This window comes from Micromonospora sp. NPDC049374 (assembly GCF_040677165.1).
Lineage (GTDB): Bacteria > Actinomycetota > Actinomycetes > Mycobacteriales > Micromonosporaceae > Micromonospora.
The window spans coordinates 1-57,313 of sequence record NZ_JBFAQH010000005.1 but is presented as its reverse complement, the minus strand read 5'-3'; the positions used below and the strand labels follow the sequence as shown (position 1 = coordinate 57,313).

General features: G+C 70.6%; 52 protein-coding genes (1 of these 52 cut by a window edge). 18 read left to right on the top strand and 34 right to left on the bottom strand.

From position 1 onward, the window contains the following. A protein-coding gene (locus AB0J93_RS10530; RefSeq protein WP_363920355.1) for a hypothetical protein crosses the window boundary here: on the top strand, positions 1–377 show its 3' portion. Its footprint begins 934 nt before the window's first position; only the last 377 of its 1,311 coding nucleotides appear in the window; the start codon falls outside the window, past its left edge; it ends in the stop codon at positions 375–377. 131 nt (positions 378–508) lie between these two features. On the opposite strand, the gene AB0J93_RS10525 is transcribed toward AB0J93_RS10530, so the two are convergent. After that, positions 509–3,511 carry a glycoside hydrolase family 95 protein gene (locus AB0J93_RS10525; RefSeq protein WP_363920353.1) on the bottom strand — a complete coding sequence of 1,001 codons (3,003 nt, stop codon included), beginning with the start codon at positions 3,509–3,511 and terminating at the stop codon, positions 509–511. 406 nt (positions 3,512–3,917) lie between these two features. Beyond that, positions 3,918–4,253 (bottom strand): L-rhamnose mutarotase, encoded by a 336-nt coding sequence (locus tag AB0J93_RS10520; protein ID WP_363920351.1) that lies wholly within the window; start codon positions 4,251–4,253, stop codon positions 3,918–3,920. A gap of 169 nt (positions 4,254–4,422) precedes the next feature. On the opposite strand from AB0J93_RS10520, the gene AB0J93_RS10515 reads away from it, so the two are divergent. Next, entirely contained in the window at positions 4,423–5,118 is a 696-nt protein-coding gene (locus AB0J93_RS10515; RefSeq protein WP_363920349.1) for a FadR/GntR family transcriptional regulator, read from the top strand. Positions 5,119–5,354: 236 nt separating this feature from the next. On the opposite strand, the gene AB0J93_RS10510 is transcribed toward AB0J93_RS10515, so the two are convergent. The 4 genes from AB0J93_RS10510 to AB0J93_RS10495 form a co-directional block, all read right to left on the bottom strand. Beyond that, entirely contained in the window at positions 5,355–6,683 is a 1,329-nt protein-coding gene (locus AB0J93_RS10510) for an enolase C-terminal domain-like protein (RefSeq protein WP_363920875.1), read from the bottom strand. A 72-nt stretch (positions 6,684–6,755) separates the two neighbouring features. Continuing rightward, on the bottom strand, positions 6,756–7,799 hold the full coding sequence (locus AB0J93_RS10505; RefSeq protein ID WP_363920347.1) for an ABC transporter permease: 1,044 nt from the start codon (positions 7,797–7,799) through the stop codon (positions 6,756–6,758). After that, positions 7,792–9,333: a sugar ABC transporter ATP-binding protein gene (locus AB0J93_RS10500; protein WP_363920345.1), complete on the bottom strand. Its 1,542-nt coding sequence runs from the start codon at positions 9,331–9,333 to the stop codon at positions 7,792–7,794. The genes AB0J93_RS10505 and AB0J93_RS10500 overlap by 8 nt, the downstream gene beginning before the upstream one ends. Beyond that, entirely contained in the window at positions 9,330–10,397 is a 1,068-nt protein-coding gene (locus tag AB0J93_RS10495; RefSeq protein WP_363920343.1) for a sugar ABC transporter substrate-binding protein, read from the bottom strand. Before AB0J93_RS10495 ends, AB0J93_RS10500 begins: the two co-directional genes overlap by 4 nt. Before the next feature lie 669 nt (positions 10,398–11,066). On the opposite strand from AB0J93_RS10495, the gene AB0J93_RS10490 reads away from it, so the two are divergent. Beyond that, on the top strand, positions 11,067–11,528 hold the full coding sequence (locus AB0J93_RS10490) for a VOC family protein (RefSeq protein ID WP_363920341.1): 462 nt from the start codon (positions 11,067–11,069) through the stop codon (positions 11,526–11,528). 24 nt (positions 11,529–11,552) lie between these two features. Here AB0J93_RS10490 and AB0J93_RS10485 read toward each other — a convergent pair whose 3' ends face one another. From AB0J93_RS10485 to AB0J93_RS10465, 5 genes are all read right to left on the bottom strand, one after another. Beyond that, complete coding sequence (locus AB0J93_RS10485) at positions 11,553–12,353, bottom strand: inositol monophosphatase family protein (protein ID WP_363920339.1); 801 nt, start codon at positions 12,351–12,353, stop codon at positions 11,553–11,555. An 82-nt stretch (positions 12,354–12,435) separates the two neighbouring features. Then, positions 12,436–13,584 carry a serine hydrolase domain-containing protein gene (locus AB0J93_RS10480; protein WP_363920337.1) on the bottom strand — a complete coding sequence of 383 codons (1,149 nt, stop codon included), beginning with the start codon at positions 13,582–13,584 and terminating at the stop codon, positions 12,436–12,438. Positions 13,585–13,588: 4 nt separating this feature from the next. Further along, positions 13,589–14,416 (bottom strand): carbohydrate ABC transporter permease, encoded by an 828-nt coding sequence (locus tag AB0J93_RS10475; RefSeq protein ID WP_210936882.1) that lies wholly within the window; start codon positions 14,414–14,416, stop codon positions 13,589–13,591. Further along, a complete protein-coding gene (locus AB0J93_RS10470; RefSeq protein WP_363920334.1) occupies positions 14,416–15,384 on the bottom strand; it encodes a sugar ABC transporter permease in 969 nt (322 codons plus the stop codon). The genes AB0J93_RS10475 and AB0J93_RS10470 overlap by 1 nt, the downstream gene beginning before the upstream one ends. After that, positions 15,381–16,742, bottom strand: coding sequence for an extracellular solute-binding protein (locus AB0J93_RS10465; protein WP_363920332.1), 1,362 nt, complete (start codon positions 16,740–16,742; stop codon positions 15,381–15,383). The genes AB0J93_RS10470 and AB0J93_RS10465 overlap by 4 nt, the downstream gene beginning before the upstream one ends. A gap of 376 nt (positions 16,743–17,118) precedes the next feature. Here AB0J93_RS10465 and AB0J93_RS10460 point away from each other — a divergent pair, with 376 nt between their 5' ends. The 3 genes from AB0J93_RS10460 (at position 17,119) to AB0J93_RS10450 (ending at position 20,523) form a co-directional block, all read left to right on the top strand. Next, positions 17,119–18,144 carry a LacI family DNA-binding transcriptional regulator gene (locus AB0J93_RS10460; protein WP_363920330.1) on the top strand — a complete coding sequence of 342 codons (1,026 nt, stop codon included), beginning with the start codon at positions 17,119–17,121 and terminating at the stop codon, positions 18,142–18,144. Positions 18,145–18,220: 76 nt separating this feature from the next. After that, the gene (locus AB0J93_RS10455; RefSeq protein WP_363920328.1) at positions 18,221–19,168 is read left to right on the top strand and encodes a glycosyl hydrolase family 32; all 948 of its coding nucleotides are present in this window, start codon (positions 18,221–18,223) and stop codon (positions 19,166–19,168) included. A gap of 158 nt (positions 19,169–19,326) precedes the next feature. Next, positions 19,327–20,523: an epoxide hydrolase family protein gene (locus tag AB0J93_RS10450; RefSeq protein ID WP_363920326.1), complete on the top strand. Its 1,197-nt coding sequence runs from the start codon at positions 19,327–19,329 to the stop codon at positions 20,521–20,523. Between the two features lie 28 nt (positions 20,524–20,551). On the opposite strand, the gene AB0J93_RS10445 is transcribed toward AB0J93_RS10450, so the two are convergent. The 8 genes from AB0J93_RS10445 to AB0J93_RS10410 form a co-directional block, all read right to left on the bottom strand. Further along, the gene (locus tag AB0J93_RS10445) at positions 20,552–21,625 is read right to left on the bottom strand and encodes an oligopeptide/dipeptide ABC transporter ATP-binding protein (protein WP_363920324.1); all 1,074 of its coding nucleotides are present in this window, start codon (positions 21,623–21,625) and stop codon (positions 20,552–20,554) included. Continuing rightward, entirely contained in the window at positions 21,622–22,605 is a 984-nt protein-coding gene (locus AB0J93_RS10440) for an ABC transporter ATP-binding protein (protein ID WP_363920322.1), read from the bottom strand. The genes AB0J93_RS10445 and AB0J93_RS10440 overlap by 4 nt, the downstream gene beginning before the upstream one ends. Further along, positions 22,602–23,492: an ABC transporter permease gene (locus AB0J93_RS10435; RefSeq protein ID WP_363920318.1), complete on the bottom strand. Its 891-nt coding sequence runs from the start codon at positions 23,490–23,492 to the stop codon at positions 22,602–22,604. Before AB0J93_RS10435 ends, AB0J93_RS10440 begins: the two co-directional genes overlap by 4 nt. Further along, positions 23,489–24,433 carry an ABC transporter permease gene (locus tag AB0J93_RS10430; protein WP_164447131.1) on the bottom strand — a complete coding sequence of 315 codons (945 nt, stop codon included), beginning with the start codon at positions 24,431–24,433 and terminating at the stop codon, positions 23,489–23,491. Before AB0J93_RS10430 ends, AB0J93_RS10435 begins: the two co-directional genes overlap by 4 nt. An 18-nt stretch (positions 24,434–24,451) precedes the next feature. Then, entirely contained in the window at positions 24,452–25,987 is a 1,536-nt protein-coding gene (locus AB0J93_RS10425) for an ABC transporter substrate-binding protein (protein WP_363920316.1), read from the bottom strand. A gap of 199 nt (positions 25,988–26,186) precedes the next feature. Beyond that, complete coding sequence (locus AB0J93_RS10420; protein ID WP_363920314.1) at positions 26,187–26,648, bottom strand: hypothetical protein; 462 nt, start codon at positions 26,646–26,648, stop codon at positions 26,187–26,189. 35 nt (positions 26,649–26,683) lie between these two features. Next, on the bottom strand, positions 26,684–27,304 hold the full coding sequence (locus AB0J93_RS10415) for a M23 family metallopeptidase (RefSeq protein WP_363920312.1): 621 nt from the start codon (positions 27,302–27,304) through the stop codon (positions 26,684–26,686). A gap of 43 nt (positions 27,305–27,347) precedes the next feature. Further along, on the bottom strand, positions 27,348–27,812 hold the full coding sequence (locus AB0J93_RS10410; RefSeq protein ID WP_363920310.1) for a universal stress protein: 465 nt from the start codon (positions 27,810–27,812) through the stop codon (positions 27,348–27,350). Positions 27,813–28,057: 245 nt separating this feature from the next. On the opposite strand from AB0J93_RS10410, the gene AB0J93_RS10405 reads away from it, so the two are divergent. Then, positions 28,058–28,906 (top strand): fumarylacetoacetate hydrolase family protein, encoded by an 849-nt coding sequence (locus AB0J93_RS10405; RefSeq protein ID WP_363920308.1) that lies wholly within the window; start codon positions 28,058–28,060, stop codon positions 28,904–28,906. After that, positions 28,903–29,709, top strand: coding sequence for an SDR family oxidoreductase (locus AB0J93_RS10400; protein ID WP_363920306.1), 807 nt, complete (start codon positions 28,903–28,905; stop codon positions 29,707–29,709). The genes AB0J93_RS10405 and AB0J93_RS10400 overlap by 4 nt, the downstream gene beginning before the upstream one ends. Positions 29,710–29,844: 135 nt before the next feature. On the opposite strand, the gene AB0J93_RS10395 is transcribed toward AB0J93_RS10400, so the two are convergent. Further along, the gene (locus AB0J93_RS10395; protein ID WP_363920304.1) at positions 29,845–30,300 is read right to left on the bottom strand and encodes a MerR family transcriptional regulator; all 456 of its coding nucleotides are present in this window, start codon (positions 30,298–30,300) and stop codon (positions 29,845–29,847) included. A gap of 41 nt (positions 30,301–30,341) precedes the next feature. On the opposite strand from AB0J93_RS10395, the gene AB0J93_RS10390 reads away from it, so the two are divergent. The 3 genes from AB0J93_RS10390 (at position 30,342) to AB0J93_RS10380 (ending at position 32,796) form a co-directional block, all read left to right on the top strand. Next, a complete protein-coding gene (locus AB0J93_RS10390) occupies positions 30,342–31,514 on the top strand; it encodes an MFS transporter (RefSeq protein ID WP_363920302.1) in 1,173 nt (390 codons plus the stop codon). A 92-nt stretch (positions 31,515–31,606) separates the two neighbouring features. Beyond that, on the top strand, positions 31,607–32,062 hold the full coding sequence (locus AB0J93_RS10385; protein WP_363920300.1) for a GNAT family N-acetyltransferase: 456 nt from the start codon (positions 31,607–31,609) through the stop codon (positions 32,060–32,062). Between the two features lie 233 nt (positions 32,063–32,295). Then, positions 32,296–32,796 (top strand): hypothetical protein, encoded by a 501-nt coding sequence (locus AB0J93_RS10380; protein WP_363920298.1) that lies wholly within the window; start codon positions 32,296–32,298, stop codon positions 32,794–32,796. 246 nt (positions 32,797–33,042) lie between these two features. On the opposite strand, the gene AB0J93_RS10375 is transcribed toward AB0J93_RS10380, so the two are convergent. After that, positions 33,043–33,279: a winged helix-turn-helix domain-containing protein gene (locus AB0J93_RS10375; RefSeq protein WP_363920296.1), complete on the bottom strand. Its 237-nt coding sequence runs from the start codon at positions 33,277–33,279 to the stop codon at positions 33,043–33,045. 414 nt (positions 33,280–33,693) lie between these two features. Between AB0J93_RS10375 and AB0J93_RS10370 the strand changes: the two genes are divergently transcribed. Next, positions 33,694–34,890, top strand: a complete 1,197-nt coding sequence (locus AB0J93_RS10370; protein ID WP_363920294.1) for a helix-turn-helix domain-containing protein — start codon at positions 33,694–33,696, stop codon at positions 34,888–34,890. Further along, complete coding sequence (locus AB0J93_RS10365; protein WP_363920292.1) at positions 34,887–35,108, top strand: hypothetical protein; 222 nt, start codon at positions 34,887–34,889, stop codon at positions 35,106–35,108. The genes AB0J93_RS10370 and AB0J93_RS10365 overlap by 4 nt, the downstream gene beginning before the upstream one ends. Positions 35,109–35,159: 51 nt before the next feature. Here AB0J93_RS10365 and AB0J93_RS10360 read toward each other — a convergent pair whose 3' ends face one another. The 10 genes from AB0J93_RS10360 to AB0J93_RS10315 form a co-directional block, all read right to left on the bottom strand. Then, positions 35,160–37,949 (bottom strand): DEAD/DEAH box helicase, encoded by a 2,790-nt coding sequence (locus tag AB0J93_RS10360; protein ID WP_363920290.1) that lies wholly within the window; start codon positions 37,947–37,949, stop codon positions 35,160–35,162. 184 nt (positions 37,950–38,133) lie between these two features. Continuing rightward, a complete protein-coding gene (locus AB0J93_RS10355; RefSeq protein ID WP_363920288.1) occupies positions 38,134–39,120 on the bottom strand; it encodes a zinc-dependent alcohol dehydrogenase family protein in 987 nt (328 codons plus the stop codon). Further along, on the bottom strand, positions 39,117–39,959 hold the full coding sequence (locus tag AB0J93_RS10350) for a carbohydrate ABC transporter permease (RefSeq protein WP_363920286.1): 843 nt from the start codon (positions 39,957–39,959) through the stop codon (positions 39,117–39,119). Before AB0J93_RS10350 ends, AB0J93_RS10355 begins: the two co-directional genes overlap by 4 nt. Beyond that, positions 39,956–40,888: a sugar ABC transporter permease gene (locus AB0J93_RS10345; RefSeq protein WP_363920284.1), complete on the bottom strand. Its 933-nt coding sequence runs from the start codon at positions 40,886–40,888 to the stop codon at positions 39,956–39,958. Before AB0J93_RS10345 ends, AB0J93_RS10350 begins: the two co-directional genes overlap by 4 nt. 56 nt (positions 40,889–40,944) lie before the next feature. Continuing rightward, on the bottom strand, positions 40,945–42,312 hold the full coding sequence (locus tag AB0J93_RS10340; RefSeq protein WP_363920282.1) for a sugar ABC transporter substrate-binding protein: 1,368 nt from the start codon (positions 42,310–42,312) through the stop codon (positions 40,945–40,947). 57 nt (positions 42,313–42,369) lie between these two features. After that, on the bottom strand, positions 42,370–43,131 hold the full coding sequence (locus tag AB0J93_RS10335; protein ID WP_363920280.1) for a DeoR/GlpR family DNA-binding transcription regulator: 762 nt from the start codon (positions 43,129–43,131) through the stop codon (positions 42,370–42,372). 222 nt (positions 43,132–43,353) lie between these two features. Continuing rightward, complete coding sequence (locus AB0J93_RS10330) at positions 43,354–44,115, bottom strand: hypothetical protein (RefSeq protein ID WP_363920278.1); 762 nt, start codon at positions 44,113–44,115, stop codon at positions 43,354–43,356. Then, complete coding sequence (locus AB0J93_RS10325; protein ID WP_363920276.1) at positions 44,105–44,623, bottom strand: sigma-70 family RNA polymerase sigma factor; 519 nt, start codon at positions 44,621–44,623, stop codon at positions 44,105–44,107. Before AB0J93_RS10325 ends, AB0J93_RS10330 begins: the two co-directional genes overlap by 11 nt. A gap of 44 nt (positions 44,624–44,667) precedes the next feature. Continuing rightward, on the bottom strand, positions 44,668–45,366 hold the full coding sequence (locus tag AB0J93_RS10320) for a hypothetical protein (RefSeq protein ID WP_363920274.1): 699 nt from the start codon (positions 45,364–45,366) through the stop codon (positions 44,668–44,670). 176 nt (positions 45,367–45,542) lie between these two features. Further along, entirely contained in the window at positions 45,543–45,956 is a 414-nt protein-coding gene (locus AB0J93_RS10315) for a hypothetical protein (RefSeq protein ID WP_363920271.1), read from the bottom strand. A gap of 394 nt (positions 45,957–46,350) precedes the next feature. Between AB0J93_RS10315 and AB0J93_RS10310 the strand changes: the two genes are divergently transcribed. The 5 genes from AB0J93_RS10310 (at position 46,351) to AB0J93_RS10290 (ending at position 53,929) form a co-directional block, all read left to right on the top strand. After that, positions 46,351–46,704 (top strand): DUF4212 domain-containing protein, encoded by a 354-nt coding sequence (locus AB0J93_RS10310; RefSeq protein ID WP_363920269.1) that lies wholly within the window; start codon positions 46,351–46,353, stop codon positions 46,702–46,704. Then, positions 46,701–48,386 (top strand): sodium:solute symporter family protein, encoded by a 1,686-nt coding sequence (locus AB0J93_RS10305; RefSeq protein WP_363920267.1) that lies wholly within the window; start codon positions 46,701–46,703, stop codon positions 48,384–48,386. Before AB0J93_RS10310 ends, AB0J93_RS10305 begins: the two co-directional genes overlap by 4 nt. 234 nt (positions 48,387–48,620) lie before the next feature. Continuing rightward, complete coding sequence (locus AB0J93_RS10300) at positions 48,621–49,901, top strand: multidrug effflux MFS transporter (RefSeq protein WP_363920265.1); 1,281 nt, start codon at positions 48,621–48,623, stop codon at positions 49,899–49,901. Positions 49,902–49,961: 60 nt separating this feature from the next. Further along, on the top strand, positions 49,962–51,299 hold the full coding sequence (locus AB0J93_RS10295) for an SWIM zinc finger family protein (protein ID WP_363920263.1): 1,338 nt from the start codon (positions 49,962–49,964) through the stop codon (positions 51,297–51,299). Beyond that, entirely contained in the window at positions 51,296–53,929 is a 2,634-nt protein-coding gene (locus tag AB0J93_RS10290; RefSeq protein ID WP_363920261.1) for a DUF6493 family protein, read from the top strand. Before AB0J93_RS10295 ends, AB0J93_RS10290 begins: the two co-directional genes overlap by 4 nt. An 81-nt stretch (positions 53,930–54,010) precedes the next feature. On the opposite strand, the gene AB0J93_RS10285 is transcribed toward AB0J93_RS10290, so the two are convergent. The 3 genes from AB0J93_RS10285 to AB0J93_RS10275 all read right to left on the bottom strand — a co-directional run bounded on the left by AB0J93_RS10285 (position 54,011) and on the right by AB0J93_RS10275 (position 57,231). After that, entirely contained in the window at positions 54,011–56,272 is a 2,262-nt protein-coding gene (locus AB0J93_RS10285; protein WP_363920259.1) for a catalase, read from the bottom strand. Positions 56,273–56,374: 102 nt separating this feature from the next. Then, a complete protein-coding gene (locus AB0J93_RS10280) occupies positions 56,375–56,872 on the bottom strand; it encodes an SRPBCC family protein (protein WP_363920257.1) in 498 nt (165 codons plus the stop codon). Continuing rightward, a complete protein-coding gene (locus AB0J93_RS10275; RefSeq protein ID WP_363920255.1) occupies positions 56,869–57,231 on the bottom strand; it encodes a metalloregulator ArsR/SmtB family transcription factor in 363 nt (120 codons plus the stop codon). The genes AB0J93_RS10280 and AB0J93_RS10275 overlap by 4 nt, the downstream gene beginning before the upstream one ends. Positions 57,232–57,313 lie beyond the last annotated feature (82 nt).

Sequence of the window (57,313 nt, the reverse complement as noted above, 5' to 3'; positions counted from 1 at the left end):
CCACCGTCTCGTACGGTTCGCGGCTGCTGTGGGAGGCGTTCGCCAAGCGTCCCGACCTGTTCACCGCCGGCCTGGTCACCGGCGGGTTCCAGGTCAGCGCCAGCCAGGCGACGGCCATCGCCGCCGCCGAGATCCCGCTGTGGATCACCCACGGTGTCAACGACCACCTGCTGAACATCTCGCTGGCCCGCAACTCGCGGGCGGCGCTGCGTTCGGCGTACGAGGCGCAGGGCAAGACGTCCGAGCAGATCGCCCAGCTGCTGCACTACACCGAGTACGGCAACGAGGCGTTCACGCTGCCCGACTACCACGCCGCCTACGGCCCGACGTACGACGACCGGAGCATCCTGCAGTGGCTGCTGGCCCAGCGGAAGTGAGTGTCGGCCGGGCATCCGGCACGTACTGAGCAGACCGGGCCCGCCGGCCGCGACCGGGATGTCGTGGCCGGCGAGCCCGCCGGGGCGGGTCCGTCGGGTCGGTTGCGATCCGGCAGGCCCGCCCTCGACCGTCAGGCGCCGATCGCGATCGCGAAGATGTGCATGGTCGGTACGTTGGCCGCGGGGCGTGCGCTGATGTTCGGCAGTTCCACCCGGGCCACCGGCTTGTTCTGCAACGCCACCCCGACGTAGTAGACGCAGGCGACGGTGTTGTGCCGCTGGTTGCCGGGCCGGTTCTGGTAGGCCATCACGACGGCCGCGGTGCCACCGGAGTGCGGGCCGCCGTACCAGTCGGGGGTGCTCAGCGTGAACGTCTGCCGGGTGCCGTCGGCGTAGACCACCGCGGCGGTGCCCGACACGGCCCCGTAGGTGCCGGTGGCGAGGAAGCCGAGCGTACGGCCGGTGCCGGTCAGACCGATCGACTGCCCGGAGGCGATGGCGTTGTCGGCACCGCCCGGTGCGACGTTGGGCCAGCGGAAGGTGACCCCGTTGCGGCTCAGCGTGCTGCCGGGCGTGACCCCGGCCTGGGCCAGGGCCTGCGCGGAGAGGGTGGCTCCGTTGCCGTCGAAGTTCCCGGCGCCGGTGTTGTTGTCGTTTGTGGTGCTGACGTTGGTGAAGCTCTGCTCCAGCGGCGGTGCGGTGGGCGTACCACCGGACCCGGTGGCCCGGTAGGTGCGCCCGGCCGCGACGGTGACCTCGATCAGGTCGTTCTCGACCTTCGTGGTCCGCGCCGGGGTGTCGTCGGCGACGTCCACCACGGTGTGGTTGCCGGTGAACATGCGCCCCCGCAGCCGGACGGTGCCGGCCCGGTCCGGCCGGACGAGAATCTCGGTGGCCTGGCCGTTACTCCAGGTGATGCCGACGGTGTGACCACCCCGGCCGCGCAGTCCGCTTACCTGTCCGCTGGGCCAGGCCGCCGGCAGCGCCGGCAGGATGTGCAGCTCACCGACGTGGCTGTGCAGCAGCATCTCCGCGATGCCGGCGGTGGCGCCGAAGTTGCCGTCGATCTGGAACGGCGGATGCAGGTCGAACATGTTCGGCGCGAGCCGGGCCGGGGTGGCGAGGAAGCGGATCAGGTCGTGGGCCCGGTTGCCCTCCTCCATCCGAGCCCAGAAGTTGATTTTCCAGGCGAGCGACCAGCCGGTGCCGTCGTCGCCCCGGATCTCCAGGGTGCGCCGGGCCGCCTCGAACAGCTGCGGGGTGCCCCGCCGGGTGATCTGGTTGCTGGGCGCCAGCCCGTAGAGGTGCGAGATGTGGCGGTGGTACCGCTCGGTCTCGACCCAGTCGTAGAGCCACTCCATGATGTTGCCGCGCGACCCGATGCGGTTCGGCGCGAGCCGGTCCCGGGTGGCCCGCACCTGCGCCCGGAAGGTGGCGTCGGTGTTGAGCAGCTCGCTCGCCCGGGCACACCCGTCGAAGAGGTCCCGCAGGATCTGATTGTCCATCGTGGGGCCGGCACACACGCTGGCGTCGGTGTGGTGGCCGATCTCCGGCGAGTTCGACGGGTTGGTCACCAGGTAACCGAGACTCGGCTCGGTCACCAGGGTGTCGAGGAAGAACTGCGCCGCGCCCTTCATCGCCGGGTAGTTCGCCCGGAGGAATTCGATGTCCCCGGTGAACAGGTAGTGGTCCCAGATCAGGGTGGCCAGCCAGGCGCCGCCGGTCTGCCACATGCCCCAGAAGGCACCGTCGACGACCGAGGTGGCCCGCCAGGCGTCGGTGTTGTGGTGGGTGACCCAGCCACCGGCGCCGTACTGCACCTGGGCGGTGCGGGCGCCGGCCACCGCGAGATCCCTGACCATGCCGAAGACCGGTTCGTGGCACTCGGACAGGTTCGTGGTGTTGGCCAGCCAGTAGTTCATCGGCAGATTGGCGTTGATCGTGTACTTCGAGTCCCAGGCCGGGGTCAGCGAGTCGTTCCAGATGCCCTGGAGATTGGCCGGCTGGGTGCCCGGCCGGGAGGACGAGATCAGCAGGTACCTACCGAACTGGAACAGCAACGCGGAGAACTGCGGATCGTTGACGCTGTTGTGCTGGGCGATCCGGACGTCTGTCGGCTGGTCGGCGGCGGAGGTACGCCCCAGATCGAGGCTGACCCGCCCGAACAGCGCCTGGTAGTCGGCGACGTGCCGACTGCGCAGCTGGTCGTAGTTGCTGGCCCGCGCCGCGGTGAGGTGCCGACGCGCGATGCCCTGGTAGTCGCCGCCGACGTTGCGGTAGTTGACGTAGCTGGTGCCGATCGAGACGAGCAGGGTCACGCTTGTCGCACCTGTCACCCGCAAGGTGCCACCGGAACTGCTCACCGTGCCACCACTGACGGTGGCGTTGGCCAACGCCAGGAACCGCACCGCGCCGTTGACGCCTTCCTGGTTGCCGGAGACGCCGTCGAGGGCGATCGTGGTGCCGTCCGGGCTGGAGACGGAGGTTCGCTGCGGGCTGTCGAACGTGGCGGTGAAGGTGATCGAGCCCGTCCGGTCGGCGGTCAGCCGCATCGCGATGACCTGGTCCGGAGCGCTGGCGAAGGTCTCCCGCTGGTACCGCACGCCGTTCATCACGTACGACACGCTTGTCGTCGCGGTGGTGAGGTCCAGCTGCCGGTTGTACTGCGAGGCCCCGCCGGAGGTCGGGAAGGCCAGCCGGAGGTTGCCGACGGTCTGGTACGCCAACTGCCCGACCGGATTGCCGAGCATGTTCTGGTTGATCAGGTTCTGGGCCTGGGTCCACTGGTTGGCGAACACCAGGCGCCGGATCTCGGCCAGCGCGCCCAGACCACGGGGGTTGCTCGGGTCGTGCGGCCCGCCGGCCCAGACGGTGTCCTCGTTGAGCTGTAGCCGTTCCGCGTCGACGTTGCCGAAGACCATGGCGCCGAGCCGGCCGTTGCCGACCGGCAGCGCCCGCAGCCAGTCGGTGCCGGCGGCCTCGTCATACCAGAGCGCCAGGTCACCGGCGGCCAGCACCTGTGGCGGTGCCGCCGAATCCGCTCGGGCCGCGGCGGTCCACGGCACCGGCAGCAGGGCACCACCCGCACCCGCCGCGCCGATCTTGAGGGCCTGCCGTCGAGTCAGGTCTGACATCGATCCTCCAACCGTGACCGATCCGGCCGTGCGAAGCCTCACTGATCGCCGGCAGGCCCAGAACGGCCCAGACGTCTGATGTGTTTCGCGAATGTTACCGCCGGTCAGCGCGATAGGCAACGGTCGATTTAAGTCTCGCGTCGGCGGTCCGCAGTCCGCCCACCGGCCAGACAATGCCGCTACACCAGGCGTTCTACGATCCAGGGCACAGTGCTGCGACACCCGATCGGCCGCCCGGTCGAACCGGACCACACACCGGGCGAGAGCTCCGCTTCACGATATTCATCAGATGTAGCCGGAGCGACCGGCGGATCGGCGGTCGGTGCCGATTCGTCGCGACGCGCTCAGGCGCTGACGCGGCGAGCACGAGCAGCCGTGCACCGGTAAGCGTTCCGGCCTGGACGGGTCAGGGTGCCTCCTCGGTCAGGTGCCAGATCTCCTGCATCGGGGCCCACCAGTGCCCCGAGCCGGGTTCGGCGAGCGATTCCTGGCACGGGTCGGTCAGCTTCCACCACGCCTGCGTCTCCGGGTCGTCGGCCATCCGGCGCTGGTCCGCAGCGTGATCGTCGCCGACGTACTCGTAGTAACCGAACAACAGGTCGCCGTGGAGAAAGATGGTGAAGTTGCGGATGTTCCCCTCGCGCAGCGTCTGCTCGACACCGGGCCACACCTCGGCGTGCAGCCGCAGGTAGGTCCCCCGGTGCTCCGGCCTGAGCCGGATCACCATGCCGTAACGTCGCACGTCACACCCTCCGGTGAGGTCGGTTGATCCTGGTCCCGGCAGCCACCCGGCGAGCGAGCAGCGTCGCCGGCAAACGTCCGATGTATCTATAGTGGTGAGGGTCGCCGGTGCCGGCCACGGGCATCGGGTCCAGGCCGGCGTCCGGCTGACCGGTCCGAAGGGGGCGCGGATGGCACTTACCGACGACGCGATCGCGAAGATCCGGAGCATGATCCAGAGCGGTGAGCTGCCCCCGGGGGCGCGGCTGCCACCGGAGCCGCAACTGGCCGCCCAGATGGGGCTCTCGCGCAGCGGAGTCCGGGAGGCGGTCAAGGTGCTCGAATCGGCTCGGGTGCTCGACGTGCGACGCGGCGACGGGACGTACGTGACCAGCCTCGCCCCCCGGCTGCTGCTGCAAGGGCTCGGCGTCGCGGTGGAGTTGCTGCGTGACGACACGCTCCTGGAGGTCATGGAGGTACGCCGGATGCTGGAGCCGATGGCGACCGGCCTGGCGGCGCTGCGGATGACCGACGCCGACCTCGACGAGCTGGGCCAGATCCTGGAGGACATGCGGGCGGCGGCCGACGACGCCGAGAAGCTGATCCAGTTCGACACCGCCTTCCACCACACCGTCATCGCCACCACCGGCAACGAGACCCTCACCTCGCTGCTCGACGGGCTCTCCGGTCGTACGCTGCGGGCCCGGGTGTGGCGCGGGTTGATAGAGGGCAACTCGGCGCACCAGACCATCGAGGAGCACCACACGATCTACCTCGCACTGCGCGCGCGTGACCAGTTGCTGGCACAGGCCAGCGCCCTGCTGCATGTCAACACCTCCGAGGCGTGGCTGCGTACGGTGCTCGCCGCGAAGTCGGCGGACGGTTAGGCGCCATCGTCGGGGGCCTCGTGTCGCTCCCGCGCCGCCAGCGGCGGCAGGGCCGGTGCCAGCGCCCGGCGGAACCTCGGGCAACCGGATCGGAGCAGGCAGACCGGTCAAGCCGGGACAGACATCAGACGACCCGCGCCGAACGGCGGCGTAGCCGAGGAACTCGGCAGCCTCATCGCGATGGCAGCGACAGCCCAGCACCGGTAGGGTGCCGCGCACCCCGACCCGAATAGTGATCATGCCGTCGGCACTCCCGCCATCACCGGCGCGTCCGCCCACGCCGGGCCGCCCGGGAAGCGGTACTGCGCCAACGAGTCGGGCAGGATCCGGGCGCTCATGCCGGGCGCGTCGGGGGCGAGGTATCGTCCGCCGCTGACGCGTACCGGGTCGACGAAGTGCTCGTGCAGGTGATCGACGTACTCGATGGCCCGCCCCTCGGTGCTGCCGCTGATCGCGACGAAGTCGAACATGGCCAGATGCTGCACCAGCTCACACAGCCCCACTCCCCCGGCGTGCGGGCAGACCGGCACCCCGAACTTCGCGGCGAGCAACAGGATCGCCAGGTTCTCGTTGACTCCGGCGACGCGGCAGGCGTCGATCTGCACCACGTCGACGGCGTCGGCCTGGAGCAACTGCTTGAACATGACCGCGTTGTGCACGTGCTCGCCGGTGGCCACCTTGACCGGGGCGAGCGCCTTGCGTACGGCCCCGTGCCCGAGCACGTCGTCCGGCGAGGTCGGCTCCTCGATCCAGTACGGGTCGAACTCGGCCAGCTCCCGCATCCAGCGGATCGCCTCGGGCACGCCCCAGATCTGGTTCGCGTCGACCGCGATCCGGACGTCCGGCCCGACGGCCCGTCGGGCGATGCCCATCCGGCGTACGTCGTCGGTCAGGTTCCCGCCCACCTTGAGCTTGATCAGTCGGTAGCCGGCCTCGACCGCCTCCCGGCAGAGCCGGGCCAGTTTCTCGTCGTCGTAGCCCAGCCAGCCGGGGGTGGTGGTGTACGCCGGATAGCCCTCGGCCCGTAGCCGCCGCTCGCGCTCGGCCCGCCCGCCCTCGGCGGCCCGCAGCAACGCCACCGCCTCGTCCTCGGTGAGGGCGTCGCGCAGGTAACGGAAGTCGACCTGGGCGACCAACTGCTCCGGGGTGAGGTCGGCGAGCAGCTTCCACAACGGCTTCTCCGCCCGCCGGGCCGCGAGGTCCCACACCGCGTTGACGAGGCCACCGGCGGCCATGTGCACGACCCCCTTCTCCGGCCCGAGCCAGCGGATCTGGCTGTCGCCGACGAGCCGGCGGGCCAGCGCCCCCGGATCGGCGACCAGCTCGTCGACCGGCTGGCCGACCACCATCGGGGCGAGTGCCTGCACCGCCGCGACCTGGAGGTCGGTGCCCCGGCCCACGGTGAAGACCAGCCCGTGTCCCTCGGCACCGGCCGATGTCCGCACGATGACGTACGCGGCCGAGTAGTCGGGGAACGGGTTCATCGCGTCCGACCCGTCGCGATGCCGGGACGTGGGGAACCGTACGTCGATGGTTTCTACGGACGAGATGCGCTCACTCACCAGTAACTCCTGAGGGTCGAGCAGGTGGGCCTGGTTGCCTGCCTCGCGATGGGTCCGGCCGACGGGCGGGCCGCCTCACGTCTGTGCCTTGCCTCCGGTGATGCGGGAGACCACCAGGGCCACCAGGATGACGGTGCCGTTGAGGAAGTTCGTCCACTGCGCGGGCACCCCGGCCAGGGTCAACACGTTAATGATCATGAACAGCAGCAGGACGCCGGTGAAGGCGCCGAAGACGCTGCCCTTGCCGCCGTTGAGGCTGACGCCACCGATCACCGCCGCCGCGAAGACCTGGAAGATGGCGCCGCTGCCCTGGGCCGACGGCACCGCCGCCAGCCGGCCGCTGATCAGCAGACCGGCGAGCGCCGCGAGCACACTGGCGACGATGAGGGCCAGCCAGAGCACCCGGTCGGTCCGGATACCCGCCGCCCGGGCCGCGTCGGCGTTGCCGCCGATCGCGTACAACGCCCGCCCGGCCCGGGTGTAACCGAGAACGACGATCCCGGCGGCGAACAGCAGCAGTGACAGCCAGATCGAGGCCGGCACGCCGACCCAGGTGGCGGAGCCGAGATAGGTCATCGACTCGGGCAGCATGAAGAAGGTCTGACCACCGGAGATGCCGGTGAGCAGCCCACGCAGGACGATAAGCATGCCCAGCGTGACGACGAAGCCGTTGAGGCCGAAGCGGACGATGAGCAGCCCGTTGAAGGCGCCGACGAGGGCGCCGACGAGCAGCACCACCGGGACCGACCAGGCGTCCGGCAGCACGTCGAGACCGAGACCCCGGGTCAACGCGGGATCCACCACCAGCCAGGCGGCGATGCCCGGGGCGAGACCGAAGGTGGACTCCAGCGACAGGTCCATCTTGCCGGTGATCAGCACGATGGTCTGGGCGAGGACCACGATGGCGATCTCCGACATGCTCTGCAGCACGTTGATGATGTTGTCGGTGCTGAGGAAGACCGGGCTGACGATGGACCCGACGATCGCGACCGCGATGATCGCCGGCACCAGCGCCAGGTCACGTAGCCGGGCGATGGCCAGGCTCCGCGACGAGGAATCCCGGGTTGGCGGTGGCGGCGTGGCGGCCGGCCGCGCGGTGGTGGAGAGCGTCTCAGACATGGTGGAGATCCACCCCTTCCATGGCGGCTACCAGCTCGTTGTCGCTCCAGCCGTGGGCCGTCTCGCGGACGACCCGCCCCTGGAACATGACCAGTACGCGATCACAGATCCGCAGGTCGTCGAGTTCGTCGGAGACGACAAGCACACTGGTACCGCGACGGCGTACCTCCTCGACGACACCGAGCAGGGTCTGCTTGGAGCGCACGTCCACCCCGGCGGTCGGGGTGATCAGGACCAGCAGCTTCGGATCGCTGGCCAGCGCCCGGCCCATCACCACCTTCTGCTGGTTGCCGCCGGACAGCTCGGAAACCGGAACCTGCGGCCCGGCCGCCTTGATCGCCAGGTCGGTGATGGTGTCCCGGGCCACCGCGTCACGCCGGGCCGGCGAGATGAGGCCCCGCCGACCGATCCGGTCCGGCACGGTCATGGTGACGTTCTCGGCGATGGACAGCAGCGGCACCAGCCCTTCGCGGTGCCGGTCCTGCGGCACCAGCCCGACACCCGCGTCGAGGGCGTCGGGCACGCTGCCGGGCCGCAGCGCCCGCCCGTCGACGACGACCGTCCCGCCCGCCGGCCGGGCCAGGCCGACGATCGCCTCGGCGACCTCGACCTTGCCGCTGCCACCGCCGCCCGCGATGCCCACCACCTCGCCCGCCCGGACCTCGACGGACAGCTCCGCGCCGGAGGCGGTGACCAGGTCGCGTACGGCGAGCAGCACCGGCGCGTCGGCGGGCAGCGACCGGTGGTCGGCCTCGGGCATGGTCACGTCCTCGCCGGTCATCGCGGCGACCAACGCCGGTCGGCTCAGCTGCGCCACCGGGGCGGTGACGATGTGCCGGGCGTCGCGGAAGACCGTCACCTGGTCGCAGATCTCGTAGATCTCCTGAAGGTGATGGCTGATGAACAGGAACGTCACGCCCTGCGCCCGCAGCTCCCGGATCCGGGCGAACAGCCGGTTGATGCCCGCGGCGTCGAGTTGGGCGGTCGGTTCGTCGAGGATGATGAACCGGGCACCGAAGGAGAGCGCCCGGGCGATCTCGACGAACTGCCGCTGCTCGACGGAGAGCGTCGATGCGGGCTGACGTACGTCGACCTCCACCGACCACTCCGCCAGCAACTCCTCCGCCGCCCGACGCAGCCGCGACCAGCGGATCAACCCGGCCCGACCGCGGGCGTGCCGGTTGAGGAACAGGTTCTCCGCGACGGTGAGCGTGCCGATGATTGTGGACTTCTGGTAGACGCAGGCCACCCGCTTGCGCCAGGCGTCACGGTCGCCCAGCGGCGGTGCCGGACGCCCGTCGAAGGCCACCGCGCCGTCGTCGGCGGCCTGCAACCCGGTGAGGATGCTGACCAGGGTGGACTTGCCGGCGCCGTTGCGCCCCACCAGAGCGTGGGTCTCGCCACGGCGGACCACGATCCCCGCGTCGGCCAGGGCCACCGTCGACCCGAACCGTTTGGTGATGTTCACGGCCTCCACGACGGGCTGGTCGGCACCGACCAGCCCGTCGGTCGGCCCGTGCGGGACGACGCTCATGGGTTGTTGCCCCACAGGGACGGGTCGTCGAACTTCAGGGTGGGCTCTCCCGCGATCGGCGCACCGTCCGACGTCACCAGCGGTGCCGGCAGTTGGTCCTCCAGCAGGCCGTCGCGCACCTGGATGATGTTGCTGCCGTGCTCGGTCGGGCCGGGTTGGAAGGTCTTGCCCTCGATCGCCGCCTGCACGTACTCCAGCCCGTACCTGGCGTAGAGGTCGGCCGGCTGGCTGACGGTGGCGTCGATCAGACCCTCACCGATGTTCTTCAGCTCCTCGGGGATGCCGTCGTTGGAGACCACGAAGACGTGCTTCGGGTCGCTCGGCGGCACCTGGAGACCCCGCTGCTTGAGGATCTGGAGGGTCCCGGACAGGGCGAAGGAGGACTGCATGTAGATGCCCTTGACGTCCGGGTCGGAGGCGAACCGGGTCTGTAGCTTCGACGCCGCCACGTCGGCCTTCCAGTCGGTGGCCTCGCCGAAGACGGTGATCTCGGGGAACTGCTGCTGCATGCACTCGTTGAATGCCTCGGTGCGGTCCCGGCCGTTGATCGAGTCGAGGCCGCCCTGGAGCATCACGACCTTGCCCTTGCCGCCGAGCTTGGTACCGAGGAACTGGCACGCCTTGATGCCGTAGGCCCGGTTGTCGGCACGGACGACCATGAACACGTTGCCGGTGTCCGGCCGGGTGTCGATGGTGACCACCGGGATCTTCTTGCTGTCCAGTTGGGACAGGGTCGGCGCGATGGCGGCGGTGTCCTGCGGTGCCATCACCACACCCTTGACGCCCTGACTGATGAAGGTCTGGGTGTTCGAGATCAGGTTGGCGATGTCGTTCTGCGAGTTGGTCGTCTTGACCTCGACACCCAACTCGTCGGCGAACTGCGGGACGTACTTGATGTAGGAGTTCCAGAAGTCCGTGTCGGAGCGGGGGTAGTCGACCCCGATGACCTGGGAGCCGCCCGATCCGGTCCCGTCGGCCGTGCCGTCACCACAGCCGGCCGCGAAGGTGGCCGACGCACCGAGCAGCAGCGTCAGCCCCACGCTCGTCAGTGCCCTGTTCTTCATTGTCGTTCCTCCATATCCAGGCGTCACCCCACGTGCTCGCCCTGGCCGGGTCGGGCCGTGACGAAGCACGTGTCGGACGTGACGTGCGAAGGGTTCATGCCGAGCCGATGGTCCACAGCAGATTCGTGCTGCCGTCCGGTTGGCGATTCGGTACCGCCGGTTCGCCCTGCTCGGTGATCTGCCACTGTCGGTGTCGCTGCCCATTTCACAGGGGAACGGGACATGGCGATCCCTCCAGAACACGATGGCGGGGCGGTGGACCACGTGGCTCAGACATCAGACGTTAGGGGTTACAGACATGTGACGTCAACGGCCAAGATTCCGTCATAGCGCCACACGAGAGCGCTCGGAGCGCAGCAGACATCAGATGCATCGCGACGAAGAGCGCTGCGGGCGGCAGCTGACGCGACCGGCGACAACCCGCGAGGCGGGGACATCGAGCCGGCGATGTTGGCGATCACATCAGCGCGGCTGTGTCTGTCCCTCCGGGTGCGGAGGTGCCATGTGCGAACGCTAACATCGATGGCAATGACATTGCTAGCTTGTTTCGGACGCGAATCAGGAGAATCTGAGCTGTCAGCGGTAGCGCCGGACACCGTGGTCGCGCCAAATGTGTCAGCCCTGTCTGCCAGGGTGGTGGCCTGGACGCGAACCGATTGGAGCAACCCGATGAGCCGCCACATCCAGGTCACCTTCGACGCCCACGACCCGACGGCGTTGTCGACGTTCTGGCGTGACGTGCTGGGCTACGTGCATCCCGGCCCGCCCGGAGTCGACCTGCCCGAGGGCGCCGACCCGCTGGCCGCGTGGGACGACTTCCTCGCCCGGATCGGCGTACCGCCCGAGCAGCGCAACACCCGGTCGGCAATCGAGGACCCGGAGGGGCACGGTCCACGGCTGTTCTTCCAGCAGGTCCCGGAGGACAAGATCGTCAAGAACCGGGTGCACCTCGACGTGCGGGCCGCGCCCGGGCTCACCGGAGCGGAACGGATGGCGGCCTTGCAGTCCGAGTGTGATCGGCTTGTCGCGTTGGGCGCCACCCAGGTACGCCGGGTCGAGCCCGCACCACCGCTTGAGGCGGGCTTCATCGTGCTGACCGACCCCGAGGGCAACGAGTTCTGCCTCGACTGACTGGGCTTGCGACGATTCCGGATGCTACGCCGAATCCCGTTGCGCCGCGATGAACGCCAACAGCTCGGCGTGCGTACCCGTGTCGGCCGCCGCGACGAGCCCGCCCCGGCCGCTGTGCCAGGGCTGGCCGTCGATCCCGGTCACCACGCAGCCGGCCGCCGCACAGAGCGCGATGCCGGCGGCGAAGTGCACACTGTCGCGCAGCTCGCCGTCAGTCACGTACGCCGCGCGCCGGCCGGCCGCGACCCATGCCAACGCCAAGGTGGTCGACACGACCCGGGGCCGGAAACGCTCCACGAACCGCTCGTCAGCCAACAGCCGGGCGGCCCGGAACACCCGCTCGTTCGGGTATGGCGGATCGAGATTGACGTCCACCAGCTTGGATGCCGCCGACGGCGTGAGTTGCTTGTCGACACCGCCGCACCGCACCCGGGCGGCGGTGCCGTCGGTCCAGAAGACCTCCTGCGCGAACGGGTCCACGGCGGCCGCCACCCCGACCTCCGTGCCGACCCGCAGGGCCACGTTCACCGAGACCAGCGTGGTGTGTACGGCGAAGTTCAGCGTCCCGCAGAGCGGATCGACAAGCCAGACGCGCCCGTCCCCGACGGAGCCGCTGCGTCCGCTCTCCTCGGCCAACACGACGTCGTCGGGTCGCGCGGACCGCAGCACGCCGAGGATGGCCTGCTCCGCCTCGATGTCGGCGGTGGTGGCGAAGTCCCAACCCGACTTCGCGAACTGTGCCACCGCTGTGCCGTGGTGCGAGCGCACCACCTCGGCACCGGCCTGCGCCGCCCGGATCGCGAGATCAGCATCAACAAGCGACATCCGACCACCGTACGTCGGTCCCGGTCGCGGGTGTGCCCCGGCCCAGTCGAGCGGCAGCGCCGGGGCCACCCGCGTCGGTCACCTATCGCCCGAGGCAGTCCCGGAGCGCTGCGGAGAGCAGGTTGGCCCGCTCGTCGTCGAAGCCGCCCATCTGGTTGACGACGTAACCGAAGCCGACCTGGTGGGTGTCGTCGCCGAAGGCCAGGTGCCCGCCCGCGCCGTCGTGGCCGAAGCTGCGCGCGCCGACCATCGGGCGTGGTTCCGAGTGCACCAGGAAACCGGTACCCCAGCGGTGTCCCGCATCGGGGAGCCCGTAGACCTGTTGTCCGCTGACCTGGACCGTGACGGCGTCATCGACGGAAGCGGGGCTGAGCAGCCGCGCACCGGCCACCTCGGAGACGCAGGCGGCGTAGAGCCGGGCCAGGCTCTCGGCCGTGCTGACCGCGCCCGCGCCCGGGATCTGTGCGGCCTGTATGGCTGGGTCGTTGAAGCTGACCAGGCCGTTCTCGTCGGCCGGAAAGGCAAAGGCACCGCCCATGGTGATGCCGCGCTCGGCGACCGGATCGCCGGCCGGGACGGGCTCGCCGATCGGCGCCAGCATCCAGGCGACCGCGTCCCGCTCGGCGGCCGGCAGGCCGATCCAGGTACGCAGGCCGAGCGGCTCGCCGAGGGCCCGGGCGAAGTAGACACCGGGCAGCTCACCGGTGATCCGCCGGATCACCTCGCCGATCAGCCAGCCGTAGGTGATCGCATGGTAGCTGTGCGCCGTGCCCGGCTTCCACAGTGGAGCCTGTGCCTCGATCGCCTTGATCACCGGATCCCAGGCGAGCACCTCCTCGCGGGAGAAGGGCTGATCCAGCGCCGGCAGGCCAGCCTGGTGGGTGAGCAGCCACCGGACCGGGATCTCCGCCTTGCCGTGCTGACCGAACTCCGGCCAGTAGCGGGTGACCGGCGCGTCGAGATCCAACCGCCCCTCCTGCACCAGCAGGTACGCGCAGATCGCCATGATCCCCTTGGTGCAGGAGAAGACGACGGCGGGCGTGTCCGCGGCCCAGGGGCGCCCCGACCGGGTGTCGGCCAGCCCACCGTGCAGGTCGACGACCTTACGGCCGCGCAGGTAGACGGCGACCGCGGCGCCCACCTCCTGCCGGTGGGCGAAGTTGTCCCGAAACACGTCGGCGACCCGGCCGAAGCCCTCGTCGACGTCACCGTGGATCTGGGTGTCGCTCAACCCGCTATCCCTTCACGGAGCCCTGAAGCAGGGCCTTGATGAACTGTCGCTGGAAGATCAGGAACACGATGAGGGTAGGCGTGAGGATGAGCAGTGAGCCAGCGCAGAGCAGCACCAGATCGGTTCCCCACTGCCCCTGGAAGGCGCCGAGAGCGCCGGCCATGGTCCGCTTCGTCGCATCGTCGACGAGCACGATGGCGAGCAGGAACTGGTTCCAGGTCCACAGGAACAACAGAATGGTCAGCGAGGCGATGGCCGGCCGGGCCAGCGGCACGTGGACCCGCCAGAACAGCTGCCAGGTGTTGCTGCCGTCCACCCGCGCCGCCTCGGACAGTTCCCGGGGCACGTTTATGAAGTGGGCACGCATCCAGAAGACCGCGAACGGCATGTAGAGGCCGATCAACGGCAGGACGATCGCCCATCGGGTGTTGAGCAGGCCCAGGTCCCGCATCTGGTAGTACAGCGGGGTGACCACCGCCTCGAAGGGCAGGGTCAGGCCGAGCAGCAGCAGCCCGAAGGCGAGGTGGCCACCGGGCACCCGCAGGTGACCGAGGCCGAATCCGGCCATGGTCGCGATGAGTACGCCGACCGGCACCACTCCGGCCACGATCAGCGCACTCGACTTCAGCAGGGCGCCCATGTTCGCGGCGGTGAAGGCGTCGACGAAGTTGCCCCACTGCGGATCGGTGGGCCAGGCCAGGCCGGTGGGCACCGTACCGCGTGGTTGCAGGGCCGCCGACAGCATGCTCAGGAACGGCAGCAGGGTGACCACGACCAGCGCGATCAGGAAGATGCGTCCGGTCAGCCGCTCGCTGCGGGTGGTCAGGTTCATCACTTCTCTCCCCGGGTCAGCCGCTGGATCGGCAGTACGCACACCAGCACCAGCGCCATCAGCACCACCGCGAGGGCCGAGGCGAGGCCGACCTGACGCTGGGAGAAGGCGAGCCGATAGATCTCCAGGCCGGGCACGGTGGTCTGGATCCCCGGGCCACCGCTTGTGGAGATGTAGACGATGTCGAAGCTGGCCAGTGCCGCGATGATGGTCACGGTCAGGCAGATCCCGATCTCCTGGCGCAGGCTGGGCAGGGTGACCGCGAAGAACTCACGCACCGGGCCGGCACCGTCGATGCGGGCGGCCTCGTAGAGCGAAGGGTCGATCTTGCTCATTCCGGTGATCAGCAGGATCGTGCAGAGGCCGAGCATGACCCAGGTGCCGATCACGCCCACCGCCGGCAGCGCGGTGTTGAACTCGCCGAGCCAGGCCCGGGTGACGCCGTCCAGCCCGACGGCCCGCAGCGCCTGGTTGACCAGGCCGTTGGTGGAGAGCACCCAACTCCAGGCGATGCCGGCCGCGACGAGCGGGATCACCTGGGGCAGGAACAGCACGGTCCGGACCATGGTGCCGGCCGGCCCGGTGGTGATCCGCCGGACCAGGCTGGCCACCAGCAGGCCGAGCAGGACCGGGATGAAGCTGAAGAAGATGATCAGAATGAAGGCGTTCGAGATGATCTTCAGCAGGTCCCGGTCGGTGAAGACCGTGAGGTAGTTGTCCAGCCCCGCCCAGCGGGCCGCACCGATGCCGTTCCAGTGGTACAGCGAGTACTGCATGGTCAGCACGAGCGGACGCAGCACGAAGATGCCGTACATGATCAGTGCGGGCAGGACCCAGAGCCACCCGGACCACCGGACCGTGCGGCCCCACCGCTTCCGGTGGGGCCGCGCGGGTGACCGGGTGTCCCCCCGGCCGGGTCGGGACGCGGTGTCCGACCCGGCCGAGGCGCTGCCGAGGGCAGACGTCATCGGGACAGTTCCTTCTCGTACTCGGCCTGGACCGCCTTCACGTACCCCTCCGGGGTCTGCTGGCCGGCGATCAGCTTCTGCATCTCGGGGGTGATGGCCGCGGCGAAGATGCCGCCGGTGGCGTTCGCGGTGAAGTCGACCGCGCCGTTGTCCGCACCGAGCTGCTGCGACGCCTTGAGCGTCTCAGCCAGCACGGTCCCCTCCGACACCGGCGGCAGGGCCAGGTCGGCCGGGCCGCCCGGGTGCGAACCACCAATGGTGACCGAGATCTCCCGGGCCTTGTCGTTGGTGTGCACCCAGTTGAGGAAGAAGGCGGCGGCGTCCGGGTTCTTGGCCTTGGCACCGACGCCGAACGTGTTCGGCGCGGACATCGCGACCCGCTTGGCGTCGGCGGTCTCACCCGGGAAGAGGAAGAAGCCGACCTCGCCGGCCATGTTCTTGTCCAGGTTCCCCGACTCCCAGTCGCCGTTGAACATGAACAGGCCGTTGCCCTTCTGGAACTCGCCCATCATCGCCGTGTAGTCGATGGCGTTTGCGTCCTTCGGGAAGTAGCCGGCCTCGGCCCACTTCTGGATGGTCTGGGTGGCCTTCAGCGCCGCCGGCGTGTCGAAGGTCGCGCCCGGCTTCTGGAAGATCCAGTCGGCGATGGCGGTCGGGTCGCCGTACTGGTTCTGGAGTGCCTGATGGGGGAAGTTGATGCCGGCGGTGTTCTTGTTGAACTGCATGATCGGCAGCAGGTTGGCCGCCTTCGCCTTGGCCAGCAGCTCCTCGAACTCCGCGATGGTGGCCGGCGGCTGGGTCATGCCGACCTGCTCGGCCTGCTTCTTGTTGTAGAAGACGCCGGTCACGCTGTAGCCCAGGCCCATGCCGTACAGCGAGCCGCTGCCGCGCACCGCGCCGCCGTCGGACAGGCGCAGCTGGACCAGCGACGAGGCGGGGAACTTGTCCCAGCCGTACGCGTCGAAGTACGGGTCCAGGTTCTTCAGCAGCCCGTCCTTGACCAGGTCGACCATGGTGGGCAGCCGGATGATGTCCGGCGCGTTGTCCGAGGCGAGCACCCGGGGCGCGTTCTCCGTGATCACGGTGAACTGGTCCTCGCGGACGTTGAACGTGACGTTCGGGTGCTGCTTCGTGAACTCGTCCGCGAGGGCCTTGGCCAGCGGGAAGCCGGTCTCGGCGTACATTTCCAGGGTGATCGGGTCGCTACCCAGCTCGGTGCTCACCGGAGCGTCGGAGTCCCCTGCGGGGGTCTCCTCCGAACCCGGTGCGCTACAGCCGGTGATGGCGATGCTGACGCCCAGTAGTGGCACCAGCAGTGCCAACCGGCGTCGGGTGAATCTCGTCGAGAACTCCGGCACCTCATGCTCCTTGACTCATCCGCGCGCCGGACCGGTTGACGGCCGTCCGTGGCGACCGCCACGAGCCCAGCCCGCCGGCCACCACGTGTCGCACGTCGCGTGCCGAAACTCCGGCTCGCGGCCCGCGGTACCCAATATGACGTCGGTAGACGCGAAGGCGTCCACCGCAGAGGCGAAACCACGTCGCTAAACTGATTTAGCAGAGCATGCGCGCGTCGCCGGGGACTGTCAAGGACGAGTTCGCAACGGTCTGGAAACAACTGGTTCACCGGCCCCCAGCCAGGCCGGGCACACCGCCGGTGACCACGGAATCGACTCGACCCATCATGATGGGACGACGGCGGCGTCGGGACGACCGCCGTGATCGGAGGACGCAATGGGCCGTGAGAGAGCGACACTGGCCGACGTGGCGCGACGGGCCGGTCTGTCCAAGACCGCCGCGTCGATGGTGCTGAACGGGCGCGAGGGCACCCGGCTCTCCGCCGAGGCGCACCAGCGGGTCTTCGCGGCCGCGGAGGAACTCGGCTACCGACCGAACGTGGCCGCCCGCAGCCTGCGGACCCGCAAGACCGCCACCATCGCGTTCGTCTCCGACATCGTCGCCACCACCCGCTTCGCCGGTGGCCTCATCCGCGGCGCGCTGGACGCCGCCCGCGAGCGCGACCACGTCCTGCTGATCACCGAGACGCAGGGCGACGCGACGTTCGAGCGGTACGCCATCGAGGCCATCCTCGACCGCCAGGTCGACGGCGTGATCTACGCGGCCATGGCGACCCGCCGGCTGGCGGTGCCGCCGGCCATCCTCGGCGGCTCGGTGGTGCTGCTCAACGCGACCAGTCCGGAGCCGTTGCCCTGCGTGCTGCCCGACGACGAGGGTGCCGGCGCGATGGTCGCCGAGACCCTGCTCGCGCAGGGCCACCGGGACCGGATCGCCCTGATCGGCCGTAACCGGCAGAAGGAACTCGACCCGGAGATCTCGCTGGCCGCCGACGCCCGGCTACGCGGCATCCGGAGCACCCTCGCCGCCGCCGGTGTCGCACTGCTCACCGAGGGCTTCTGCCCGGAGTGGCTGCCGGAGCACGGCTACGCCGCCATGCGTACGCTGCTGGACCGCCCGACCCGCCCCACCGCGGTGATCTGCATGAACGACCGGCTCGCCTTCGGCGCGTACCAGGCGCTCGGCGAGGCCGGCCTGAGCATTCCCGGCGACCTCTCGGTGATCTCCTTCGACGACGACCCGATCGCCGCGTGGCTGCGGCCGGGGCTGTCCACGGCGGCGCTGCCGCACGAACAGATGGGCCGCCGTGCGGTGGAGGTGCTGCTCGACGGCGGTGACGGCGGCGCGTCGTTCGTCCCGATGCCGCTGCGGCGGCGGCGGTCCGTGGCCACGCCCGCCGCCTGAGCCCAACCGTCCCCGCTGACTGCACAGGCCGCACCCGCAGTAGTCGCTAAACCGATTCACTGGTACGTTTCCGGCCATGCTTCGACTGCCCGACCACTGGGTGTGGGACAGCTGGTACGCCCAGGACGACGACGACAACTGGCACGCGTTCTTCCTGCGCGCCTCCCGGGCCCTGCTCGACCCGCACCGCCGCCACCGGCGCGCCTCGATCGGCCACGCGGTCTCCACCGACCTGCGCTCCTGGCAGCTGCGCGCCGACGCCCTCGTACCCGCCGACGCACCCGCCTGGGACGACCTGGCAACCTGGACCGGCTGCACGGTCCGCGGCCCGGACCAGCGGTGGTACCTCTTCTACACCGGGGTCGGTCGGGCGGAGGACGGCCTGGTCCAGCGCATCGGCCTGGCCGTCTCCGACGACCTGGTCAGCTGGCACCGGCACGGCGACACACCGCTACTGGAGGCCGACCCGACCTGGTACGAGCTGCTCGACCGTGAGGTGTGGTACGAGCAGGCCTGGCGCGACCCGTGGGTCTTCCCGGACCCCGACGGTGACGGTTGGCACATGCTGATCACCGCCCGCACCAACCAGGGACCGGGCGACGCGCGCGGCGTCGTCGGCCACGCGACCTCCCCGGACCTGGTGAACTGGACGGTCCGACCGCCACTGTCCACGCCGGCCGGCTTCGGTCACCTGGAGGTGCCGCAGGTCGCCGTCGTCGACGGGCAGCCGCTGCTGCTGTTCTGCACCAACACCTTCGCCGCCGGCCGGGAACCCGAGTCGCGGCTCTGGGTCGCCACCGGGCCCACCGTGCGCGGACCCTGGGACATCGCCGCCGCCCGGCCGATCACCCAACCGCACCTGTACGCACCCCGCCTGGTCCCCGACGGCGACGGCTGGTCCCTCATCGGCTTCGTCGAGCACGCCGACGGCGAGTTCGTCGGGGAAATCAGCGATCCCGTCCCGGTCCGCTACGACCCCGCCGTCGGCCTGGTCGCCCGGCACCCGGCACCCGTCGGTAGCTGAGGTGCCGGCGCCGCCTCCCACCAGGTTCGGGCAGAGAAGGGGCCGCGCCGTCCACAAATCCTGTTCCGGTCCCACCGTCGTCACGCCGATGTGAGGATGAGCGCGTACGGGCTCGGCCGCGGCCGGTGCCGCTCGATCCGACCCGACAGGTGGTGAGCATGTCCCACGACAACGGAGTCCGACCCTTCCAGCTCGACGCCCCGGAAGAGTCACTCACGGACCTGCGTCGCCGGATCACGGCCACCCGCTGGCCCACGAGAGAGCTGGTCGCCGACCGCTCTCAGGGCGTGCAGCTGACGACGATCCAGGAGTTGGCCCGTTACTGGGCCACCGAGCACGACTGGCGCGCGGGTGAGGCCAGGTTGAACGCGCTGCCGCAGTACACGACCGAGATCGACGGCGTCGAGATTCACTTCATCCACGTGCGGTCCCGGCACGAGGACGCGCTTCCCCTGATCATGACGCATGGCTGGCCAGGCTCGGTCGTCGAGCTGCTCGGGGTGGTCGGCCCACTCACCGACCCGACGGCGCACGGCGGGCGGGCCGAGGACGCCTTCCACCTGGTGCTGCCGTCGCTGCCCGGCTACGGCCTCTCCGGCGAGCCGACGGTGCCCGGGTGGGACTCCGCCCGGATGGCAGGCGCGTGGGCACAGCTGATGGACCGGCTCGGCTACTCCCGCTACGTCGCGCAGGGCGGCGACGTGGGTGCCTCGGTCACGGACGCGATGGGCCGCCAGGCACCCGACGGGCTGGTCGGCATCCACGTCAACCTGCTCGCCGCGGCGATCGGTCTCAAGGATCAACTGCCGGCGAAGTCCGAACAGGAACGCATGGCGCACGCCGCGCTCACCACGTTCACCACTGACGGTTTCGGCTACTTCCTGGAACAGTCCACCCGACCGCAGACGATCGGCTACTCGCTGCTCGATTCACCAGTCGGGCTGGCGGCGTGGATGCTGGACCACGACACGGACAGCTACTACAAGATCTCCCGCGCGTTCGTCGACGGCGAGCCGGTGGGCGGGCTCACCCGGGACTCCGTCGTCGACAACATCACCCTCTACTGGCTCACCGGCACCGGTGCCTCCTCCGCCCGGTGGTACTGGGAGTTCGGACGATTCCAGGCGGCCGCCGACGCGGCCGGCCAGCCGCCGCCACCGGTCGCTGTCCCGGTCGCCTTCACGGCGTTCCCCGGCGAGATCTGGGCTGCCCCACGTAGCTGGGTCGAAACCGTCTACCCCGGCGTCGCGTACTTCAACGAGGTCGACCGTGGCGGCCACTTCGCTGCCTGGGAGGAGCCGGAACTCTTCTCCGCCGAGGTACGCGCCGCGTTCCGGCCGCTGCGGACGCCCTGAACCGCCGAACGCCGGCCGGGCACCGTGGTCACACCGCGCGCATGGCTCGCACGGCCTCCTTGGCGAACAGGCACGCCGCACGGTGGTCGGGGTCGACCTCGGCCAGCACCGGATCGGTCTCGGCGCACTCCGGCCGGGCCTGCGGGCAGCGGGTACGGAACCGGCAGCCGCCCGGAGGGTCCACCGGGCTGGGGATGTCACCGCTGAGGATGATCCGGCGGCGTTCCCGCTCGGCCTGCGGGTCGGCCACCGGCACCGCGGACAGCAGCGCCGCAGTGTACGGGTGGGCCGGATCCCGCCAGATCTGCGCCGGTGTGCCGCTCTCCACGATCCGCCCCAGGTACATCACCGCCATCCGGTCGCTCATGTGCTCCACGGCGGCCAGATCGTGGGCGATGAAGAGATAGGTCAGGCCCAGGTCCCGTTGCAGCCGGCGGAGCAGGTTCATGATCTGCGCCTGCACGCTCAGGTCGAGCGAGGCGATCGGTTCGTCCAGCACGATCAGGTCCGGTTCGCCGGCCAGGGCACGGGCGATGCCGACCCGCTGCCGCTGGCCGCCGGAGAGTTCGTGGGGATGCCGGTCGGCCAGGTCGCCGCGCAACCCGACCATGTCGAGCAGTTCGTCGACCCGGCGGCGACGGGCGGCACCGCCGTCGGTGAGTCGATGCACGATCAGCGGCTCGGCGATGCTCGCTCCGATGGTGAGCCGGGGATCCAGGGACGCCTGCGGGTCCTGGAACACCATGGCCACCCGGCGACGCAGCGTACGCAGCCGCCGCCGGGACCACCGGGTGACGTCCTGGCCGGCGACCCGGACCGTACCGGAGGTGGGATCCACCAGCCGGAGCAGGGCGAGCCCGGCGGTGGACTTGCCGCTGCCGGACTCGCCGACCAGCCCCAGCGTCTCCCCCCGCCGTACCCGTAACGACACGCCGTCGACGGCCCGCACGACACCGGCCGGCGTCGGGAACCACACCGCCAGATCGTCGAGTTCGGCCACCACCTCGCCCGGTTCCCGCTGCTTCGGCACCGCAGCGTGCGCCGTGCCGTCGGCCGGCACGACCGTACGGTGCTGATGATCCGCTCGCTGCCGCTCGCTCATCGGCGCTCCCCGTCGCTCGGCTGCGGGTAGAAGGTGCGGACCTGGTGGCCGACCGAGACCGGTACCAGCGGCGGAAGTTCGTGCTCGCAGCGGGCGTCCCCCCGCACCGGGCAGCGGGGCCAGAACGCGCAGCCCGGCGGCAGTTCCAACGGGCTGGGCGGCGCACCGGCGATGGTGACCAGCTCAGCGCCGCCGGCCGCCGGGTCCGGACGGGCGGCCAGCAGGGCCTTGGTGTACGGGTGCGACGGCGCACCGAAGACGGCGTCGACCGGCCCCTGTTCGAGGATCCGGCCCCCGTACATGACCGCCACGGTGTCGGCGATGCCGGCGACCACACCGAGGTCGTGGGTGATCCAGACGACCGCGGTGCCGAGGCGCCGTTGCAGGTCGGCGACCAGCTCGACGATCTGGGCCTGGGTGGTGACGTCGAGGGCGGTGGTCGGTTCGTCGGCGATCAGCAGGTCCGGCTCACAGGCCAGCGCCATGGCGATGACCACCCGCTGGCGCATGCCGCCGGAGAACTGGTGCGGGTACGCCTCCACCCGCTGCCCCGCCGACGGGATGCCGACCATGTCCAGCAGTTCGACGGCGCGGGACCGGGCGGCCCGCCGGGTCAGCCCGAGGTGTTCCTCGGCGGCCTCGGTGACCTGCCGGCCGACGGTGAGCACCGGGTTGAGCGAGGTCATCGGATCCTGGAAGACGAACCCGATGTGCCGCCCACGCAGTCGCCGACGGCGTTCCTCGGTCACCGCGGTGAGCTCCGTGTCGAGCAGGTGCACCCGCCCGGTCACCTGGGCGGTGCGCGGCGCCAGCCCGGTCGCGGCGAGCACGCTCATGCTCTTGCCGCTGCCGGACTCGCCGACCAGTGCCAGGGTCTCCCCCGGCCGCACCGACCAGTCGACGCCGGCGACGGCGCGGGCCGGACCACGCCGGGTGCCGATGGTGACGGTGAGGTCCTCGACGGCCAGTACCGGCTTCATGCGGTGCTCCTCCTGGCTTCGCTGACGGTGAGCTGGCGGGGATCCAGCACGTCCCGCAGCGCGTCACCGACCAGGTTGAACGCCAGGACGGTGAGGAAGATCGCCGCACCGGGGAAGAAGCCCAGCCACCAGGCATCGGTGACGAACCCGCGCCCGTCGAACAGCATCCGGCCCCAGGCCGGATCGGGCGGTTGGACGCCGAGGCCGAGGAAGGACAGTGCCGCCTCGGAGAGGATCGCGAAGGCCAGCGAGAGCGACGTCTGCACGATCAGCGGTGCCGCGATGTTCGGCAACACGTGCCGACGCATGATCCGCAGGTCGGACGCGCCGACCGAGACCGCGGCCCGGACGAAGACCTGTTCCCGCACCGAGAGCACGCCGGCCCGGGTCACCCGGGCGAAGATCGGTGTGTAGACCACCCCGATCGCCACCATCGCGGTGACCAGTCCCGGGCCGAGCACCGCCACGATCGCCACCGCCAGCAGCAGCACCGGGAACGCGAACAGCACGTCCATGCAGCGCATCAGCACGTTGTCGAGCCAGCCCCGGTAGTAACCGGCGAACAGCCCGAGGGTCGCCCCCACCACCAGTGCGATTCCGACGCTGACCAGGCCGACCTGCAACGACACCCGGGCGGCGACCATGACCCGGCTGAGCACGTCACGGCCCAGTTCGTCGGTGCCGAACGGGTGTGCCCAGCTCGGCGGCTGAAGCATCTGGTCGACGTTCACCTCGTTGATTCCCGACGGCGCCAGCCAGGAGCCGCCCACGCCCACCACGACCAGCACCACCAGCACCAGGCTGCCGGTCAGGGCCAGCGGATCGCGCCGCAGCACGGCGAGCACCCGACGCAGCTGACCCTCACGGTTGACCGTCTGCTCGCTCATTTGACCGTGATCCTCGGGTCGAGACGGGCGTAGAGAATGTCGACCAACAGGTTGACCAGGAGGAACAGCGCCGCCACCAGCAGCACCGCGCCCTGGAGGACCGGATAGTCCCGGGCCGCGACGGCGTCGTAGGTGAGCCGCCCGATGCCGGGCCAGGCGAACAGCACCTCGATCACGATCACCCCGCCGAGCAGGCTGGCCAACTGCACCGCCACCACGGTCACCACCGGAATGAGGGCGTTGCGCAGCACGTGCCGCAACACCACCACCCGGGTACGCAGACCCTTCGCCTCCGCGGTGCGCACGTAGTCCTCGGAGAGCACCTCCAGCATCGACGAGCGGATGAACCGGGTGAGGATCGAGGCGGTGACCAGACCGACCGTGGCGGCGGGCAGCGCCACGTGGGACGCCCAGCGCCCCGGATCCTCGGTGAGCGCGACGTACCCCGACGGTGGCAGCCACCCGAGCACCCCGGAGAAGAGCAGGATGCCCATGATCCCCATCCAGAAATCCGGCACCGAGACACCGAACTGGCTGAACACCCGGGCCGCGTGGTCGACAAGCGAGCCGCTGCGGATGGCCGAGACGATCCCCAGTGGAAAGGCGATCGCCATGGCGAACACCACCGCCGTGACCGCCAGCGACAGGGTCGCCGGCAGCCGCTCCAGCACGATCGCGGTGACCGGGCGTCCACTGCGGAAGCTGACCCCGAGGTCGCCGGTCAGCGCCCGCCGCAGGTAGTCGAAATACTGCACCACAAGTGGCTGATCCAACCCCGCCCGGGCCCGCAACGCCTCGTACGTCTGCGGGTCGAAGCGGGTGCCGAGGGCGACCCGGACGGGGTCACCCGGCACCAGTTGGAGCAGCAGGAACACCACGAGGGTCACGCCGAGCAGTACCACGGCCGACTGCAACAGCCGACGGATGACGAAGCGGGCCACCTGAGGTCCCCCGCCGGGTCACCGGGCGAGAGCCACGTCGCGGAACCGGATCGCCCGGTCCGTGCGTACCTCGTAGCCGCTGACCTGCTTCGACCAGCCCTGGGCGACGTCGGGGTTGTAGAGGTAGATGTAGCTGGCGTCGTCCACGATCTGCTTGGCCACCTGCTCGTACTGCTGCTTGCGGGCGGCCTGGTCGGTTTCCGTCCGGGCCTGGTCGAGTAGCCGGTCCACGTTCGGGTTGGCGTACTCGTGGAAGTTGAACGTGCCGTCGCTGTGGTGCTGGGCGTAGTAGAACTCGTCGGGGTCGATGTTGCCCAGCCAGCCGAGCATGAACGAGTCGAACTTGCCGGCGCCCTGCTCGTCGAGCCACTGGGCGAAGTCCAGCGTACGGATCTTGACGGTGATCCCGACGGCTTCCAACTGCGAGGCGATGACCTGGGCGGCGGTAACCGTCTCCGGGTACTCGCTGGTGACCATGAGGTCCATGGTCAGGCCGCTCACCCCGGCTTGATCGAGCAGTTGCTTGGCCTGGTTCACGTCGTGCGAGAACGGCGCGTACTCGTAGTAGAAGGCGCTGTTCTGTGGGATGGCCGTCTGGTTGACCGTGGCCAGCCCGAACTTGGCGGCCTTGGTGATCGCCTCACGGTCCAGCGCGAAGGCGATCGCCCGACGGACGTTGACGTCGTCGTACGGCTTGCGCGCCTGGTTCAGCGCGAGGTACCAGTAGTCGGTCGACGGCACCGACTGCACCGCCGGGTCGTCCCCGTCGAGCAGCGCCGGCACCTGCTGCGGTGGCAGATTGTCGGTCCAGTGCACCTCGCCGCCACGCAGGTTCTGCAGGGCGACCGTGGGGTCGCTGACGAAGGTGAACCGGACGCCGTCCAGCTTGGGCTTCTCGCCCCAGTAGTTGTCGTTGCGGACCAACCGGATGCTGTCGCCGGAGCTGTAGTTCTCCACGGCGAACGGCCCGCTGCCGACCGGCTTGGTGGTGATCTCACCGGATTCCACGTTGGACTTCTGGACGATCGCCACGCCCTTGAAGCCACCGAGGTTGGCCAGCAGGTTCGGGGTCGGCGCGTTGAGGGTCACCACCACGGTCTTCGGGTCGGTGGCCTCGATCGACTTCACGGTGCCGAACTTGTACGCGTTGTTCAGCTTCTCGTCGATGATCCGGTTGTAGGAGTAGACGACGTCCTCGGCGGTCAGCGGCGAGCCGTCGGAGAACTTCACGCCCTCGCGGAGGGTGAACGTCCAGGTCAGCTGATCCTCACTGGTGGTCCACTCGGTGGCCAGGGAAGGCTTCATCTCCAGGTTGGCGTCCGGCTCGACGAGCGTGTCGAAGACGTTCTCCAACACCTGGAAGCTGTAGTAGGCGGAGGTCTTGTGCGGGTCGAGTTGGTCGGGCTCGCCGCCGATCGCGGCGTTGAGCACGCCTCCGGCACCCGCCGTGTCGTTGCCGTCGACGTCGACGCCCTCGCCCCCACTGCATCCCGCCACGGCGGCGAGCATCAGGGCGATCGTCGCGCCGGCCAACCTGAATCTGGTCCTGGACATGGTCCTCCCCCTGGATTCTTCCCCGGCACTCGAAAGATCTTGCGAGTCTGGTCCCCCGACCAATCGATGTCAACACAAAACATGGCAAAATGCCCTGGTCGCCGCCTCCCTGCTCGCCCACGCTAACCGCAAACCCGCCGACCGGCAGGGCTCGGACCGGCGGGCGGACACGTTCGCCGTCAAGCTGTGACCCGGGCGGTCAGAGGCAGCACCAGCAGTAGAGGTGGTGGCCGGCAGCCCGGGCGCGGCGGGCCAGGGCGCTGATCTCCTCGATCACCGGCAGCAGTTCATCCGGCGGCAGCGGGTCACCCCAGGCCAGCTCCTCGATCTGCCCCCACCGCGCCGACAGCTCGGGCGACTGAGCGGCGGTGATCGACGCCAGGGTGTCCCTGGTGGCGTCGTCGAGGACGATCAACCATGGCCCTTCGTCGCCGCCGCTCCAGATCAGCCGCTGCTCGATCAGGTCGGTGGACCAGGCCAGCCCGCGCACGAAGCCGACCAGCTTGCCGAGGGTCACCGCCGGCTCGATGCCCTTGAGGTCGATCGCGTCCACCCCGGGGCGACCCCCCGACACGGCGACCGGGCCGCCGTCGAGCTCCGCCATCAACCCGATCGCGGCGGCGTCGTCCGCCGCGCGGAAGTAGTCATAGAGAACACCCATGGCCGTACCCCATCAGGTGGGTACGACATCGCCCGCTACGGACAGTTGTTGCTGGTCAGCCGCAGCGTGTACTCGGCGTCGTCCTGGGTGATGCCCGACGGGGCACCGTCGAAGTAGGTCTCCACCTTTTCCCAGCCCCGCCGCTGCTCGTAGTGCAGGTGCGGGGCACCGGAGTTGCCGGTGCTGCCGATCCGGCCGATCTGCTGGCCCTGGACGACCCGCTGGCCGGCCTGCACCAGCGGCGGCTCCAGCAGGTGCAGGTACTGGGTCTCCCACCGGCCGCCGTGGTCGATCTTCACCCAGTAGCCACCACCACGACCCCGCGGGCCGTCCGGATTGTCCGGGGTACGACCACCCAGCGATCCGTTGATCCCGGCCACGGTGACGGTGCCCTCGTAGGAGGCGAGCACCGGTTGTCCCCACGGGTCGCCGGAGAGCGGGAAGAAGTCCACGTCGTAGTCGCCGTGCCCCGGGTAGGTGCCGACCTGCCAGGTCTCCCCGCAGGCGACCGGCATCTGGAACAGCGGGCGGGGCCCCGGCGGGCGCAGCACGATCACGGCCGCCACGGCCAGGGCGATCACGATACCGAGGCTGAACAGGAGCCCGTACCGGGTCCGGCGGGCGCGGCGGTGGGAACGGGGGTGGCCGGTCGTCACGGCCCAGAGCATGTCAGAGACCGGCAACCCCCGTCGGCCGCCGTCAGGCCGGCACCGCAGGCACGGCGGGGCCGCTCGGCGCCGGAACCGGCACCGGGAGCACCACCACCGGGCAGGTCGCCTTGCGTACGCACTCCTCACTGACCGAGCCGAGCACGGTGTGCCGCAGCCGGCCGTGCCCGTGACTGCCCAGCACCAGCAGGTCGGCGCCACGGGCGGCGGCGGTCAGCACGTCGGCCGGCCGCCCCTCGACGACCTCGGCCGAAACCGGTGCCGTCGACGTGGCCCGGGTGACCTCGCCGATCTCCCGGGCCAGCAGGGCGGTGGCCCGCTCCTCCTCCTCGACCGGGTTCGGCGCGACCATCGCCCCACCGTCCAGGCCGTCCCACCGCCAGGCGGTCACCGCCTGCACGGTGCCGTTGCGCTCGGCCGCCTCACCGACCGCCCATTGCAGGGCACGTCGCCCACCGTCCGAACCATCGACGCCGACGACAATCAGATACGACATCGTCCTCACTCCTCTCCGTCCTGCTTCCAGTGCAGCGTGCGGACGTGGGACGGACCAGCGGCCGGAGTCCCCTCCGGACAGGTCGTACGGCCCTGCGCCGGGCGGGACCTGCGACCCGGTCGGGCCGTGCGACCTCGACCGACGAGGACGGCACCGTCGATCATGGCCCTTGTGAGGCGTCACGATCACCTGATAGACATCACATGTCTTGCGGCTCGTTCGCGCCGCGGTATCTGGGGGTGACGGTGAAGCTGCTGCGAGTGGGTCCGCCGGGGCGGGAAACGCCGGCACTGCTCGACGAGGCCGCCCAACTCCGTGACCTCAGCGGCGAGACCGACGACCTGGACCCCGCCTTCCTGGCCACCGACGGCCTGGCCCGCCTGGCCGGCATCTCCCCGCACGACCTGTCTCCGATGGACCCCACCGGCCTGCGGATCGGCCCCCCACTGCACCCCGGAAAGATCGTCTGCATCGGGCTGAACTACCGCGACCACGCCGCCGAGACCGGGGCCGCCCTGCCCGCCGAGCCGGTGGTCTTCCTCAAGGCGGCGGACACGGTGGTCGGTCCCGACGACCCCGTGCTGGTGCCCCGCGGCAGCACCAGGACGGACTGGGAGGTCGAACTCGCCGTCGTCATCGGCCGCAAGGCGCGCTACCTGCCGTCGGCCGAGGCGGCGATGGACTGCGTCGCCGGGTACGCCATCTCGCACGACGTCTCGGAGCGGGAGTTCCAGCTCGACCGGGGCGGCCAGTGGGACAAGGGCAAGTCCTGCGAGACGTTCAACCCGCTCGGCCCGTGGCTGGTGACCGCCGACGAGGTCCCGGATCCGCAGGACCTCGGGCTGCGGCTCTGGGTCAACGGTGTGCTCCGGCAGGACGGCACCACCAAGGACATGGTCTTCCCGGTGGCCGAGATCGTCCGCTACCTGAGCCAGTTCATGGTGCTCTACCCCGGTGACGTCATCAACACCGGCACCCCGGCCGGCGTCGCCCTCGGGCAGCCGGAACCCAAGCCGTACCTGGTCGCCGGCGACGTGGTCGAGTTGGAGATCGACGGCCTGGGCCGGCAACGGCAGACGCTGGCACCGGCGTGACCGGCGACGGGCAGGCGTTCGCCGGCAGCGCCGCCGCCGGCGCGGGCGAGTTCGCCGGGTTGGCGGCGGTGGTCACCGGCGGTGCCTCCGGCATCGGCCTGGCCACCGCCACCCTGCTGGCAGAGCGTGGCGCCCGGGTGGCCTGCCTGGACCTGAACCCGCAGCGGATACCCGAGCCGTTGCTCGGCCTGGCCGCCGACGTGACCGACGACGGGTCCGTGCGGGCCGCGATCGCCGCCGCCCATGCCGCGTTCGGTGGCCTCGACGTCCTGGTCAACAACGCCGCCGTCGGTGCGATCGGCACCATCGAGGCCGACAACGATGAGCAATGGCACCGGGTTCTCGACGTCAACGTGGTCGGTATCGTCCGGGTGACCCGGGCCGCGCTGCCGCACCTGCGCGCCTCCGCGCACGCCGCGATCGTCAACATCGGCTCCATCGCCGCCTGGCTCGGGCTGCCCCAGCGCGCCCTCTACAGCGCCAGCAAGGGAGCGGTGCAGGCGCTCACCCTGGCGATGGCCGCCGACCACGTGACCGCCGGCATCCGGGTGAACTGCGTCAACCCGGGCACGGCGGACACCCCGTGGGTGCGTCGGCTGCTCGACGCCGCCGACGATCCGGCGGCGGAACTGGCCGCGTTGCGGGCCCGCCAGCCCACCGGTCGCCTCACCACCCCGCAGGAGGTGGCCGCCGCAGTCGCGTACCTGGCCAGTCCGCTGTCCGGATCGACCACCGGCAGCGTGCTCGCCGTCGACGGCGGCATGCACGGCCTGCGGCTGCCCACGCCGCCGAACGGGGCCTGAGCGGCACGATCCGGGCCCGCCACGCTGACGCAGAGCGGGGCCTGAGCTGCCCGGTCCGCGGCTCGCCACGCCGACGCCGAGCGGGGCCTGAGCGACACGGTCTACGGCTTCCCCGAGCTAGGCCCGGGCGGCAGCTCAGCGGGCGAGACCGACCGCCGGGCCAGCCTTGCGGACCGACCGGCGGGCCACCGCGCCGCCCGGGTCACCGGGATGGCCGGGCCCCACCACGTCACCGCGTACGTCGGCGACGATGGTGGCGAGCAGGTCCCGACTGGACCGCAGCGACTCGATCTTCTCGGTCAGCAGGTTTAACTCGCCCTGAAGGGTGTCGGCCAGGCGGGCGCGGTCGGCCGGCTCGTCGGGGATCGCGGCCCGACCGTCAAGCAGGAACCGCAGCGCCTGCCCGACCACTCCGGACGGCAGCGCGGCCGACAGCATGCACCGGATGCGGGCGACCCGGTCGACGTCGGATTCCTGGTAGATCCGGTAGCCCGACTCGGTGCGTACCGGCGTCAGCAGACCCTGCTCCTCGTAGTACCGCAACATCCGCACCGACGCGCCGGTCCGGGCGCTCAACTCACCGATCCGCATCGCTTGACTCTAACGTCGGTGTGAGGCTTTAGCGTCCGCCTGTGATCGTCTATGTGCTCCTCGTCTGCTCGTTCGCCGTGGCCACCGCCGAGTTCGTGCTTGTCGGCCTGCTCCCCCAGGTCGCCACCGACCTGGACGTCTCCGTTGCCGCCGCCGGACAGCTGGTCACCGCGTACATGATCGTGGTCACCGTGGGCGGCCCGGTCGCCACCGTGCTGACCCGCCGGCTACCCCGCCGGGAACTGCTCGCCGGCACCATGGCGCTGGCCACGGCGTCCGCGGTGGCCAGCGCCATGGCCACCTCGTACCCGATGCTGCTGTCGGCCCGATTGGGCTCGGCGCTGGCCCAGGCGCTGTTCATGGCGGTGGCCTCCCAGGTGGCCATGGCCTCGGTGCCGCCGGAGCGGCAGACCGTCGCGGTGGCCCGGCTGTTCGGCGGGTTCGCCCTGGCCACCGTGCTCGGCCTGCCGCTGGGCAGCCTGATCGGTGAGGCGTACGGCTGGCCGGTCACCTTCGTGGCCGTGGCCGGCATGGCCGCGCTGGGGCTGCTCGGTGTGCTCGTCTTCTGCCCCCGCATTCCCAACCCGCCACCGGTCGGCGTCCGGGACAGCGTCGGTGCGCTGCTGCGCCCCGGCATCTACGCCGGGCTCGGCGTCACCCTGCTGGCGTTGACCGGGTTCGTGGCCGCCTTCACCTATGTCGCGCCGATGCTGCGCACCGTCACCGGGCTGAGCCCTGGTTGGGTAAGTGTCGGTCTGGTCGGCTACGGCCTCGGCACCATCGCCGGCAACCTGCTCGCCGGCCGGGTACGCCCCGAGGCGATCGCCCGCCGGCTGCCCCTCGCCGTCGGCACGCTGACGGCGATCCTGCTGGTCCAGCCGCTGCTGCTGCCGGTGGCCCCGCTGGCGCTGGCCGGGCTCGCCCTGCTGGGCGCGGCAGCGTTCCTGGTCGTGCCGCTGGTCCAGACCTGGCTGATGGGTCAGGTCGACGCGGCCACCACCGGCCTGGTCGCCGCCGTCAACATCTCGGTCGCCGGTGCCGCCGGAGCCCTCGGCGCCGCGCTCGGCGGCACGGTGCTCGCCGTCGGCCTCAGCCCGGCCTGGATCGGCCCGGTCGCTGCCGTCTCCGTCCTGGCCGCCACCCTCGTCGCCGCCCGCCTCTCCCGGCTCTCGTCGTCGCGCGGACCTTCGCCCGAGGCGTTGGTTCAACGGTGAGGCGAGCGTCTGCCGGCCCGGCGGCACTCGGGGCGTCCAGGGCGGTGGAAACGGGTCGCTAGTGCCGTCGCCAGCCCGCTACGGTCCGCCGTATGCGGTTGGAAAGGATCACGCCGGAGAACTACGAGGCGGCGCTGGCGCTGTCCGTGCGCCCCGACCAGGAGGACCTGGTCGGGCCGGTGGTCAAGTCGCTCGCCGAGGCGTACGTCTTTCCCGACAACGCCTGGCCGAGACTGATCTACGACGGGGACACGCTCGTCGGGTTCCTGATGGCCTTCCTGAACATCCAGTGGAACGCCGGTCGCGATCCCGACGACCGACGGTCCGGCCTCTGGCGGCTGAACATCGCCGCCGACGCCCAGGGACGCGGCTACGGTCGCTTCGCCGTGGCAGCCGTGTGCCAGGAGATTCGGGTCCGCGGCGGCACGCAGGCGTACGTGACCTGGAAGCCTCGGCCCGGCGGCCCGGAAGCCTTCTATATGAAGCTCGGCTTCCGACCTACCGGCGAGCAGAGCGGCGGCGAGACGGTGGGTGTGCTCGACCTCTGAGCACAGGTCTCGTCTCGGGCACTGGTCACAGCGCTGCTTCCGCAGCGACATTCGCGGCCAGCGACGTCCGGAGCCATGTCTCTGGTGCCGGCCCTGTCGAGTTGAGAGCGCGAACGAATCGCGACGACAGCCGTAGGCCGGAGACAACACTCCCTGGTCTCGGGCCTACGGATAGATTGGATCGGGCCGATTTTAGGTTGACATGAGAGACGGACAACCGGCGAGGGGCATGGATGAACCTCGACCTGAGGAGCCGCAGGGGCCTGCGGATGGCGGTCGCTGCCGCCGCGATCGGAGCGGTTCTCGCCCTCGCCGCGGTGGTGACTGCGGCCATACGTGATCGAGGTCCAACTCCCCAGCAGGAGGTGGCCAGCGAGAGCGTACGGATCTCGGTGCCAGCGGAGTGGCCACGCAATGCTCTCAAATGCGGTACGCCGATGCGGGACACGTACATCGTGGACCTCGATGTGATCGCGGGCTGCGCCGTGTTGCCGAGACCTCGCGTCGACTACGCCGAGATAAAGCGCGCGAATCTCGATCTCGACCCGGTCGCCCAGCTCGCCACCGAGGCGAGCGAAGCATTCGGCCACCCCGTCCTGCGGGGCGGCGACATGCTGCCGGATGGCCGGACGCGGCAGGTGGTGGTGGTTCCCGACCGACAGGTACTCCTCGTCGCCGTGTCCAGCAACCCGGCGCTCGCCGAAGCGATCACCCGTTCACTCCGAGTCGACTGACCTACGTCGACGCCGTCACGCATCGCTTACCGTGGTTCAACCAGGTCAGGAAGTTCGGTGCAGCTGTCGCGGTCGAAGGAAAGGACCGGCCCCTGAGGTTCTTGCAGTCTCGCTTCACACGCGGCCGTTGTGCAACACCAGAGCAATGAGATCTTGGAAACCTACTGTTCTGCGCTAACGGAAAATGTCCAAGATTTGTGCCAACCTCTCAGAACGGAGACGTTGCCGACTAGGCGGAGACTGGCGTTACTCGGATTCGCGCTCCGGCTCGGCCACGTATACGCCTTTCCCGGGATGCCCTTCGACCAACTCTCTGTCTTTGAGCAACGACATGACACGGTGGATCGTGGAGATGTGTACGCCGTACTGCTCGGCGAGTTGGCGCGTGGACGGCAGCTTCTTCCCCGGCGCGAGTTCGCCAGATTTGATCTTGCTCGTGATCTCGTTCGCTATGCGGCGGTAGTCGACTCTCTCGGTCGGCATGTCGATCTCCGTCGGTTCCCTGGCTTCGGCACGTCAATCTGATCACGAGGGAACCTATTCCAGCAAGTTTCATGATCTAGCTATATGCACCTCCTTGACCTACTCCAACTTGTTGGAGTAGGTTGCTGTCCGGGCCGGTTCCCTGGTTTCGGCAAACTCCGCGGTTCCGGCCCGCATACCCACCTCGGACAGTGCTACGCCCACGGTTCGGGGTGGGCACCTATTCGACACCGGGCGGAAGGTGCCACATGGTCGACCCCGTTGACATGCAGTCGAATGCCGCCGTACCTCCGGACGAGATCAGTGTCCTGGACGATCAGGGAGAGGAACGGCGGGAACTAGCATTCGGCCTCCTCAAGTTCCCCCGGTCGGCAATCCATGGATAGTCGACGCGCAGCTGAACAGGAGCGCGGCGTGAAGAGGGACCAGGTGCCGATCGGGCGGCGGGTGGCGTACTGGCGGGCGCGGCGGCGGATGTCGCAGCAGGTGTTCGCCGATCGGCTCGGCAAGTCCAAGAGCTGGGTGGACAAGGTCGAGCGCGGGGTACGGACGCTGGACAAGGTTTCGACGCTGCGGGACATCGCCGCCGCGCTGCGGATCGATCAGGCGTTGCTGCTCGGCCAGGACAGTCGGCCCGCCGAGGCGACCACCAGGGTCAAGGGCGTCGAGCAGATCCGGGCGGCACTGTCCGCGTACGACATCGCCTTGGATCGGCCGGCGGCGCGCCGGGACGCGCCGGACGGCGCTCGGCTGGCGCGGGGTGTCGCGCATGCCTGGACCAGTTTTCAGCATGCGCGGTACCCGGCGCTTATCGGTCTGCTGCCCGAGTTGCTGGCCGGGGCGCAGCGCGGTCACGCCCACGATCCGCAGGCGGGCCGGGTGCTGCTGGTGGAGGCGTACCGGGTGACCGCCGCGCTGCTGGTGAAGCTCGACGAGACCGAGCTGGCCTGGCTCGCCGCCGACCGGGCGATGACGGTCGCGATCGGTGATCCGCTGCTGGTGGCCGCCGCCACCGTGCAGCTCGGTCAAGTGTTGCGGGCGGCCGGTCGCGCGCGGGAGGCGGGCACGGCGACACTGGCGGCGGCGTACCGGATCGGCACGCCCGACCTCGACGTGGCGCGCATGTCGCTCTGCGGTGCGCTGCTCGTGCAGGCGGCGCTCGCGGCGGCCCGGCACGGCGACGACCGGGCCGCTGCCGCCCGCGTCGACGAGGCCGCCGACCTGGCCGCCGAGGTCGGCGACGGTAACGACCACCATCGCACCAGCTTCGGCCCGACCGCTGTGGCGCTCGCCCGGGTCGCTGTCGCGATCGAGTTGGGTACGCCGGACGAGGCGATCGCCCGCCACGAGGCTGCCGTCGGGCGGGACGGCTGGCGGTGGCTGCCACCGGAGCATCGGGCCGCCCACCTGATCGACGCCAGTCGTGCGTACCTTCAGGTTGCCGACCCGGTGAACGCGGCCCGGGTACTGCTGGAGGCCGACCGGACCGCCCCCGCCGAGGTACGCCACCGGCCCGCTGCCCGGGACGTGCTCGCCGCCACGGGCCGTCATCCCGGCGCACCCGCCACGATCGTCGCGCTGGCCGCCACCCTCGGGGTGACCCGCGCATGACCGCACCGTTGCTCACCCTGGCGCAGATCCTCAACCGGCTCACCCTGACCGCCCGCTGGACGCTGCGTGACCATCAGCCCGCCCCCGACGGTCGCTGCCCGATCTGCCGCGTCGCCGACTGTGCCGTGGCCAGCGCCGCCCGCAACCTCCTCACCACCCTCAAGCAGACCCGCTGGACCGGGAACGGTGACACTCCCGATCCGTGGCAGTCGCGGTAGCCGACACGCCGGGTGGCTGGCACCTTTACTGCCACAGTTCGGCGACGTGAGTTACGAAGGCGCGGGCTGGGGCGGGAGTTCGGGTGTGGGGGTGAAAAGGCGTTGGCGTTCGGCGGCCACCACTTCCTGGACGAGTTCGGCCTCGGAGAGGTCCACCGCTTCCGGGCTTGCGTCGGCCAGGTCGCTGAGCCGGGCGAAGTCGTCGAAGATGCGGCGCTTGCCCGCCAGCAGTTCGGTGATCCGCTGGTCGACGCCCTCCTCGGAGAGCAGCCGGTGGACCTGCACGGACTGGACCTGCCCCATCCGGTGCGCCCGGGCGATGGCCTGTGCCTCGGTGGTCGGCTTGAGCTGAGGTTCACAGATGACGACGACAGAGGCGGCCTGGATGTTGAGCCCGACGCCACCGGCCACGATCTGGGCCACCAGGACAGCGCCGTGGCGGGCGGCGGAGAAGTCGTCCACCATCCGCTGCCGGTGGTTGGCCGGAACCGAGCCGGTCAGTGGTCCGTAGACCGGGCCGGGAAGGGTACGGGCGATCACGTCGAGTACCTCCCTGAAGTGGGAGAAGACGATGACTCGGCGCTCGTTCTCCGCCGCCTCCCGGACGATCTCGACGAGGCGCTGCACCTTCGTGGACTCGGCGGCCTGAAGCATGGCCGCCTGGCGCATCTGCATGAAGTTGCCCCGCTCGACCGCCTCGCGGTAGCAGCCGGTGTCCGCCGAGGACATCGGCAGCCACTCCTCGACCTCGATGAGTTCGGGCAGTTCGTCGAGCACGTCGTCCTGGTTGCGGCGCAGGTACGCGGGTGCGATCTGCCGCCGGAACCGCGCGGGTGACAGGTCGGTGGCGTCCACGGTGAGATCGGGGCGCACGTAGGAGGCGAGGTTGCGGAACTCGTCGACCTTGTTCTCCAACGGCGTGCCGGTGAGCAGGATGGCCCGGTCGGCGCGCGCGACAATCTCCTTCGTCCTGACTGACCGCTGCGCCTGCGGGTTCTTGACGTAGTGGGCCTCGTCGACCACGACGCACGCCAGGTCAGGGAGTTCCCGCAGCTGCGGCTCCCACCAGGCGAGGGTCTCGTAGGTGGTGACCGCCACGCCCCCGTCCCGCAGCCAGGTGCGGGCCGCGGCATCGCGTTCCGGACCGTGCACCCGGTGTGGACGAAGCGTCGACTTGCCGCCGATCTCGCGGACCCAGTTGGTCACCACGGCGGCGGGACACACCACCAGGAAGTGGGTACTTCCCCGGCTGCGCAGGTGCGCCAGGACCGCGAGCGCCTCGACGGTCTTCCCGAGGCCCATCTCGTCCCCGACGATGACCTTGCGTTGGACCAGGGCGAAGCGCGCGGCGAAGCTCTGATAACCACGCAGGGACGCGGTCAGGTGCGCGCCGTCGAGCGCCTGGTCGCGTACCGCCTGGATGATCTCGTTTGGGAGATCGCCGTGCACCGCGTTCTCGTCGCCGCTGGTGAATCCCAGTTCGGCGAGCATGGCGAAGTAGTCGGCGGGTCGGCTGAGGAAGTCGTCCCACGGATCGGCGCGCACGCTCCGCCGACCGGGTGCGGTCGACCTGCCGAGCAGCTCGGCTCGCCGTCTGATGATTTCGATGCTCTCGCGCAGCCCGCCGACGGCGAGCCCTCGGGTCGGCACCACCAGGAGGTGACTGGTCCTGCGGTCGATGGTGCCGCCCAGCGGCGCGAGTTCGGCCGCGCGTTCGAGATCGGCTGCCGCGCCCCGCGTGCGCCAGCGCGCGTCCCACTCGGCCAGCCGGCGCAGCAGGTGGGTGGTCTCCGGAGGGCGGTGGTCGACGTCGATGCGGACCGGCGTGTCGTCGTACGTGGCCTGCCAGAGGGTGCTGGCTGCTCCGATCAGGCGACGGGCCGAGGTCTCCCCGACACCCGGAAGCGCCTGAAGGGATGCGCCGCGGTGTAGAACGTCCTGCACCGTGGTGACTCCCGCGTCGGCCAGCGGACCGAGTCGGAACCGGTCGCGGGTGACGGTCCGCAAGGCGTCCACCGGCAGGTCCCGCAGGATCCGTTGTACCTCGGCGTGTCTGACCTGCTCCACCGCTTCGCGCGCCGCCGAGCGGTACGCGGCCTCGCCGGCCACGACCTTGTCGATGGCAGCCAGGGCCGCCGGCAGGCCCGCGAAGACCGACCGGTCCACCAGCTCCGGCTCCGGACCGGTCCGCCCGGCGAGCTCCGGACCGGTCCGCCCGGCGGGCCCGCGCTCCTGCCCCGTCCGCTCGACCTGCTCGGGCTCCCGGCCGCTTCGCTCGGCGAGGAGCGCGAAGCGAAGGGACGGGTCGAGCAGGTCCCGGAGGTTGTCCCGGGTCGGGTCGCTGGGTGCGGTGGGGACGCCGAGGTACCCCAGGCGCTCGGGGCTGCCAGCGGCGATGACCTGCGCGTGCCGGTCGCGTAGGAACATCGCGGCGGTGGCCGCTGACTGCTTCCTGGCCGGCCCGGCGAGGTAGCGACGTACGTCGAGCATGGGTGCGAGGTCGGCGACGGCGCGGGAGGCGTCATCGGTGAGCAGGCGCAGCAGGGCATCGTCGACGGCTGTCGTCGCGGGAAGCACGGCCCGCTCCTGGAGTCGCCGGACGACGTCACGGTCGCTCTCCCGCAACGCGAGCACCCGCCACGCGGCCTGGCCGGAGCGCTCCACCAGGACGCTGCGGTCCCGCAATCCTTCTTCGGCGCTGCCGGCCGCACGCTGGACAGCCCGGTGCCAGTCCCGCACGTGCTGGGCGAGCTGCCCCCATCGCCTGAAGTCCGCCACGAGCCGACGCAGCTCTGCACGCTCGGCCTTGTCCATCCGCACCCCGGCCCGGTACCCCGCCACCCGCCCGACCATGCCGCACAGCTGACCATGCCGCCCGCCCCCACGCCAGCTGCCTCGCCATGCCGCGTCCCTCGCGATGCCGCCTGCCCGACCACCGTAGCTGGCTGATCATGCAGTTGTGGCACCCGCGGAAGTGGTGCATTCACCGTGTTTCCGGTGCCACAACTGCATGATCGCCTCACGGTCAGGTGATGAGGAGTTTGCGACCGATGCCGGCGCGGAACTGCGACATCGCGTCGGCGTAGGCGGCCAGGGGGAAGCGGTGGCTGATGAAGACCTGCGGGTCCAGGACGCCGGCCGCGAACAGCTCGGCGGCGCGGTCGAAGCTGTGCAGCACGGCCATCGAGCCGGTGACGGTGATCTCCTTGTTGTAGATGCGGTACGGCTCGACCGGCACCCGGGTGGCGTACTCGGAGACGCCGAACTGGAGGAACGTGCCGGCGGGGGCGACCCGACCCAGGCCGTCGGCGATGGCGGCCTCGACCCCGGTGCAGTCGATGACCACGTCCCAGCCGCGCGGGCGGTCCAGTTCGTCGGCGTTGGCGGCACTCGCCGAGCAGCCCAACGCGACTGCGGTGGCGAGGCGGTCCGGGTTCAGGTCGACCACGCTGACGGTTGCCGCACCGCAGCGCTTGGCCAGCTCCAGCATCATCAGGCCCATGGTGCCGGCACCGTAGATGAGGTAATGGTCGGCCAGCCGGCGGGGCAGCACGTCGAAGCCGCGTACCGCGCAGGAGAGCGGTTCGATGAGGGCGGCGTCGGCGGGGGCGACACCGGCGGGCAGCACCACGCAGTTGCGTACCGGGGCGAGCGCGTACTCGGCCGCCCCGCCGGAGACGGTGACCCCGATGGCGTTCCACCGTTCGCAGAGGTTGCCTCGGGCTCGGCGACACTGGTAGCACTCGCCGCAGTGCAGCGACGGGTCCACGGCCACCGGATCACCGACGCGCAGTTCGGTGACGTCCCGCCCGAGGGCGACCACGGTGCCGGCGAACTCGTGGCCCGGCACGATCGGGTACGCGGGCGCGAACTCGCCGTCCATGATGTGCAGATCGGTGCCGCAGATCCCGCATCCGGCGACCTCGACCACCACGTCCCGGGGACCGGGCGTGGGGTCCGGTACCGACTCGACGCTGATCTGGCCCGGCGTGACGATTACTGCTGCCTTCACTTGACCGCCCCCATGGAGAGTCCTCGGACGAGTTGTTTCTGGGCGATCCAGCCGGCCAGCACGACCGGTAGCGACACGATTGTCGCCGCCGCGCAGAGCCGGGCCAGGAACAGCCCTTCGGACGTGATGAAGCCGACCAGGAAGATCGGCGAGGTGCCGGCCCGGGTGGCGGTCAGGTTGACCGCGAAGAAGAACTCGTTCCAGCTGAAGATGAAGCAGATCAGCGCGGTCGCGGCCAGGCCGGGCGCCACGATCGGTAGCAGGATCCGCCGGATGGTGACGAGCAGGTTGGCACCGTCCATCGCCGCCGCCTCGATCAGCGCCGCCGGCACCTCCAGCAGGAACGACCGCATCATCCACACCGCGAGCGGAAGGTTCATGGCGGTGTAGAGCACGATCAGGGTCCAGACGTTGTCCAGCATGCCGAGGTCCTGCACGAGCAGGTAGATCGGCAGCAGCGCGGCGACCACCGGCAGCATCTTGGTGCTGATGAAGAAGAACAGCACGTCGCGCCAGCGCTCGACCGGCCGGATCGACAGCGCGTACGCCGCCGGGGTGGCCAGCAGGAGCACCAGCAGGGTGGACAGCACGCTGGCCATCACCGAGTTGAGCAGGTACGGGGTGATGTCCCGGTCGAAGACCTGCCGGTAGCCGTCCAGCACCGGGGTGAAGAACCAGGACGGCGGGTTGCTTGCGGCGTCGACCTCCCGCTTGAAACCGGTGAGCACCATCCACGCCACCGGCAGGAAGAACAGCAGCCCGGCCAGCCACGCCAGCACCGTCCAGATCACCCCGGTCAGGCCCGCGCTGCGCCGGGCCGGATTCGCGGTACGGGTCATCGGGCGTCCTCCATCCGGAACAGGCTGGAGATCGCCCGCAGCGCGAAGGTGGCGACGATGATGGTGCCGATCACCACCACGACGCCGGCCGCGGCGGCCTCGCCGTACTCGAACTTGCGGAAGGTGGTCAGGTAGATCTCGTACGGCAGGTTGGTGGTGGCCCGACCCGGGCCACCCTGGGTGATGGTGAAGACCGCGTCGAAGGTCTGCACCAGGTAGATGGATCCCAGCAGGGCGCCCAGTTCCAGGTAGGGCCGCAGGTAGGGCAGGGTGATCCGGGTGAAGGTCTGCCACGGGCCGGCCCCGTCGACCCGGGCCGCCTCCAGCGTCTCCAGGGACTGGCTCTGCAACCCGGCCAGGATGATCAGCATCATGAACGGGGTCCACTGCCAGACCAGCGCGGCGACCACGGAGACCATCGGGTACTGCGAGACCCAGTCGGTGCTGCCGCCGAGGATGCCGTTGATCAGCCCGTAGGACGGGTTGTAGATGGCGTGTTTCCACAGCAGCGCCGCCGCCATCGGCATCACCAGGAACGGGGTGATGAGCAGGGTGCGGACGACGCCCCGACCGGGGAACTTGCGGTCGAGCAGGATGGCCAGGCCGAGGCCGAGCAGAACGGAGGCGATCACCGATGTGGCGGTGAGCACCACCGTGTTGAACAGCGCGGCGCGCAGTCGACCGTCGGTGAGCACGGTGGCGTAGTTGGCCAGGCCGATGAACTCGCGGCTGCCCGGCCGCAGCGCGTTCCAGCTCTGCGTGGACAGGTAGAGGGTGAACAGGAAGGGCAGTTGCGTCACCACGATGGCGAAGACCAGGGCGGGCAGCAGCGGGGCCCGGCGGGCCCAACGGTGCCTCCGGTCGGGGCGGGTGGGACGGACGGTGGGTCGCGGGGGCGCGTCCGCACCGGTGGTGCTGGTGGTGGTCATCGATCCGCCTCGGGGGCAGGGCCGGGGCCGGCCGGTCGACCGGCCCCGGCGGGCGGCTACCGGTGGTTGCTGGCGGCTTCCTCGGCCAACCGCTGGCCGTCGGCGAGCGCCTGTTCGACCGTGGACTGGCCGGCGATCGCGGCCGACACCTCCTGCGACACCTTCGTACCCAGGTCGGCGAACTCGGGGATGCCGACGAACTGCACGCCGAGGGCGGGTCGCGGCTGCACCCCGGGGCTGACCGGGTCGGCCTCCTGGATGGACTTGAGGGTGATGTCGGCGAACGCCTCGGCGGACTGCCGGTACTCGGCGATCTCGTAGGTGGACTGGCGTTTGCCCGCCGGCACCCGGGACCAGCCGAGTGACGAGCCGACCAGCTTCTCGTACTCTTTGCCGGTGGCCCAGGAGATGAACTTCCAGGCGGCGTCGGCGTTCTTCGTGGTCTTCGGCATGGCCAGCGCCCACGCCCACAGCCAGCCGGCGGATTCGGTCTTGTCGACCGGCGCGTACGCGTAGCCGACCTTGCCGGCGACGGTGCTGGCGTTGGGGTCCTCCAGGGTGCCGGCGGCGGAGGTGGCGTCGTACCACATGGCCGCCTTGCCCTGCCCGAAGGTGTTGAGGCACTCGGTGAAGCCGGACTGCGGCGCACCGGGCTGGCCGTGCTCGCGCAGCAGGTCGACGTAGAACTTCGTCGCCTCGGTGAACTCGGGTGCGTTGACCTTCGGCGTCCAGTCCTGCTCGAACCAGGTGCCACCGAAGGTGTTCACCACGGTGGTCAGCGGCGCGAACAGCTCACCCCAGCCGGGCAGCCCGCGCAGGCAGATGCCGGAGACGCCGGCCGCGTCGTCGTCGAGCCGCTCGGCGAATTCGGCCACCTGCTGCCAGGTCGGCCGCTCCGGCATGGTCAGGCCCTCGGCGGCGAAGAGCTCCTTGTTGTACATCAGGAACGACGACTCGCCGTAGAACGGGGCGGCGTAGAGCCTGCCGTCGGCGCCGGAGAGCGAGGCGACCATCGGCTCCAGCAGGTCACCCTTGTCGTACGCGGTGTCGGCGTCCGCGTACGAGCTGAGTTCGTGCAGCCAGTCGTTCTGCGCCCAGATCGGTGCCTCGTACGCCCCGATCGTCGCCACGTCGTACTGGCCGCCCTGGGTGGCGACGTCCTGGGTGACCCGGTCGCGCAGCTCGTTCTCCGGCAGGATAGTGAACCGCACCTCGATTCCGGTGTCCTTGGTGAAGTTGTCGGCGGTGACCTTGGCCAGGTCCTCCATCTGCGGATTGCCGACCATCAGCACGGTGATGGCGGTGCCGTCGCTGGAGGAACCACCGCCGGCTCCGGAACAGGCGGTCGAGACCAGGGTGACGGCGAGGACGGCGGCCAGCGCGGCGGGTCCACGCCGGCGACGAGGAGTTCGTGTTTCAGGCACAGCGAACCTCCATGGTGGTGGGTGATGGTGAGGGAACGGTGGGTCGGACGGCGGCGCTCAGACGCGCAGCACCACCGGGCCGAGCAGTGAGTAGCGGTGCGCCTCGGACGCCGGCAGTGCCGTGTCCGTGACGATGGTGTCGACGTCCGCGACGTCGGCGAAGCGGCAGAAGCTGTGCCCACCGAACTTGGTGTGCACCCCGGCGAACACCACCCGCCGGGACACCGCCATCACCTGAGCCTTCACGGCGGCCACCGCCGGGTCGGGCGTGGTCAGTCCGTGCTTGCGGGAGATGCCGTTGGCGCCGACGTAGGCCAGGTCGATGACGAAGCCGGCGAGCATCCGGGTGGCCCAGTGGTCGACGGTGGCCAGGGTGCGACCACGGACCCGGCCGCCGAGCAACAGCACGGTGAGGCTCGGGTACGCGGCCAGCGCCGCCGCGGTGTGCAGGGAGGCGGTCACCACCGTCAGTGGGCGGTGGGTGGGCAGCGCCTCGGCGATCAGTTGCGGGGTGTAGCCCTCGTCGATGAACACCGACTCGGCGTCGCCGAGGTGTTCCACCGCCGCGGCGGCGATCCGTCGCTTCTCCACGACCATCCGGGTGGCCCGGGTCTCCAGGGTCGTCTCGAAGCGGGCCGTCTCCACCGGGTACGCCCCGCCGTGGGTGCGGCGCACCAGCCCCTGCTGGGCCAGCAGGCTCAGGTCGCGTCGGACGGTTTCCGGCGCCACACCCAGGTCGGCGGCGAGCTTGCGCACGTCGACGTCACCCTGACGGCGAGCCAAGGTGAGGATGTGCTGTCGGCGCTGGGTCGCGTCCACCTGCACACCTCCGTTCGACTCGGGTGCTTTTTTGTAACACCGATGAACGGCAGGTGACCCCGGTCACCTGCCGTTCAATCCAGTGGATTTGGTGACCGGCTACCACCGCCGAACGGGCAGCCCATAACCGTCACAGGTGGCAAACCACCACAATTGCGTTGCCCGTTTGATGGCCCGTTCTGCCCGACCGGCACCCGTGCTGCCCGCTCGGGCACCGGCCGGTCATCCCGGCGCGGCTCCGTTGTCGACCAGCCGGAACCGCGTGGTCAGCGGTGCGTCGCCCAACTCCTCCATGATCAGGCCACGGGTCGGTGAGTTCTGCAGGTAGGCCGATTGGCTGCTGATCGCGTACGTCGGCTCGCCACCGCGTTGCCCGTCCCGGACGACCGTGAACTGCTGCCTCGGCTCCTCCGGCGCACAGGCGGCCGCGACCACCCGCAACGGCTCGCTGCCCGACGACCGCACCTCCCAGCAGACGTCGGTCGGTTCGTCGCCCTGCTCCGCGGCCCGGACCAGGTAGGTGCCGGGGCCCTGGGGCGTGAACACGAACAGCTGGCGGCCCTCGTCCCCGTCGACCTCGGCGAGGCGGCCGTCGGCGAGCAGCGACAGCCCGCCGCTCTGCTCAGCCGCCCGGACGATTGTCACCTGCCGCCGTCCCGACAGCAGCGGATCGTTGCTCGACGGACCGCCCGGCGGTCCGGACGTTCCGGCCGGGTCGGGGCTGGCCGACGCGGTGGTCGACGTCGTCGTCGGTCCGGCCGGCCCGACGGGCAGCGAGTGCGGCCCCCCGGAGGGACGGGCCAGGACCACGCCGGCACCGAGCAGACCGACGAGTACGGCACCCAGCGCGGCGGACGTGGCCCGTCGGCGGCGACGACGGGTGTCGCCCCGGCGTCGGATGTCGACGGCAGCCGGCACCTTTCCCTGCCGACCGTGCCCGGCCAACGCGCGCAGGGCCTCGTCGAGATGCGGCTCAGGACCCATTACTGCCTCCCCCGCCGGTGGTCTCGTACGCGCCGTCGCTCAGGTGCACGGCGAGAGCCCGGCGCCCCCGGGCCAATCGGGTCTTGACGGTGTTCACGTTGCTGCCGATCTCCGCCGCTATCTCGGTCACGCTCAGCCCCACCAGGTGGTGCAGCACCACCACGCGCCGCTGCTCGGCAGAGATGCGCCGCAGCGCCGACACCACCGCCACGTGATCGACGGATGTCATCTCGACCTGCTGGCCGGCCACCTCCCGGCGGTGGGCACGGAGCCGGTTCACCGTCTTGCGCCACGCGCTCACCGCGATCCGGTACGCGACACGGCGGACCCACGCCTCCGGGCTGTCGCACTCTCGTACCGACGCCCAGCGGTCCCAGGCCCTGGCGTACGCCTCCGCCACCGCGTCCTCGGCCTCGGCCCGGCTGCCGGTCATCGCGGACAGGTGGCCCAGTACCCGCTGCGCCGACGCCGAGTAGAAGGCGTCGAACTCCTCAGCGTCGCGTTTCACTCACGTTCCCACCCGTACTGTCGCTGCTGGTCGTGGCCCCGGCCTTACCTTCGGGGTGCCGGTCCGGTGTCGTTGAACCGGAAGCTACTCGCCGGAGGAGCATCCCCCAACTCCTCCAGGATCAGGCCGGATCGTGCGGAGTCCCGCAGGTAGGCCCACCGGTTGCTGATCAGGTACTCACGGGGACCACCGTCGGCCACGGCGGTGATCTCGAAGCGCTGGGCCGGGTCGTCGGCCCGGCAGGTGGCTCCCCGCACGTACAGCGGCCGGCTGTCGCCCGGGTTGCGGACCTGCCAGCAGACCGGCTGCCCGGTGCCGCCTCCGTGGTACGCCTTGATGAGGAACTGTCCCGCACCCACCGGCGTCGGCACGAACACCTGCCGGCCCCGGTCGTCGTCCACCTCGGCCAACCGGCCACCGTCGAGCAGCGCCAGCCCCGACTCGAAGGCGCCGACCCGGACGATGGTGATCCGACGCTTGCCGGACAGCAGCGGGTCCGCCGTCGCCGTGGGCCGTGGCGTGGCGGCCACCGCCGCGCCGTTGGGCGGCTGGACGCCAACCGCCGCCGGGGCCCCACCGGACGGTGAGGTCTCCCCCACGGCCGCTCCCACCGGACCGTCAGCGGGCGTCGCCACCCCGCCTGCCGGCCCGTCGCCAGCGGCCGGCCCCATGGTGTACGCCCCGACGGCGGCACCGGTCAGCACCACCAGGCCCGCAGCGGCGAGCCACCTACCCAGCAACACGATTCCTCCCGAGCTGATCAGCACCGGGGCCAGCCGCCGGGTGGCGGGTGGTCCTCGGTCGATTCAGCGGGATGACGCGTACGGGCGGCGGAAGGTTTCACGGGTCGGCCGGATCGTCGTGCAGCGGGGTCGACCCGGCCGGCCGGGCACCGCTGTCGACGCGGTGTGACCGGCCGTCAGCTCAGTTTGACCAGGCGCATGCCGGTGCGGATCAGAACCACCGCGGCACCGGCGGCCATGACCAGGCCGATGCCGGGCATCAGTTGCCCCCAGGCGCCGGTGCTGGCGCTGAGGCTGATCAGGCGGGCCACCTGCCATCCGACGATGGCCGCGACGACCAGCCCGGGGATCAGGCTGTGCGCGATGGCCACCCTGCGGTACGGCAGCAGGGCACCGGCGACGGCCAGGAACGCCATGCTCAGCGTCCAGAGACCGGGACCGGCTGCGCCGGAGAGCGATCCGAACGGCGTGATGACCCAGGGCAGCAGCGAGCCGACAAGCGCGAGCACGCCGCCGACGATCATGCCGAGACTGCCGGCGTGGAAGACGCGCCGGCGAACCGGGGCGGCGGTGGATGCGGTGTCGGCCATGTCCGGATGCTAGGCGCTCGGCACCGCTGACCGACCGGGCAGATCGGTGAGCGGTCGGGCGCGGTCGGTGGGCGGACAGGTCGGGCCCGCGAAAACCGCGAAACGGGATGATTCCGCACTCCGGTTCGGGCCGCTCGACCGTTCGCGGAGTCCAACGGACCGCTCAGCGACCCGAAGCCGCACCTGACCGGATCAACTCTTGCCTGGCCAGGCTGCATCACGTTCGCTTCCCAGACCAAAGGTGTGACCGACCGCACAACCACGTCGAGCAGTACGGCGACGCGGATGCGCGGGTCGGGCCACGGCACCAGCACCGCGTCACCACCAACCGGGCGCCGTGTCGCAGGCCCCTCGCCGGATCTACCGGTTCCATACCGACTAGGAGGCTCCAGACATGACCGAGGTAACCCCCGATAAGGAGACCCGTGGCGGTGAACCGCCACCGGCGGCACCACCACCGGCCTCCCCGCCGGACAACGGCTGGCGCAAAGAATACTGGAGCCGCAATCTGCGGCTCATGGTGATTCTCCTGGCCATCTGGTTCATCGTCTCGTTCGGCTTCGGAATCCTGCTTGTCGAACCGCTCAACAACATCGTCATCGCCGGATTCCCGCTCGGGTTCTGGTTCGCCCAGCAGGGATCGATCTACGTCTTCGTGATTCTGATTTTCGTGTACGCGAAGATGATGGATCGCCTCGACAACCAGTTCGGTGTTGACGAGCAGGAGACCGAGGGGGCTGGCAAATGAGTCAGATCCAGATCTGGACCCTCGTCTTCATCGTCGGCTCGTTCGCCGTCTACCTCTACATCGCCTGGCGCAGCCGGGTGAAGGAGACCGCCGGCTTCTACGTCGCCGGCCAGGGCATCCCCACCATCGCCAACGGTGCGGCCGTGGCGGCCGACTGGATGTCGGCCGCGTCGTTCATCTCGATGGCCGGCCTGATCGCGTTCCTCGGCTCCGACGGCACCATCTATCTGATGGGCTGGACCGGCGGCTACGTGCTGCTGGCCCTGCTGATCGCTCCCTACCTGCGCAAGTGGGGCAAGTTCACGGTCCCCGAGTTCGTCGGTGACCGGTACTCGGAAACCGTACGCACCATCGCCGCGGTGGCCGCGATCATCATCTCCTTCACCTACGTGGTCGGGCAGATGCGCGGTGGCGGCATCGTCTTCAGCCGGTTCCTGAAGCTGGACGTGACCCAGGGCGTCATCCTCGCCGCCGTGATCATCGGCCTGTACGCGGTGCTCGGTGGCATGAAGGGCATCACCTGGACCCAGGTGGCGCAGTACACGGTGCTGATCACCGCCTACCTGATTCCCGCAGTCGCGGTGGCTCAGCAGATGACCGGCATTCCGATCCCGCAGGTGTCGTTCGGGCAGATCCTCGCCGAACTCGACGCGATAAGCGTCGAGATGGGGTTGAACCAGTACACCGAGGCGTTCGCGGCCCGGCCGCAGATCGACGTGTTCCTGGTGACGATGGCACTGATGATCGGCACCGCCGGTCTACCGCACGTCATCGTCCGCTTCTACACGACCAAGACCGTACGGGGTGCCCGCTACTCGGCGTTCTGGGCGCTGTTCTTCATCGCCCTGCTCTACACCACCGCCCCGGCGGTCGGTGCCTTCACCAAGCTGAACCTGCTCCAGGACGTCAACGGCGTCTCGGCCAACGCCCTGCCCAGCTGGATCGAGAACTGGGCGGCAACGGGGCTGGTCACGGTCAGCGACGGCGCGACGACCATCAACACGGTCAGCAACAGCCCGACCTCCGGCGCCGACCTGATCGTCAACAACGACATCCTGGTCCTCGCCAGTCCCGAGATCGCCGGCCTGCCGGCACCGATCGTGGGTCTGGTGGCGGCCGGCGGCATGGCCGCCGCGATGTCCACGGCGGCCGGCCTGCTGCTGGTGATCTCGTCGTCCTTCTCGCACGACCTGTACTTCCGCCGGGTCAAGCGGGACTCCACCGACCAGCAGCGACTGCTCGCCGGTCGGATCGCCATGGGCCTTGCGGTGCTGGTCGCCATCTACGCCGGCATCAACCCGCCCGCGTTCGTGGCGCAGGTGGTCGCCTTCGCCTTCGGCCTGGCCGCGTCGACCTTCTTCCCGGCCATCGTGCTCGGCATCTTCTGGAAACGATGTAATGCCACCGGCGCGGCGGCCGGCATGGTGACCGGTCTGCTGTTCACCGCCAGCTACATGATCTACACGCTGCCGGTGTTCGGCACCGCGGCCAACCCGCACATCTTCGACATCAGCCCTGAGGGCATCGGCACCATCGGCGCGATCGTCAACATCGTCGTCACCGTCGTGGTGTCGAAGATGACCGCGCCACCGCCGGACGACATCGTCGAGATGGTGGAGAGCATCCGCTACCCGGCCGCCCGGCGGGAGGTGACCGCCGGCACCGCCGCCGACGCCGCCTGACCCACCTTCAGATCGAGAACCACCGGTCGCCGGTCCCACCATCGACGTTGGGGCCGGCGATCGGCCGTCGCCACCCGCGACGGTCCGCTCCGTCGGTCCGACGACCGGAACCGGAGGTGTGAGGTGGCTTACCTCTGGATCAAGTGGGAATCAGCAGACCGGAGGTGGGTTGGAGCGAGGTATGAGCATCGCACCACATCCCGCACCGTCCGGCGGCCGGCGGGAGCCCTCCCGGTGAGCGGCGTCGACACCGCCGCACCGCCGGCCGCGCTGATGCCGGGCGACCTGATGAGCCGCCGCCAGCGCCTCCGCCTCATCCTCGTCCTCGGTTCGCTGATCGCGGTGGGCCCGCTGACCATCGACATGTACCTTCCGGCGCTGCCCTCGATCGTCGACGACCTCGGCACCACCTCGGCGGCGGTCCAACTGACGCTCACCGGCACGCTGATCGGCCTCGCGCTCGGACAACTGCTGATCGGCCCGCTGTCCGACGCCGTCGGTCGGCGGACACCGCTGATCGCCGGCACCGCACTGCACATCGTCGCGTCCGTGTGCTGCGCCCTCGCCCCGAACATCACCGTGCTCGGCGCGCTGCGGGTGGTCCAGGGCCTGGGCGCGGCAGCGGCTGCCGTGATCGCCATGGCCGTGGTCCGCGACCTGTTCAGCGGCAAGGCCTTCGCCCAACTGCTGTCCCGCCTGTTGCTCGTGATGGGCGCCGCCCCGATCCTCGCGCCGACCCTCGGCAGCGAACTGCTGCGGTGGACGCAGTGGCGCGGCGTGTTCGCCGCCCTCGCGGTCTTCGGCGTACTGCTGCTGCTGATCGCGATGCTGGGCCTGCCGGAGACGCTGCCACCGCTGCGGCGCCAGCGCGGCGGGGTGCTGCCCACCGTCCGGCTCTACGGCTCGCTGCTGCGTGACCGCGCCTTTGTCGGGCTGGTGCTGGTGGCCGGGCTGGCCATGGCGGCCCTGTTCGCCTACGTCGGCGGCTCCTCGTTCGTCCTGCAGGAGCGTTACGGGCTCGACGAGCAGCAGTTCGGGCTGGCCTTCGGTGCCGGGGCGGTCGGGCTGATCGCGGCCACCCAGGGCAACGTACGCCTGCTGCGTCGCTGGTCCCCGCAGCGGATCCTGGTGACCGCCCTGATCGTGGGCTCCGCCGCCAGCCTGATGCTGCTCGGCCTCGCCGCGACCGGGATCGGTGGCCTGCCGGCCCTGCTCGCGTCGCTCTGGGTGGTGCTCGCGGCGGCCGGCCTGGCGCTGCCGAACGCCCCCGCGCTGGCCCTGACCCGGCACGGCGAGGCAGCCGGCACCGCCTCCGCCCTGCTCGGCGCGGTGCAGTTCGGCATCGGTGCAGTGGCCGCCCCGCTGGTGGGTGTGTTCGGCACCGGAGCCGTGGCGATGGCTCTGGTGATCGCCGGCGGGATGGTCTCGGCTCTGGTCGTGCTCTTCGTGGTGGTCCGCCCCGGCCAGTTGGCCGTACCGGAGCCGGTGGAGGCGATGGCCGTCGCCGCACACTGAGGACTCCGGCACGGCTCGGCGGCGCACCGGTGTCGGTGGGTTGCTCTACCGTGCGGCGGCGTGAACGCAGTCCAGACGTACCGGTATCTCGCCCCCTCCACCCTCGCGCAGCGGTCACTCGCCCTGCAGACCAGCGGTGGTCCGGCGCCGAATCCCCGTTTCTTCACCGGTTTCCTCACCACCGGGCAGGCGGCCGCGGTGGGTCTGCTGGCCGTGGCCGAGGTGGCCCGCACCCGATACCACCGGCCGGTCAGTCCGGCCAGCCTCGACCCGGTGGTCACCGGCAGCCGCGACCGGCTCCGCTTCGAGTCCTTCTCCGGTTGCTGCGGGGTGTATGCGCGGCTCGACGCGCTGCCCGCCGGCCTCGACGGTGAGGTGTCCGAGCACGGCACCACGAACGTCGACGTGAACACCCCGCTGCGCGAGGCGCTGGCCCGGGTCGGCGGTCTGGATCCGCTGCACCTGTCGGTCGGCCCCGACGATCTCACCGTCTCCACCCTGGACGGTTCGGTGGTGGAGAAGAAGGTTCCGCTGCCGGCACGCTGGCTGCGCGGCTTCGCCGAGGTGCAGGTCCTCGCCGCCCGGTTCGAGCCCCGGGCGGAGCTGCCGGCGGCCGAGGCCGCCGCCTTCCTGCGCCGGCTGCCCAGGGGCAGCGACCGGTCGGTGCTCTGGGTGGTGCCGGCCGGCCGGTCCCTGCGGCTGACCTCCCGACCCGTCGCCGGAGCGGTCTGCCTGGCCGGAGCCGGCCGGCTGGTCGCGCTGCAACCGATGCTGCGCTTCGCGAAGACCCTCCGGGTGTACGGGCCGACGGTGGCTCCCGGCGCCGCCCCGGCACCGAGCGTCTGGGAACTGGACACCGGCGCGCTGCGCCTGTCGTTGACCCTCTCCCCCGAGCCGTACCGGGGTTTCTCCGGCGAGGGTGCCGCTCTCGCCGCACTCGCCGGAGACGATGTCGTCGACGACGCCGACCTCGTCTCCGCCCTGCTGTCCTGGGATCCGACCATCGAGCCCGACCGGCTGGCCGAGCAGGCCGGCATCGACGCGGGGCGGGTCCGGGGCGCGCTGGCCCAGCTCGGCACCGCCGGCCGGGTCGGCTACGACGTGGCCGAGGCGGCGTACTTTCACCGGGTGATGCCGTACGACGCGGGCCGCGCCGAGCGGGACAACCCCCGGTTGGTCGGTGCACGGGCGCTGCTCGACGCCGGGGCCGTGCAGCCCGACGGCACGGCAGCGACGGTACGCAGCGGCGACCAGGTGTACCGGGTCCGCCAGCTCCCCGACGGCGGGCTGACCTGCACCTGTCCCTGGTGGGCGAAACACCGGGGGCAACGCGGGCCGTGCCGGCATGCCCTGGCCACCCGGATGCTGGCCACCGAGCGGGTCGAGGAGCGGGTGTGACGCGGTCGACGGAGAGCACGGTACGACGTCGGCGGGAGTTGGCGGCCGGCGGCACGAGCGACCTGTTCGCCCTGGTGAGCAGCAGCGACGCCGAGGCGGTCGCGGCGGCCCTGGCGGGCTTGCCGGAGCAGCGCCGCCGAGAGATCGGCGTCGAGCTGGCCGCCTGGTTCAAGCAGCGTGACCGGGACACCTGGTGGTCGGCCGGCACCGGTACCGCCCTGGCGGTCGCCGTGGTCGGCTGCCTGCCGACCGCCGCTCAGGCCGCGGCGATCCTCGGTCGCCCCTCGGTCAACCCGCACGGTCCCCGCGCGGCCGAGCTGGTCCGTCGGGTGGCGCAGGAGCGTGGCGTCGACTGGCTGGGCGACCTGGCCCACCGGATCGCCGCCCGGTTCCGCCCGGACACCTGGGTCGGCCGATGGCATTTCGTCGCCAGGCTGCTGCACGCCGAGGGCGGCACGCCGCCGACCGACGACCGGTGCGTGCAACTGTGGTTGACCGGGGTCGAATCCCCGGACCGGTTCCACCAGGGCCAGCCGGCGCCGGTGGTCGACCGGCTGCGTGACGATCCGTTCCTGGCCGCCATGCTGCCCCGGCTGTTCGAGGTGGACGGCATCGGCGTCCAGATGATGTTCATCGCCCCCCACGACAATTGGAACGACCCGGGCCAACCCGCCCTGCCGGCCGCCCTTGCCCAGCTCGCCGCCGAGGGGGTGGTCGACCGGGTGATGCTGCTCGACGCTTCGACAAGTCGGCTGCTGCGCGGTGACCGGCCCGCCGCGCTGCGCGCCTTCACCACCCTGCTGGACCAGCTCGCGCCGACCACCACCGAGGTCACCGCCCGGGTCACCGGATACCTGCGCCTGCTCGTCGACGCTCCCGCGCCGGTGGCCACGATGGCCCAGAAGGCGCTGCGGAAGCTGCCCGAGTTGGAGTTGGAGTCGGTCCTCGACGCCTCCCGGCAGATGCTCACGCGGCCCGACAAGACACTTGTCAGAACTCAGCTCACCTGGCTCGACCAACTCGCCCGCCGACACCGGGACCGGGCCGACGAGATCGCCGAGGTGATCGCGGTGGCCGCCGAGCATCCCGCGGTGGACCTGCGGGAGCGGGCGTCCGCCCTGGCTGCCCGGCACGGCTTCGATCCGGCACCGGTAAGCCCGGCGCTGACCCGGCCGCGCGGCGACGACCTGCCCCCGCCCGCGCCGCCCGCACCGGCTCCCGACCCGATCAGCGACCTGGACGAGTTGACCGAGGAGGTCGCCGCGCTGCTCGGCACGCCGTACCAGGGGACTCCGCTGGAGCGGATCCTCGACGGGCTCGTCCGGCTCACCGCGACCGACGGGCCCCGGGTACCCGCCGCTCTCGACCCGGTGATCGAGCGACGACACTGGTCGTGGGCCAACGAGCACCGCTGGGATCCGCTCTGTCTCTGCGAGACGGTGGTCGAGGTGTTCCGCACCGCCGGTGTCAGCCGCCCCGACCGGCGGCGGGAGCGGTGGGAGAAACTCCTGACGGCGGTGCACCGACCCGACGCGACACCGGAGCTGGCGGTCACCGACCCCAAGGTGCCTCCGGTCCACCGGCTGTTGCGTGCCCGGCTGGCCGAGATCGGCGCGTACCTCAACGGGCCGGGACAGTCCGGCCTGCTGGCCCTGCCCACCTCGACGAACGGTCTGCTCGATCCGATGGCCCTCGTGGAACGGCTCGCCGCGCTCGGTGACCGGGAGCCCGGTCACTGGGATCTCACCGAGGCGTTGCTGCGGCTGCCGACCGGCGTCGACGAGTCGGTCGCCGCGAAGGCGACGGCGCTCGGCACGGCAGCCGGCCGACGGCTCGCCACCTGGCTGCGCGACGGCGGCCTACCGCAGCCGGTCATCCGGTCCCGCACCGTCACCCGCGACCCGCGCCGGGGCAGCCGCCACTGGGAGTGGGCGTACATGCCGGCCGAGCGGCTCCTGGTCGAGCTGGCACCACCCGCCGGTGCGACCGACCGGTACGGGCTGCTGACCGCGCCGGCCACCCCCCTCGGCGGCGACCACTCCGGCTGGGTGCACCTGTGGCCGTCGCTGCTGCCCGGGCACCGGGGCGTGGTCACCGCGTACGCCCTGCCGCTGGTCGCCGGTGCCGCGGACATGGACGAGCGCGACGGCGCGGCGGTGCTGCCGCTGCTCGCGGAGATCGGTGGCCCGGGCGGGGTGGCTCTCGACCTGGCGGTGGCCTACGGTCTCGGCGCCCGGCACGGCCCGGACCGGGTGGCGACGGTGGACGCGCTGCTCGCTCTCACCGCCGCCGGTGACTTCGACGCGGCGGGCACCGGGGAGCAACTCGGCACGCTTGCCGCCCGGCAACTGGTGAAGCTGTCCCGGGTCGTCGAACCGTTGCGCGACGCCGCGCAGGCGGGTGCGCCGATGACCGTGTGGCGGCTGCTGGCCGCCGCGCTCCCGGCGGTGCTGGCCGCGCCCACGCCACCGCGCGGCCTACCGGACCTGCTCACGCTGGCGGCGGAGACGGCCACCGCCACGGGGGTACGCATCGACGTGCCCGGCCTGGCCGACATCGCCGGGCGGGGAGGATCCAGCCGCCTGCTGACCGAAGCCCGCCGCCTGCACAAGGCGCTGGCCGAGACCTGACGTACCGGATCCACAGAATTCCTGGTCCGTGAGGCCCCTGGGGGCGCTCACGGACCAGGATCTTCTGTCGGGGCGGCGCGGTCAGGCGAGTGCGGCGGGGAATCGGTCCCAGACTCGGTGGTGGGGCATCAGTTGCTGAACGGCGGCCAGGACGTCGGTCGCGGAGTCGGCGGTGACCACGCCCGGCGAGCCGGTGACGCCGGCCTGCTCCAGCACCGTGACGCCGGTGCCCCACGCGCCGATGGCCTTGGCGTGCCGCCAGCACTCCTCGACCATCAGCAGCACCCGGGGGTCGACGGCGGTCGAGCCGTCCGCGCCCGCCTTGGCGTCGCGGGCCGGCACCGCGTCCGGGGCCGGTGCGGGCGCCGAGGCGAGCAGGAGCGCGTCGAGTTCGACCGAGCGGCCGGTGGCGAAGCTGCGTTGCGCGGGCAGGTCGCCGATGGTGCCGCCGTGCGGCGCGATCAGCAGCGGCACCATGTCGGCGGCGAAGACCGCCTCGCGGACCGCCCGGATGCTGTCCAGGTCGGCGTCGGGGTCGACGACGATGCCCACCATCCGGCCGTCGGCCGGCCACTGCCGGCCCAGTTGGGACAGCGCGGGGCTGGGCTCGACGTCGGCCACCGGCACGGTCGGCTCCGGTGCGGGCAGACCGAGGCCGGTGGCGACCTGGGCGCAGAGCACCGGATCGATGTTGGCCAGGCACTGGAGCTGCCGTTCCTTGATCGCCTGGTGGTAACACTTGCCCAGTTCGAAGGTGTACGCCCGGACGATGTGTTCCCGCTCGACCGGGGACATGCTCAGCCAGAACAGGCGGGCCTGGCTGAAGTGGTCGTCGAACGAGGCGGGGCTGGCGCGTACCTTCGGGGCCCGCGTGATTTGCACCGGCACGTCGACGAACGGATTGTCGTCCGCGCCGGCTGGGAACGGGTTGCCACCGTCCAGGGAGTTCGGCCGGTACGGCGCCACGCCCGCGTGGACGGCATGCTGGTGGAAGCCGTCGCGCAGCATGTCGTTGACCGGGGCGTGCGGTCGGTTGATCGGGATCTGCGCGAAGTTCGGCCCGCCCAGGCGGGTCAACTGCGTGTCGACGTACGAGAAGAGCCGCCCCTGGAGCAGCGGGTCGTTTGTGACGTCGATGCCCGGCGGCAGGTGTCCCACGTGGAAGGCGACCTGCTCGGTCTCGGCGAAGAAGTTCGTCGGGGTGCGGTTCAGCGTGAGCTTGCCGACCGGCTGCACCGGTGCGAGTTCCTCCGGCACGATCTTCGTGGGGTCGAGCAGGTCGATGCCGGCGAAGGTCTCCTCGGGCGTGTCGGGGAAGACCTGGAGGCCGAGTTCCCACTCGGGGAACGCGCCGGCCTCGATGGCGTCGTAGAGGTCGCGCCGGTGGAAGTCCGGGTCGATGCCGCCGAGCAACTGGGCCTCCTCCCAGACCAGGGAGTGCACGCCCAGCTTCGGCTTCCAGTGGAACTTGGCCAGCACCGTCTCGCCCGCGGCGTTGACCAGCCGGAAGGTGTGGACACCGAAGCCCTCCATGGTCCGGTACGAGCGGGGGATGCCCCGGTCGGACATGTTCCACATGGTGTGGTGCTGCGCCTCGGTGTGCAGCGAGACGAAGTCCCAGAAGGTGTCGTGCGCGCTCTGGGCCTGCGGGATCTCGCGGTCGGGGTGCGGCTTGCCGGCGTGGATGATGTCGGGGAACTTGATGGCGTCCTGGATGAAGAAGACCGGCATGTTGTTGCCGACCAGGTCGAAGGTGCCCTCGTCGGTGTAGAACTTCGTGGCGAAGCCCCGGGTGTCGCGGACGGTGTCGGCCGAGCCCCGTGAGCCGAGCACCGTGGAGAAGCGCACGAAGACCTCGGTGGTCCGCCCCTTCCGCAGGAAGCCCGCCCGGGTGACCGCCTCGGCGGTGCCGTACGCGGTGAACTCGCCGTGGGCACCCGCCCCGCGGGCGTGCACCACCCGCTCGGGGATGCGCTCGTGGTCGAAGTGGGTGATCTTCTCCCGCAGGTGGTGGTCCTGGAGCAGGACGGGCCCGCGCGGGCCGGCCTTGAGAGAGTGGTCGGTGTCCCGTAGGCGGGTGCCCTGCGCGGTGGTGAGGAAGGCACCCTGCTGGCCGTTGGCGGTGACCGGCGCACCGGTCTCGGCGCCGGTCGGCGTACGGGTCTGCGGGGCGCCCTGCTCCGGTTTCGGCGGCAGCGGCTCGTGTGGCGTCGTCGGCTCGTCGAGCGACGGCGGGGCGCTGCCCGGCGCACCGGGCACCTGCGGGGTGAGGGCGTCGGTCACCTTCTCCGTCGCGGCCTCCACGACATCCTTGACCGCCTTGGCGGGGTTGCGGGCATTCATCTCGACGGGTACCTCCCTGGGGCACGAGAGCCAGATGCCAGGGCGGTACCCGGGGTAGACCGAGCAAAACGGAGCGAATGGCGCGGATGTGGGTATCTTCGATCACTCCGGCCGCAGCTGCTCGTAGTACGCCTTCATCGGCGGGTGGTAGTCGTCGAACGACGGCAGCGCCGTGTCGTCGCGGGCGGCCACCAGACAGTCGAGGTAGTACTCCCAGCCCGGCCCCACCTCGCCGATGCCGGCGGCGTCGTCGAGGTGATGGACGAAGCGCAGCTCGGTCTGCTCGCCGTGCGAGGTCAGCAGCAGTTCCAGCACCCAGTCGCCGTACTCGTCACGCATGGACACGGCCAGCCGCCGGGGCGGCTCACACGCGTCGATCCGCAGATCGGACCAGGGCGCCTCCTCCTCCATGGCCATCTGCACCCGGATGGTGCGGCCGGGCGCGGCGTCGCCCTCCCACGGACCGAACCATCGTGCCGTGCGTTCGGGCTCGGTGAGGCTGGCCCACACGTCGTCGATGGGGGCGGGGAAGGTGCGGGTGAGGACCAGGTCGACGCCGTTGTCGGCGCCGAAGAGTCGGCCGGTCGGTATGCGGGTCATGCGGTGCGCTCCTGTGGGACGGATGGCGAGTCGCCGGTACGGCGGTCGCGGCGGGCACGGTAGACCTCGGTCTCCAGGGCGTCGAGGCGACGTTCCCAGAGGTCGGTCCGGGTGAACGGGGTCAGCCACCGGACCAGCTCGGCGAGCCGGGTCGGATCCAGTTCGTAGCACCGCCGGCGGCCGACCACGGTGTCGCGGACCAGGCCGCAGTCGCGCAGTACGCGCAGGTGCCGGCTGATCGCCGGGCGGCTGATCTCGAACTCCTCGGCGATCCGCCCGGCCGGCAGCCGACGCTCACGCAGCAGTTCGAGGATGCGCCGCCGGACCGGGTCCGCGATCGCGGCGGCCACGTCGTCCACCGCTAAAGCGTAACCGATGAGTTACGTTTTTGTCGTGACCGCCGAGACAGCCACGCCGACGCCGCCGTCAACGGGAAAGGCC

Excerpts from the sequence above, each read along its gene's own strand:
- AB0J93_RS10525 (WP_363920353.1), bottom strand. The coding sequence starts at position 3,511 with ATGTCAGACCTGACTCGACGGCAGGCCCTCAAGATCGGCGCGGCGGGT.
- AB0J93_RS10515 (WP_363920349.1), top strand. The coding sequence starts at position 4,423 with ATGGCACTTACCGACGACGCGATCGCGAAGATCCGGAGCATGATCCAG.
- AB0J93_RS10505 (WP_363920347.1), bottom strand. The coding sequence starts at position 7,799 with ATGTCTGAGACGCTCTCCACCACCGCGCGGCCGGCCGCCACGCCGCCA.
- AB0J93_RS10500 (WP_363920345.1), bottom strand. The coding sequence starts at position 9,333 with ATGAGCGTCGTCCCGCACGGGCCGACCGACGGGCTGGTCGGTGCCGAC.
- AB0J93_RS10495 (WP_363920343.1), bottom strand. The coding sequence starts at position 10,397 with ATGAAGAACAGGGCACTGACGAGCGTGGGGCTGACGCTGCTGCTCGGT.
- AB0J93_RS10490 (WP_363920341.1), top strand. The coding sequence starts at position 11,067 with ATGAGCCGCCACATCCAGGTCACCTTCGACGCCCACGACCCGACGGCG.
- AB0J93_RS10485 (WP_363920339.1), bottom strand. The coding sequence starts at position 12,353 with ATGTCGCTTGTTGATGCTGATCTCGCGATCCGGGCGGCGCAGGCCGGT.
- AB0J93_RS10475 (WP_210936882.1), bottom strand. The coding sequence starts at position 14,416 with ATGAACCTGACCACCCGCAGCGAGCGGCTGACCGGACGCATCTTCCTG.
- AB0J93_RS10470 (WP_363920334.1), bottom strand. The coding sequence starts at position 15,384 with ATGACGTCTGCCCTCGGCAGCGCCTCGGCCGGGTCGGACACCGCGTCC.
- AB0J93_RS10460 (WP_363920330.1), top strand. The coding sequence starts at position 17,119 with ATGGGCCGTGAGAGAGCGACACTGGCCGACGTGGCGCGACGGGCCGGT.
- AB0J93_RS10455 (WP_363920328.1), top strand. The coding sequence starts at position 18,221 with ATGCTTCGACTGCCCGACCACTGGGTGTGGGACAGCTGGTACGCCCAG.
- AB0J93_RS10450 (WP_363920326.1), top strand. The coding sequence starts at position 19,327 with ATGTCCCACGACAACGGAGTCCGACCCTTCCAGCTCGACGCCCCGGAA.
- AB0J93_RS10445 (WP_363920324.1), bottom strand. The coding sequence starts at position 21,625 with ATGAGCGAGCGGCAGCGAGCGGATCATCAGCACCGTACGGTCGTGCCG.
- AB0J93_RS10440 (WP_363920322.1), bottom strand. The coding sequence starts at position 22,605 with ATGAAGCCGGTACTGGCCGTCGAGGACCTCACCGTCACCATCGGCACC.
- AB0J93_RS10435 (WP_363920318.1), bottom strand. The coding sequence starts at position 23,492 with ATGAGCGAGCAGACGGTCAACCGTGAGGGTCAGCTGCGTCGGGTGCTC.
- AB0J93_RS10425 (WP_363920316.1), bottom strand. The coding sequence starts at position 25,987 with ATGTCCAGGACCAGATTCAGGTTGGCCGGCGCGACGATCGCCCTGATG.
- AB0J93_RS10420 (WP_363920314.1), bottom strand. The coding sequence starts at position 26,648 with ATGGGTGTTCTCTATGACTACTTCCGCGCGGCGGACGACGCCGCCGCG.
- AB0J93_RS10410 (WP_363920310.1), bottom strand. The coding sequence starts at position 27,812 with ATGTCGTATCTGATTGTCGTCGGCGTCGATGGTTCGGACGGTGGGCGA.
- AB0J93_RS10395 (WP_363920304.1), bottom strand. The coding sequence starts at position 30,300 with ATGCGGATCGGTGAGTTGAGCGCCCGGACCGGCGCGTCGGTGCGGATG.
- AB0J93_RS10385 (WP_363920300.1), top strand. The coding sequence starts at position 31,607 with ATGCGGTTGGAAAGGATCACGCCGGAGAACTACGAGGCGGCGCTGGCG.
- AB0J93_RS10380 (WP_363920298.1), top strand. The coding sequence starts at position 32,296 with ATGAACCTCGACCTGAGGAGCCGCAGGGGCCTGCGGATGGCGGTCGCT.
- AB0J93_RS10375 (WP_363920296.1), bottom strand. The coding sequence starts at position 33,279 with ATGCCGACCGAGAGAGTCGACTACCGCCGCATAGCGAACGAGATCACG.
- AB0J93_RS10365 (WP_363920292.1), top strand. The coding sequence starts at position 34,887 with ATGACCGCACCGTTGCTCACCCTGGCGCAGATCCTCAACCGGCTCACC.
- AB0J93_RS10350 (WP_363920286.1), bottom strand. The coding sequence starts at position 39,959 with ATGACCCGTACCGCGAATCCGGCCCGGCGCAGCGCGGGCCTGACCGGG.
- AB0J93_RS10345 (WP_363920284.1), bottom strand. The coding sequence starts at position 40,888 with ATGACCACCACCAGCACCACCGGTGCGGACGCGCCCCCGCGACCCACC.
- AB0J93_RS10330 (WP_363920278.1), bottom strand. The coding sequence starts at position 44,115 with ATGGGTCCTGAGCCGCATCTCGACGAGGCCCTGCGCGCGTTGGCCGGG.
- AB0J93_RS10315 (WP_363920271.1), bottom strand. The coding sequence starts at position 45,956 with ATGGCCGACACCGCATCCACCGCCGCCCCGGTTCGCCGGCGCGTCTTC.
- AB0J93_RS10310 (WP_363920269.1), top strand. The coding sequence starts at position 46,351 with ATGACCGAGGTAACCCCCGATAAGGAGACCCGTGGCGGTGAACCGCCA.
- AB0J93_RS10305 (WP_363920267.1), top strand. The coding sequence starts at position 46,701 with ATGAGTCAGATCCAGATCTGGACCCTCGTCTTCATCGTCGGCTCGTTC.
- AB0J93_RS10285 (WP_363920259.1), bottom strand. The coding sequence starts at position 56,272 with ATGAATGCCCGCAACCCCGCCAAGGCGGTCAAGGATGTCGTGGAGGCC.
- AB0J93_RS10280 (WP_363920257.1), bottom strand. The coding sequence starts at position 56,872 with ATGACCCGCATACCGACCGGCCGACTCTTCGGCGCCGACAACGGCGTC.